The organism is Dyadobacter sp. SRI_021 (assembly GCF_057586235.1).
The window spans coordinates 1-57,671 of sequence record NZ_JBYCZM010000001.1; the positions used below are offsets into that span (position 1 = coordinate 1).

The following is a 57,671-nucleotide window of genomic DNA, read 5'->3' on the forward strand; positions in this document are numbered from 1 at the left end:
GTCAGGAATGGTCAGATATTGTCAGTAAATGGTCAGGTATGGTCAAACGTAGAGTCAAATCAGCACCTGACAATACCTGACTACACCTGACAATACCTGACTACACATGGCTACACCTGACTACCACCTGACTACACATGACTACACATGACCACACTGACAATCCCTGGCCATCCGAATTATAGCCTCGCTCCCGCCAGCCTCGTGCCTTCCACACGCGCGCGGATTTTTTCGAAAGCGATCTCCCGGGCGGTTGAAACGTCGTCGGCGAAGGGCGAGAAACCGCAGTCGTCAGTGGAACCGAGCTGATTGAGCGGAATATATTCGGCGGCTTGCAAGAGCAGGTCACGGATTTCCTCCGGCGTTTCGATTCTGGCATTCAGAACATCCGTTACGCCGAGAAATACACGCTGCCCCGGCCTGATATTCTGCCGGACTGATTCCAGAACGGAAACTTTGTCCTTTTCTCCGGCATATTCCAGGTAAAAGTTGCCCGCATTCAATTGAAAAAACAGGGGTAGCAAGTCCTGGTAAGGCACATCGGCGCTGTGGGTCGAATCGTGGTCGCCGCCGGGGCAGGTATGATGCCGATCCGGCTCCGCTCTTCAGCAGTGAAACGATCGAGAACCTGGTTATTAAGCGAAATAAACTGTTGTAAAAGTCCCTGACTGGGATCGAGTTTCAGGGCCAGCCTGGCTTCGGTGAAATCGATCTGTACATTGTAAGCCCGCTCGTCGAGGCATTTGCGGATATCGGCCTCCGCCTGATCGAGCAAATCGGCGATAAACTGGCTTTGCGGGTAACCGTCGATGCCGCCAGCTGGGTATAGCAGGCTCATTGCCGAAGCAGAAATAACGGCTTGCTTGACGGGTAATGCGGTATGTTTACGTGCCTCCCGAAGATAATCTACCGCGAAATTACGGTAACGAAACGGCCCCGATGTCAATACGGGCAGCTGCCTCGTGTGCCCATCCTCAAACGGGATTACTACGCCCCCGCCGTCGAGGTTCAGCAAGCCGTGGATCGGGTACGTGGCGAAACTGGGTTTGCTCTGTTCGCCATCGGAAATGACCGGTGAGCCGGTGCCTTCCAGGGATATGATGGTTTCGCGGGTGGCTTGTGAAAAAAGCCGGGCGAGATCGTCGGAGGAAATTTCTGCCTGGGCATAAGCCTGCATGGCTTGTTGCAGGTAAGCGGGCCGCGGAATACTTCCGATCGGCTCGGTAGGTATAGTTGCCATTTTGAAAGAAATGATACGGTGAATGAATAGGTACACATGTGCACGCAAGCACCGGGGGAATACGAGTACCCCAGCCGTGGCAGTGCATTTCAAAATATGTTATCCGATCATTTCCGGTGGAGGCGTGGCACAGTTCGACACACCGGCCACGGCGATGTGAAATGGTTCCGCAAAAGGGACTGCCGCAGGAGGCAAGTCGATCTCCCCTACCCAATCACTGTAGATATGCGTGCCCGGCAGATAAGTCTTTGCCAGATCCCCAAACGTTTTCAAGACGCTTCCAAGAGGTGTAAGCGGCGTTTTGGCAAGCTGCATTTCCCGCATATGCTCCGACAATTCCGCAAACCGGTGCCAGGCCGACGCTTCTGACTGCAAAGTTTCGCTCCGTTCTGTACTACCAGCCGTTTTACCTGCAAAAAGCACGGCTACCGACCATCCCAGCGAATGGGACAGCAGCAGTACTAACAGACCAAGGCTGGTAACCGTTTTCATAAATAAGAAGATGTACCTTAAATCTACAAGAATACCGCATCATTCGTTGTAGCAATTATTCATTTCATTTAAATCAATTTATAAAAAATCCCATTTCAGGTAGTTCAGTTTGAAAAACTTACCGGATCAAGCTCACAACCGCAAACTAATTCTATACAAAACCTCCATGTATCCAAAAGTGATTAGTGTTAGATTTACTCCGATAAACCCTTTATTCGCTGATCCGCCTTCTGTCGGGACAGACTCCCGTTACTGAACTAATGAAGCTATTCCGTTCCCTCCTGTTTTTGCTGGTGCTGAATGTGGCCCCTGCATTCGCCCAATGGAATCATTTACTTCATAAAACCTACCCCCAGCGCTTCAGAAGCCTGGATACTGTGTACATCAACATTCTCAATATGCGGGATACGACTGCCGCGTTTGCGTCGGTCACTTCACTGAAGGAGTTTGCGATGCGGAATCATGATAGCGACCTGGAACTGGAGGCCGATCTGCTCAAAGCCTATTACCTCACATTTTGGTACAAAAGCCAAAGCACCCGCATTACAACCCTGCTCCAAGACCTTTCAGCCAGGGCTGCCGCACAAAATAATATTCAGATCAATACACGGGCACATAAGGTGCTGGGAGATTACTATTGGGCGGATGCCAAGAACTACGAGCTGGCATTTGAAACTTTTATCAAACAGGAAGCTCTGCTGAACACGGTCAGCAGTGAGGAGCTTCCCGACAAGACTTACCATTTGACGAATATTGCGCATGCCTACCACAATTTTTCGGATTACAAAAAAGCGCTGTCGTTGTTCAGGCAAGTGCTCGCATTGAAAATCAACCCGGATATGCACGCCGGGCACAACTCCGCGCTTTATACGATCGGCGTTATTTATCGCCAGCAGGGTAACCTTGATTCCTCCGATCATTATTTCAGGCGGGTGATCCGCAGGGAGTCGGAGGGCAATTACAAGTTCTGGGCCGCCATTGCGAAGGGCGGATTAGGCGAAAACAGTTATATCCGGGGCGATTATGCGGCCGCCTTACCGCTGCTGCAGGCCAATATCGACGAGGCTGTTGTTCAAAAAGACTTCGGGCTGGCGGCAGAATCGCTCATTACACAAGCCAATATTTACCTGAAAAATAACGCATTCGATAAAGCCGAGCAACTGGCAGTACTTGCACGCAGGTACCTGAGCGACACCTATCCCGATCGTTATCGTCACTTCCAGGACCTCTATCCTATTTTCGTAAAAGTATACGCGGCAAGGGGCAAAGCCGGGCTCGCCGGAGCCTACCTGGACTCCGCATTGTTTGCCCGCGACAGTCTGACCAACAAGTACAATGCCAAACTGATGATGCGCGCCCATCAGAAGATCGAATTGCAAGCGCATCGTTCAGAAATGGAGAAGGCTGATTCAGAGAAAAAACTTAAAATCACCGAACGCAACCTTTCACTCGCATTAATGCTCATCGTAGCGGCTGGTTCAATATATGTATACACCACGCAGCGAAAACGGCACCGCCAGGAGCAGCATTTAAAAGAGCTGAAAATCAAGCAAAAAGAACAAGAGCTTGAAAACGCCGCGTTGCAGCTTAATGAATTTGCCCGTAATATTTCTGAGAAAAGCCGGCAGATCGAAATACTGGAAAACAAACAGGGCCCTAATGCTGAGGCCCTGATGCAACTACGCGAAAGCACGATCCTGACACAGGAGGATTGGGATTATTTCAAAAAACTCTTCGGCAAGGTCCATGGCGATTACCTCCACCGGCTGCGCAAGAAGTTTCCGGACCTTACCCAGGGCGAAATCCGTTTTATCGCGCTGGCTAAACTGGGATTGGGTTACCAGGAAATGTCGGCTACGCTGGGAATCAGCAGCCATGCCGTGCGCACTACCAAATACCGCTTGCTGAAAAAGATCGACGTCCCCGACGACCGTAGTCTGGAAGAGGTAGTAATGCATATCTGACCTATTGGATCGCCACTTTTTGCGTTTGAATGCCTGCGCTCCCCTGCACGCGCAGGAGGTAAATGCCCTTGGTTAGATGCCCGACATGCAATTCCGCCTTTCCGTTCGCGAGTTTGCTGCGGATAACCGCAGTCCCTTGCGCATTCAATAACTCTGCATTACCCGTAAGCTGACCTGCCCCGGTACTTTCAATTTGCAATAGCGCGCCCGCCGGATTAGGGTAAATCCGCATTGGGACCGCATTACGATGCTCCACCGCGACGATGTGGCTGAATGCGAAAGAGCCATCCATGCGATCCGTCGCGCGGTCGATCATTTTCAGACGATAATAATTCAAGCCGGCCATGGGCTCGTGGTCGATTGAATTATAGCGGTGGCCTCCGCTCCCCACAGCAGCGGGCTGCTCCGGCAGAATTTCCCAATGGCGGGCATCTGCGCTGCGGTGAATTTCAAAATGGCTTGTGTTCACTTCCTCCGCAGTCAGCCATTCTAGTTGCGTTGTATTTTCAACCGCTTTGGCCGTAAAACCAACCAGCTTCAAAGGCAGCGGATCGGCATTACTGATAAAAAAACCGCTGAAACCGGTTACGTCGAAACTGATTTCCCACCGGTTCAGGCTCCCATTCCATATAACATCGTTATCCTCGGGGTTAATTGTTGTAATGCCCCCGCTGTATGACCCGGGCTGTCCTGTGGCCGAAGTACCGTGGTACTGGACCACAAGCAGGTTCGCGATGCCCGCACCGTCCGAAGCGGACGCAGGCAGTTTCGAGCCACCGACCGCCAGGTTAAAGGCATCAAACTCCGATTGTTCAAAAAACAGCTTAACTCGTGCAGTAGCATTAGCCGCATTGTCGGATGGCAGGATTTCATAATGACGCTGTACAAATTTGATTGCATTTCCTATGATCACGCCTGCCTCCACGAATGTCTTCGCGTGCACATTTCCGCTCACGGGCGCACCTCCCACAGGCGTGACCTGCGCGATCACGCGACAGCCCGTGGCGACGAAACCGTTGGTAGTCCCGCCGGTGATTGGCTGGAAAACCTGGTCGCCGTTTTGAGATAAACTACTTCCGTCACGGTAGGACTGCAGCTCATAAGCACCCATATCGGTTGCGAGATCAAAAGTACGCGGCCGGGCGGTAATATCGATCGCCGGATCAACCATATTGAACCCGGCATTAATAGCGGGGCTGCAAAGCGAAAGCCGGAGGCCATCGTCGGCGGTCATCCATTTGTTGTCTTCGCCATCCGGATCTGATTGATGAGCAAAAAGAACATCCGAACTCAGGTTACCGGTCCCGGCGTACCCTCCCTGCACCAGGCTGAAAGATACTGCCGGATTGGCAATCTGATCATACATCCCAGCGCCCTCCGAAGCGCCATTGCCCCATATGACGGCATTGACAAAAACGGGGTTTGACAGCAGGAAGTTAAAAACTCCTCCACCCTGCGCCGAAGCAGAGTTGCGGGCAATGGTGCAGTTCAGATAAGTCGCTCCGGTTTTATATGCGTTAAAAACACCTCCGCCGCTGCCGTTGGTGGCTGAGTTATCACTGAAAACACAATTACGAAAACCGGGTGAAATTCCTTCACCGGCCAGGAGTATTCCACCTCCCTGCTCCGCAGTGTTTCCTGTGATTACACAATTGGAAATCACGGCCGAGGAAAGGTACATGACCATCCCGCCACCCTGGGTCGCGGGAATCGAAGCGCCACGTATAGAGGGACTGATACCGACACCATTGCCGTTTCCATCACGGATGATGAAGCCATCCAGCAGTGCAGTGGGACCATTATTGACGGAGACCACCGTGTGATAAGAATTGTCGCTATTGTCACCCACCCCGAGGTTACCCGACAGGATCGTTTGATTGAGGCCCGGATTGCGTTGTGACAATGTCGTTTCATTCCCTGCGAAACCGCCATAGATCGCCAGGTTATCCAGCAGATAAAACGCATTGTGCCGCACCCCAAAAAGAGTGGTATTATAAGGCGTGCCCGTCGGAATGTAAGTGCCGGTTTTTACCCAAATCTCGGTAATTCCCGGGCAACCCGAGGCCGCATTCAGCGCTGCGCTCAGGCTTCCCAGCGCATCGCCCCATCCCGAGCCCTCACCCCATGCGCCCGCCGCGACGTACAGCCGGCCGGCGATCACATTCAGTGCTGCGCTGTTGGAGGTCACTTCGCCGCACGAATTGATTACTTTCACATTAAACTGGTTACCGTGGTCGCCAGGAACGATATGATAGACCGTCAGCGTCGCCGTTTGGGTTCCGCTGTATTTGCTGCCGTCGGACAGCGGCGTATCACCCCGGTACCATTGATACGACGGCGTTTCAAGGCTGCTGGCCGAGACGCTGAATGAAACCGAGGCGGAGCCGGCACAGGTGGTCAATTTGGCAGGATGTGTACCGATAACTGGAGTTGTTCCCGTCTCAATTGTGGTCCGGGCGTTGGCGTCCGTGTTCGTCAGGTAGCCGCCTATTACGTTTACGCTGCCGCTGCCAATGCCGCTGCTGGTGTAAGTAGCCGTTGCTTTTCCATTTGCCTGAATCGAACTTTCCGCTGACGAAATGCTGCCATTCACCGCATTGAAACCAACTGGCAAGCCGATCACGGTGGTCAGGTTACCGACTGGCACTGGGGTTCCGGCAGAGTTATTCAAAAAACTGGCGGCCACTTGGGTCTGGGTTTGCGAAGTCGTGCAAAGAACCGCATTTGTGACAACAGGTTTCAGCACCAACCACGGTCCGGTTGTGAGCGTTCCGCCCCCTACGGTTCCCACTACCCTCGCGGCCTCGCTGCACGATCCCGGCGCTTGCGGGTCCGTATTGCATCCCCACCAGTTATTTGTGGCATTGATAGCTCCGTTACCGAATTTCCGCACAGAGAGCGCTTCCCTGCTCCCCTGCGCGATACTTCCTGAAAAGGCGTTATACTGGATATCCACCGCAAAGCTGCTGAAAATCGAAATAGCACCGCCTTCGCCGCCGCTGGTACTATTCCCCACGTTATTGTTAACAAACCGGTTTTTCTCGATTTTCCCGTAAAATGATGGACTTGCATCGGAATAACTGGCCCTCAGCCCAATAGCTCCGCCCGAGGTCGCGAAAGAAGCTTCTACGGAATTATTGGAGAAAACGCAGTTGGCAATGGTGACGCCTGCCGAAACGGGGGTTGATCCGCTTCCATAATAATCAATAGAAATGGCGCCTCCCGTGCCGTTACCGGACGATACGTCGGCGACCACCCTATTGTTTGTAAACGTACAGTATTCGACGGTCATCGTACCACCTCCCGACATCGCCAAAGCGCCTCCGCCAAGGAAATTGGTCATATTGTTGTCGAATGTGCAATTGGTAATGCTAATGACATTGTTTGGTCCTCCGCAAAGTATTGCTCCTCCCCCGTAGTGATCGGCGGGGTTCTTCCCATTGGTAAATTGAATACCCGAAATCGAAACCTGCACATCTTGTATCGTTCCCGGCGGGTTGATCAGGAAAATACGGTCCTGCATTGTGGTTGTCATGTTGATGATAGTAGAACCAGCTCCGGCACCGACGATCGAGATATTCTGCGCCTGTGACCCAAATACAATCGGCCCCATTGTAAGATTGTAGGTACCTGCCGGAAGGTTAATGGTATGCGGTCCGCCACCCAGGGCATCCGCAGCCAGGATGGCCCCACGCAGCTGGAAAGTGGCAGTACCATCGGTCGTTTGGGTCACGTTGAACGTATCGGCAATCGCCGGAATGTCCAGGATGGCCAAACACCAACCCAGCGCTACGGCTATCCATTGCATTCGTTTGTTAAATAATAGCTTCATTGGAATGTTCAGATAAAAATAAAGAGGAGGGTACGCTGCCGGAAAATGCCCGGCAGCGTGAGCGTTTATGCGATCACCGGATCATCCCCTCGTGAGCAGATCATGAACTCCATTGCCTGATAGGGCATCATATTGCTGTGGGCTTTGTCGTCCCCCATAAGTCCGAATGCCCTGGCATTCATGACCGCTCCATCCCCTTTTTCCTTTGCAAAGCTGTTGGAGGACGGGCGTAGAATTGAATTAACGGCCCACCCGCAATTGTTGGGTTGCTGCGAATTACAAGTCGCACTGGCCAGCGCCCTGTGATTATGCCGCGGAATCTGGTCTTTGGTCAGTTTTACCTCGGATTGGCCGGCCGTCTCTCCCATTTTGTAATGCGTGAGTTCCGGAGGCGTACCACTTGACACCAATGCACGGCCTCGCAAGTCTGGAAGCCGGAATGTCCTGTTTTCCACACCTCCATAGGTATAACCAATAACTTTGAATAAATCGAGATACGCTACGAGTTGCAGCTCCCTACCATCGCATCTTAGCCATACACCTTCATCCACGGATTTGCCAAATGGTCTGATAGCACCGGTAAATTCATTTACCTCCCGGTAACCGCCCTCGGGATGGTCGCCCCTGATTGCAATGCAATAGTTTAGTGGTAAATAAGGCGACATATTATTATGCGCGACGTCGCCGCCTGCATCGCTTAGCGTACCCGGGTGCATCTGATTATCTATGGTCGACACATAACCTACATCCGAGGCCCAAAAGCTGTCTTTAGGCTCGTATGTATCGACCCCCTTGGAACTTGCCACCGCAGAATGACTGTGTGCGGGCATTTCCTCAATGGTAAGGACGTGTTTTTCTTTGCCGGAACGCAGAAAGTCTGGTCGGGGCACTTCTCCATTGGCGATCATCACCTTGCCCCTCAGATCGGGGAGACAAAAATGATCGCCGCTGCCGCCGAACTTGTGCCCTAGCATCTTAAACAAAACGACATTGTTCGCAACAGAGTAGGTCGCTCCATCACATTTGGCCCACCCCTCAGGAGCAAATGGAAAGGAGAATAGTCTGATTTCAGATATATATTGAGACATAAGCATGTAAGTTTGGATGTTTGAAGAGATATCAGGGACGGCTGGGGTACATACCTGTCAATGCAATAATAAATGACACCGCAAACAGCGGCATGCGGTTCTCGTGTCCCTCTCCCTTTCCTTCTGCCTGGATGCTCTCATTGTTCATTTCTATCTTTCCGGGGACCGAATTGTACAAAAACCCCTTCGCGGCGGAAGCGCTCCAGAGTCCGTTCGCAGCATTTGGGAGATTGCTCGTGCTGGAGGTGCTACATGCCACCGGATGTCTGTGCTTGGGCAGATTTTCGGTGGTCAGTTTCACTTTTTCCTCACCGCCCGGTTTGCCCAGGTTGTAACCTGGCCCTTCCCCCAGCGGTATTCTCGACCGCAGATCGGGCAGACGGAACTTGGTGTCGCCGGCACTACGGCCGTAAATAAATCCGATCAATGAAAATAAGGCCTCGTACTCGCTCACTAGCAGCTCCGAACCATCGCAAAGGTGCCAGCCCTGCGGAACACGACTACCGGCAAACGGCCGGATTTCTCCAACGAAACTCTCCATAACGTGAAAGGTTTTTGAATAGGTAAATGATAGAAGATGATTGATATCCGGTTTGGCTCGATGGGTGCCCAAAGGCCGCCCCGGACATTAACAAATAAAGCAACGGATGTCACCGGAGGCCTAAAAAACGGTGTCACAAAAACGTCACAATTATCAAAATGCAGTCACAAAAGCACAAAAACCCGCCCTGAATCATTCCAGGACGGGCTTTGTTGATTATATAAAGAAATTCTGAAAACTATGTCACTCCCCGCAAGGTCACCTTATATACGCGTACTCCCACGCCCCCACACGCTCGACATTATCCTTAAAAACACCCATTTCCCTGACGGCCTTCTCAGCGAAACCAATCAAATCCAATGCCATGTGGAGTGGACACACGGGATTCCGGTTTTGGTATTTCAATTCAAAAGCGCTGTCCATGATTTCGGCGAACCGCTCGTTCCTGCTGAGCTGAGAAATAGCGAGCAAGGCTGGCTCGATCAACAACCCATTCAAGTAAGATTACTACTCGCCGATAATGTAATTACGGATCAGGTAACTGAGCGGACGTTTCTCCTTGCAAAGAATGAGAGCAATGAAATCCGGAAAGCCCTCGAACTGTCAAAAGCCAAAACAATGCCGTCAGGCATGTAATATCGGTACCAACCAAAATATACGTATTCGCGGGAATGCCCCTGGCATGTAACAACAATGCATCGCCTGCGCGTCGCCACGGCATTGTCGTCACATCCCTGACGGGATTTTCGTCCAGCCATAACCCATTCAATTGCTACCAATCTTACATCGCTACGCGATTTTCACCGCATTGGTCATTCCCCGTTCCACGGCGGCTCATTCAATCATTCAGTCATTCACTCATTCAATGATGCTATCATCGCTCCGGCGACCGGTCAATCATTCAAAACTATCTGGCTAATACCCCGGATTCTGCGGCGCCAGGTTCGGATTCACCTGCAACTCTATACGCGGCAACGGCATGAGGTAATCCCTGCCCGCATTGAATGTTTCGTGAGGTTCCAGCGAGTTAGGGCCTTTGAAAACCTTTTCTCCCAGGTTCCGGCGTTTGATATCGTACCAGCGTTTGTATTCGAAGGCCAGTTCGAGGCGACGTTCATCGAGGATCAGGTCGATTAACGCGTCTTTGGCCAGCCCCGCTTTCACATCCTCCGGGAAGGTCGTCTGCCTGCCGGCCCAGTTTCTGGCCCGCGCCCTGATCTGGTTGATATATCCCAGCGCCTCCGCATTCGGCCCGTTCACTTCCACCGACGCCTCGGCGGCTATGAGCAGGATCTCCGCATAGCGCATGGCCGCATAGTTATGATCGGAATAGCGGCCTTCAGAATTGGAATTACCTGCAAAACGTGCATATTTGGCAATATGCGGACGTTTCGTATTCGTAAACTCGGTGTATGGAACGAGCTTGCCGCCAACAAGCAGCGAATCGTCAAAACTCACCTCCTTGCGGTAATCGCGATCATCCCAGGTACTATACACTTTCAGCGACGGCACGATGACACTCCATCCGCTGCGCGGCGCATCGCCTCCGCGCACGCCCGTCATAGGCGCCATAATGTCGTCATTAGCGCCACCGTCACCGGATTTCAGGCCCAGGAAGTCGATGTCGAAAATGTGTTCTTTCATATTCGGGGCTTGCGGTGCCTTGAAGAGGGTTTGAAAATCCGGTTCGAGTGCGTAACCAAACTTGTCCTTGTTGTCGATCACCCATTTCGCTTCGGTGTAAGCCTTCTGATATTGGGCCATCGTAAGATACACCGAGGCCAGGTAAGAAGCTGCCGTACCTTTGGTGGCGCGGCTCCGGACTTCCGACGGTTGCTTGTCCGGCAGCCATTGTTTCGCAAATTCCAGGTCGGCAATGATATTAGTGTAAATCGTAGCAGCAGGCGTTTTGGAAATAGACTTGACGGATTCCGGGTTACTGATAAAATAGTCGATATAAGGAATATCGCCGAACACTTGCACGAGGTGGAAATAGGCGAATGCTCGGATGAAACGGGCCTCCGCCATCAGCGGATTTCCGGTATTTTCGGGCAGGTTGAGCTGCTGCGCACCAAAAATGGCCGCATTCGTGGAGCTGATCACCTGGTACCATACCGGCCAGAACTGATTGACCATGTTATTGTTATCATCCATATTGAAGTCGTTCACCTGCTGGCGTTCGGCCGGCGTACCGCGGTCGCCGATGTCTTCCATATCACTTCGCAGCATGAGCGCCGATACAAACTGACGGCCATAGAGCCTTTCGGTGGCGATCCACCCGTAGGCGCCCATAATGGCCGTTTCCACATCTTTGGAAGTCCTGAACAGGGATTCGGGTGCCAGCAAACCTATCGGCTTTTCGTCGAGGTCCGCGCAGCCCAGCAGCAGCGAAACCGCAGCGGTCAGAAATATTGATTTATTAAATAAGTGCTTCATTTTCATGTCCGTTTAATGCTTAAAAACCCAGGTTCAGGCCGATGGTGTACGATTTCGCGTTCGGGTAGCTGCCGTAGTCGAGGCCGAGGTTGCGGTTACTGTCGGTATTGCCGTCCGACGAATAGTTCACTTCGGGATCGTAGCCTTTGTATTTGGTGAAAGTCAGGATATTCTGGGCACTGGCATAAATGCGCAGCTTGCTGATCCTGAGCTTTTCGAGCACGGGTTTGGGAAAATTATAGCCAACTGCCAGATTTTTCATCCTTATTAAACTGCCGTCCTTAACCCATCGCGTGGACACCCTGCGTGTGCGGCCGACAGCGGCTTTGGGCACGTCTGTATGGGTATGGGTCGGTGTCCAGCGGTCCAATGCCTCGGTTGTCGCATTGTTAATGGCCGACAGCAAATTGAGCTCCATTAAAGTATAGCTCAGCAGGTCGTTGCCTTTCGAAGCCTGGAAGAACACATTGAGGTCAAATCCCTTCCAGCTGAAATCGTTATTCATACCCCAGGTAAATTTCGGGTGCGGATTACCGATAATGGTACGGTCGTCGCTGTTCAACATGCCGTCGGGCTGGCCGGTCAGTTGGCCATTCGAGTCCTTTTTACCATTAATATCCCTGAATTTCTCCCCGCCTGCTACGGTTTCAAAACCACCGCCGGGAATGAAGCTGTCACCTTCCTGGTATACCCCGTCATAAATCCACCCGTAAAAGCTGCCTACCGGGTAACCTTCACGTAGGATCTGCGTCTGACCCATCCCTACCATATGCCCTGGCGCCGAACCGTACAGAATGTCGGTTCCTGCGGGCAGTTTCAGGATTTTATTTCTGTTTAAGGAAAAATTGATGTCGGTGCTCCATTTGAAAGCACCTACCAGGTTGCGGGTATTCAATGTAAACTCAAATCCCTTGTTTTCGACTTCGCCGATATTCTGCAACTGGTTGGTATACCCCGAATATTGCGGCAGCTGCACACTGAAAAGCAGGTCTTTGGTCACGCGGCGATAGTAATCGGCCACGAGGTTAATGCGGTTGTTGAACAAGCTCACATCCGCGCCCACATCGAACTGGTGCGTCGTTTCCCAGGTAAGGTCGTCGTTGGCGACGGTGGTCGGGCGGACCGCATTCACCGGTGTACCATTGATAATCGCGTACACATTCGAGAAACGCGCCATGGTCTGATATGGCTCAATGGCCTGATTACCCGTCAAACCGTAACTCACACGCCACTTCCATTGGCTGATCGCGGAAAAGTTCTGCATGAATGGCTCGCCCGACATTTTCCAGGCAAATGCCCCCGACGGGAACGTAGCCCATTTGTGGTTCTTGCTAAAATTCGAGGAACCGTCCTGGCGAATATTGGCCGTGAAAAGGTATTTGTCGGCCAAAGAATACGTCAACCGGGCATAGTAGGATGCCAGCACCCATTCCGTCAACCCCGAATTCGGGCTTTGCCATACCGATGAGCCACCCAGGTTCCAGTAAGAGACGGCGTCTGTGATAAAATTCTGTCCCGAACCTCCCCAGGACTCGCTGGATGACTTCTGGTAGGAATAACCTGCCATCACCGACAAATCGTGCAATGCTCCTATCTTTTTGTTGTAGGTCAAATAATTCTCGTTCAAAAGCAAGGTGCTTTTCGAGCCGTTCACCGTTGCTGCTCCGCCTACATTGCGGCCATCATTCAAAGTCGTGGGCGTGAATGTACCCGTACGGCCGCTATTCGTAGTAGCGCCCAGCGTCACCCTGAATTTCAAGTCTTTGAGAATATTGTATTCCGCATAAAGATTACCCTGGATGCGATCGGCCAGCGACTCGTTTTGCAGCTGCGTCGCAATCGCATATGGGTTATCGATCGGATCGCTGAGGCGCCCCACGGTAAAGCGGCCATTGGCGTCGCGGATAGGCTGGTCGGGCTCGAATTTCAGTGCCGCCGACATCACGCCGGGCGTAAGCCCACCCGATCCCTCCTGGGTACGCGATTGCTGGCGCGACACTCGTTGTGCGAAGAGGTTCAGCCCTAGTTTCAGCCGCTTGGTGGCATTGATATCAATATTACTCGTCACTGAATACCGTTTGTAGCCCGAATTGAGAATAATGCCTTTCTGATCGTAGTAGGCACCCGAGACGTAATATTTCACCGCCTCGCTACCACCCGCTACCGACAACTGGTGGTTCTGAATACCGCCGCGGCGAAAGATCTCATCCTGCCAGTCCGTGTCACCGCCCAGCGGCATGACAGTCGGCCGGGCCTCCTGTATATAGTCAATGAACTGCTTCGCATTCAGCAGATCAAGACGGTTGATTTCCTTTTGGCTCGAAAACGAGGTATTAAAATCGATACGCGGTTTTCCGGAAGTCCCCTTTTTGGTAGTTACCATAATCACGCCGTTGGCGCCGCGTGATCCGTAAATAGCTGTTGCCGAGGCATCTTTCAGGATTTCGATGGATTCGATATCCTCGGGTGGAGGCAATGTACCGCCCACAAACCCATCGACTACGTAAATCGGGTCGCTACTGGCATTGATGGAGGTACCTCCGCGGATCCGTACTTTGAACGACGAGCCGGGTTCGCCGTTGTTGGCCTGAATCTGCACGCCGGCCGCGCGGCCCTGCAATGCCTGAACGGTCCCGAGCGCCGGATAGGCTGTCAGTTCCTGTGACTTCACGGACGCAACCGAACCGGTAATATCGCTTTTCTTGACAGTACCATATCCTACCACGAGCACCTCTTCCAGTGATTTCTCGTCGGTTTTGAGGGCAATGTCAATCTCCGTCCGGCCCCCTGCCTGCACTTCCTGCGGCTCGTAACCTACAAAACTGTAAATCAAGGCAATATCCGAATTATCAACCACCAAGGTGTAGTTCCCGTTAGCGTCCGTGGACGTGCCCGTTTGCGTACCCTTAACCAGGATATTCACGCCCGGCAGAGGCTCCTTACTCTCCGAATCCGTCACGCGGCCCTTGATGGTGATCTCCGCAGCCGCCTGCAAGCCGCTTTTCACCGAAGCCTCCGGCTCCCCCGATCCCCATTTAGGCGTTTCCGACGGGCGTATCACAATATTTTTACCCGAAACTTCATAGGTAAGTCCCAACAGCACCAGAAACTCTTCCAATACCTTGGAAAGCTCCTGATTCGATTGCTGGATAGACACTTTCCTGCCCGATTGGATCAATTTGGAACTGAAAATGAACCGGACGCCGGCTTGCTTTTCGATCTGGTGCAGGACTTTCTTCACTTCCAGGTCCTGGGCTTGCAGGCTGATACGCTTATTGAGCAACTCCTGTGCGCGCACGTCCGCCGCGAACGCGCTCCCGACCAGCCAAACCGACATTACCAATTGCGCGACGCTTATCCGCATAAGAACTAACCATTTACGATGGAACTGTACCGATATTTTCATAAATTTGAACGGTTTTGTTAATTGATACTTGGCAAAATCTTCCTCCTCATCCCATTTGCATGAGATGTGACGGTCTGCTAACCACTGAGGATATCCGGGCCGGCCATGTTGGCGCATGGGCCGGCTTTTTATTTAGTTATTTCTGCACCCTTTTCCTTCCACCACGATCCGCCCGTCGATGCTCTTATAGCTGGCATCTACGGCTTTGCAAATCAGGTCGAGCTTCTCGTAAAGCGACATTTCGGTAAGCGTGGCGGTGATGGGGCACTCGTCCATGACGTTCTTGTCGTAAATAATATCGATACCGTAAGCGCTTTGCAACACGCCGAATACGGCCGAAACCGGTGCTTCGTCGAATTCAAAATTTGGTGCTGCACCAGTCTCCGCAACTACTTCCGGCTCAGGCACGAGGCTTTTAGTGATTTTGACGGTTTTGCGAACAAATACTACCTGCTGATTGGGCTCGATCACCATGCCCGTCAGCTCCCGGGAACTCTGCTTGTCGGCTGCTTCGGGATCTTCCCTCGAAAACACAGCCACCTTGCCGGTCTTCACCGCTACCGAAACCTCTTGCTCATCAGCAAAGGACCTGACCGTAAAACTGGTACCCAAGACTTTGGTTACCAGCTCATTGGCATACACAAAAAAGGGTCTGGAAGGATCTTTGGCAATGTCGAAAAATGCCTTTCCTGAAAGAAAAACTTCCCTGCGCTGTGTTCCGCCGAAACGCGCAGGATAGCTCATCCGGCTTCCCGGATCGAGCATAATACGACTGCCATCTTCAAGGTCGACCGCCAGCGGCTCCGCAGTAGTGTTCACCGTTTCGTGCATTTCCTCGCTCGCCTCGGCCACAAGTTGGTCATAATCGATGACCTTAGGCTGTTGATGACGCAGCCAGAATAGCCAGGCAAATCCGGCCAGCAGCACCAGCATCGCAGCAATGCGCACCGTGCGGCCTGCGTACCAGGACGATTGGCCGTTTTCCGGTTGGTTCATCGCGTCTAGCTTTTCCACGATCCGCTCCACCGCCTTTCGTTTTTCAGGATTTGATAATGAGGCATTTGCCGGCCGGATCGAAAGCACCAACTGCCGGGCGCGCTCCACCATTTCACGCTTGTCGGGATGGGCGGCGAGCCAATTCTGCCAGGCTTCGTTGTCCTCCCGTGTGGGGTTCAACACCCAGTTGCGGAACGACTTATCCCATACAAACTCCCCCAAACTGAAATTGCGGTAACGGTCCATGTTCAAAATTTAGCTTTTCAAACACCATTAGACCGTTTCTGGGGCGGGATACTGTATTTTTCTGATTTTTTTTGAAATTTTTTAAATGAGGCATTTCAGGCTCAAAACGACAGGGCCAGTACGAGTGAAACAATGGCCTTCCAATGCGATTTGATAAACTTGAATGCTTCTTGCAATAAATTGGAAACGGACTGGGGCTGAATGTCCATCACGAGCGCGATCTGTTCACGCTCCATATCATTGTAAAAACGCAGAAAAACGGCTTCCTTTTGCCGTTTGGGAAGTTCATTGAGCATTTTGGCCATCCGGGAAGCCAGCCGCCGGTCATTTTCGGATTCGATCAGTCGGTACTCAACACTGAACTCAATATCGAAAACGATGTCCGATTCATTGTAGTAATCCATGCAATCCATCCGTAAGCGGGAGGCAAGGCGATGCAACCTGCGACGGAGCGAGGCAAGTAAATACGGTTTAGGAGGAATTTCGGGGTTCAATGTACCCCTCTTTTCCCAAACACCGAGAAAAACATCCTGAATGCAATCCTTGATCAGCTCGCGATCGCTGTTGAACTTGGTTCCGTAATGGAAAAGGAGGTCGTACGTACGGTCGATAAGGTGTTCAAAAGCGGTGACATCCCCCACCAGCATTTCCCGCCACAGCTTCTGCTCTTCTTCCAAATCCAGGTCGAGACGGAGTTTCAAACGGGTTAAAGGCTTCATGAAAACGGATGAATTTTAGCCAGGTATGCAGACAAAAAGCAGCCCAGGCTGCATTCTTACTACCATTCCTCACATTTAATCTTAAGACTATTATACCCCTCAACTAACGCTTACAACATACGTTATCTCCCTCCTTACGATTTGAACATCGGCAGCGGGTTGAGTGGATGGCGCAAAAGGTTGGCGCTGATCTTCCGTATCAAAAACCAATGGAATCCTGCATTCGGGAACTTGCGGCGAAGGCGACGAAGCATTTGCGGGTCAGCACCGAATGTAAGCAGGCCAAGCGAGACGTCTGTCCAGTCCGCTTTCCGGAAAGTTTCGACCGTTACCGAAAATGCGCCATGATAAGGCCGGATTTTATGGTGCCAGTAGATCATGGTCGTGATTTCGCTCACGCCGGCGCCTCCTTGCGCGGTATTCAGGTAATGCTCGGCTTGCTCGATGGAAGGCGGAAGGTAGTCGATCGTACGGGCTGTCCAGATGCCGATATCGTGAAACACAGCTGCGATGGCATATTTATGACGGTTAGCAGGGTCGGTATCACGCATCACACAGGTTTCGAAAATCCGGTGAACGTGATTGGCGTACTTTTCAAGGTCTGCGCCGATCTCCTGTTTGAAACGTCCCAGGAGCTCGTCGATAAGCGGTTCGTGGTTTCGCATTGCCCAAATTTTGAGTGAATGCGATAATTTACAGATAATCAAGCCAAAAACATCAATGATGCTTTCCCTGCTGCTACCAGAACCTGATAAGCACCCATCGCCATGGCGTTGTTGTCACAGAACACACCGTCGATACCCGGGTGCGTTCAAATACTCTCGCTACTATTAGTGTCTTAATCGCAACGGTTTGAAAGCGCTCCGGAATGAAAAAAGGCCTGCAAACATCTTATCAAGAATCGGTATAAATCCAAATTTCTATCCCTACGGCACAAAATGCCGGCAAGCCGTTGAATCCGTCCCGGAAGCTGCGTATGTTTGAATGTGCGCTACTAAGAAGGGTTATGGTGAAGCAAAAAGCATATCGAAAACACATACAACTTACTGAATTTCAAATCAAAAGATTATACGAACTCAGCGAGTTCGACGGGATCGATCCGGCCGAGCATGCTATGCGTGCCATTGATGCCTATCTGAAAAGTAAGAAGACCGACTTGCCGCTGAAAGGTCAGGTGCCAATCCGCCCAAAAGTAAAAGATCAAAGCAACGATCCGCAGATCGAAGGTGCGGTTTGGGTGTCGGGAACCGTGAACCAGTACGAGTTTTCGGCATTGATACTGAAAACGCCGGCCAAAACGGCCATGGAAAAAGGCCGCATTTCCAAACTCTCCATCTGGGATCCGGCGGTTAGGAAAGCGACCAACAACTTCATCGGGGCTTGCATCGTCAATTACGACCGCGGCTGGGATATACGCCCGAGCCGTCGCGCGGAAATCTACTACCACCCCGTGAAAGCAATGCTCGACGAATTCATCGCCACGCATTGAGCATGCGCCTAGCCGGGGGCGCCTAGCCGGCCGCGCCTAGCCGGCCGCGCCCAGCCGCTCAATAAAAAGGTGATTTACCCATACATAAGGCAACACTCCGGGTAGCTAATTTGGCAGTATGAAAACAATCACCCTCGTAAGCTGGTGCCTTCTGGGCCTCTACACGGCAATACTCATCGGATTGCTGCTATTTGCCCGGTCGGATTCCTCCGACGACCGCATCGCCAGCGGCTACGTGATCATGCTGTTTATTCCGTTGGGCATTCTGGCGGCGATTAACCTGCTACCATTTCCATTTACACGCATCATGGTGCTGGTACTCAGCGCCGCACCCGCCGTGATGGCCGTGATTATGCTCATCGCCTCGCCGATCATTCAGAAATGGCGCAATGCCAGCTGGGCCGACGAAGACACCGCCCGTGCTAACGGCTCCTATTATTTCAAAGATGCGCCCCGGCAAAAACTCGCCGTAGCTATTGCAGCGCTTAACGCCGAACAACTTAGCACAGACCTCGCCCAGCCTGTGCCAGAGCTCAATCAAAGCGGCCGCGATCAAGTTACGCTGCTCGATTTTGTGGCCTTACAAGGCTTTGAGGCCGATCCGGCCCAACTTATAGCTTGTTTCGACGTGCTTTTAAAAAATGGCGCCCAAATTGATAACGGCGATCCGAAGCATTCCCCCACGCATTTCAGGGTAATCGATTACGACCCTGCCATATTGAAATGGTTCCTCGAACACGGGGCCGATGCGAACGCCCGCGAAGCCGGAACCGGAACACCCATTCTTTTCCAGGCCATCCATCGCGACAGGTCCGATACCACCAGGACAGAGAAAGTCCGGCTGCTGCTCGAACACGGTGCGGATCCCAATATCATCCCGCCGCAACAGGATGAGCGTGTCATTGTCACATCCATGCTCCTGTCCGCAGCGAGCGCCGAAGCCTGGGATATTTGCAATGTCATGCTCGATTACGGAGCTGATCCTCATTACAAAACACAAAGCGGCTGGGATATTTTTCAGGCCGTAGATTATCAATCGAAGCAATTCAAGAGCTGGGGACAAATCCCGCCTTCCGGTTTTACCCGGCTCGCGGAACGTCTGGCGGCAGTCAATGCGAACGGAGATAAAAATACGCGGCAATGAATGCGATAATCGCGGCGAGGGGTCCCAATACGAATGCCGCCGTCATCGTAGCTTCCATCGACTTATCATGGGTATTCGACGACAATTTATGAATCAGAAAATATCCACCCACCGCTGCGACCACATAAGCCGCCACTGCAATAAGCAGGGAAAGAAAGAAAATTTTCATCAGAAGTAAGTTTAGGTTATCCGGAACCCGGCACCTAAATTTACTAATCCACCCACTATCCCACATTGGAAAAATGGTACAACCTGACGACTTTTTATTTGCCGATGTTGAAAAGGTAAACCGGATACCGATCGTCAGAACCGTGCTGGAAGTAATATGCCGCTCGACGGGTATGGGGTTTGCCGGCGTGGCGCGTGTGACAGAAGACCGTTGGGTCGCGTGCAGCGTGCAGGACGAAACAGGCTTCGGGCTGAAACCTGGCGACGAACTAGAAATCGGAACGACGATCTGCAACGAAATCCGCGACAGCGGGCAAGCCGTGGTGATCGATCATGTGGATGAAAATGAATTCTATGCCGGGCACCCTACGCCCCGGATTTATGGTTTCAAAAGCTATATTTCCCTTCCGATCAGGTTAAAGAGCGGGGAGTTTTTCGGGACACTTTTTGCCATCGACCCCAAGCCGAACCAATTGCAAAACCCGCGTGTGATCGGGATGTTTCACCTTTTTGCCGAACTACTGGCCTTTCACCTCGATAGCCTCTCGCTCATGGAGCGCACGCGCACTGCCATGCACGACCTGGCCGCCCAGCTGCTTGTATCGGACGACGAAAACAGGCAATACCGCCATATTTCGAGCCATAATTTGCAGGAACCGCTTCGCAAGCTGCGGGTTTTCAGTGACATGCTGGTGAATGCCACCGATCGCCATGAAGCTGAAAAGGTTAAGGAACTGGCTGTAAAGATCCGCAGCAGCGCCCGGCAATTTTCGATGATGATCAAGGACTTATCCGACTTCTCCGGACTGAACAGCAGCCATGCATTTGCGCATATCGACCTGGATCACGTGCTGGCCGACGTAACCACGCAACTGATGCCGCAGATCGAACGGCGGAACGTTATCGTCGAAACCGACCGCCTGCCTTCCATCATGGCTGTCCCGGAGCAAATGGAGCAGCTCTTTTTTCAGTTGCTCGACAATGCGGTCAAGTTCGCAGGCCACGAAAACCCGCCGCGCATCCGCATTACCGGCCGTGAACTTGCACTGCACGAAATCGATGATCTGCTGCCCGAACCGCTGCAAATGGCTTACCTGGAAATCAGGATAGCGGATAATGGCATCGGAATAGAGGATTCCCAACTGGAAAAAGTGTTCGATACTTTCGCCCGCCTGCCTACCGGCTCATTCAGGCAGGGCGAGGGCGTTGGGCTGGCCTATTGCCGCAAAATCGTGCGGAACCACAAGGGTGTCATCAAAGCAGAAGTCAGTCCCGGAAAGGGCACGACATTTGTAATACTATTGCCATTATCCTATTAACCCATCGGGTCAATTATGAGAATCGCTACTTACAACGTCAATGGGGTCAACGGCAGATTGCCTGTGCTGCTGCGCTGGCTGGCAGAAACCGCGCCCGATATTGTCTGTTTGCAGGAATTGAAGGCACCGCAGGAGAAATTTCCGGAGCAGGCAATTCTGGATGCCGGTTACAAGGCGATCTGGCACGGACAAAAAAGCTGGAACGGTGTAGCAATCCTTTCCAGGAATGAACTTCCCCGTGAAATTCGTCGCACGCTCCCGGGTGACCCGGAAGATGTCCATAGCCGCTACATCGAGGCTGAGATCGGCGGATTGACGATCGGCGGCTTATACCTGCCGAACGGCAACCCGGCCCCAGGCCCGAAATTCGACTACAAACTGCGCTGGTTCGATCGGCTCCATACGCATGCAGAAAGCCTCCTGGCAGCAGATAAGCCTGTACTGCTCACCGGCGACTTCAATGTAATGCCCACCGAGCTGGACGTTTACAAGCCCGAAAGCTGGGTCGACGATGCACTTTTCCGCCCCGAAACCCGTGCGGCATTTGCCAAACTGACCGCTCAGGGCTGGACCGACGCGATCCGGACATTATACCCCAATGAAAAGATCTACACCTTCTGGGATTACTTCCGGAATGCTTTCGCGCGCAACGCCGGCCTGCGCATCGACCACTTCCTGCTCAGCCCGCATCTCGTACCCAGGCTCACAGGCGCGGGTGTGGACAAGCAGGTGCGTGGCTGGGAAAAAACCAGCGACCACGCGCCGGTGTGGATCGAATTGAAAGACTGAAAATTTCAAAAAAACATATATGAAAAAACCTGTAACCCTCTTTGTCCTCCTGGCTGCGTGCTCCTATTCCGCACATTCACAGGCACAAAAAGTATTCAAGATCAAAGCAGGCGAGTACCCCGACAAAGTGATACCCTATGCCGACCGCTATCAACTCAGCCAATTTACAACCGGCAAAGCGGAATTTATCGACGGACGTACTTCTACGGCACGTTTCAACTACAATTACGTCGGCGGACATATTCTTTTTCTCGACGCGAAGCTGGATACGCTGGAAATCATCGACCAGGCAATCCTGAAAAACATTACGATCGGCGAAAAATCCTACCGGTTCGACAAACGCTTCGGATACGCTGAGGTATTAAGCACTTACGGTCGGGCCGCACTGGGTAAACGGGAAGTGCTTGCCAGGATAGGCACCGAGAAAGGCGGGCCCTACGGTATTTCCTACACCGCGTCGTCCGTCACGACCTTCCGTTCCTATTCCAGCGACCAGGCCCAAACCTCCAAAAAGCTCAATACCAATGCAGAAGGTGTATTCACCTACCGCACAGCCCATTATCTGATCGACAACAACAACCGCTTCTATGTCCCTACCACCGGAAGCATCAAAAAACTCTACCCGGCTCACAGGAAGCAGATTGACCAGTACCTCCGGGAAAAGCCGGTTGACTTCGCTAAGGAAGCAGATCTGACGCGGCTGCTTGCTTACTGTGATACATTGATAAAGTAACTATGCCGCAACACTCGGGGAGCTCTCTTGTGTCTATTCGTGTACAAACTTAAACCGCTGATCTATGAGAAAGCTCCTGCCTATTATCATCCTTTTCCTGGTATTCGGCTGCTGGCCTCCTGGTATGGACCCCGACAGAAAGGACGGCAAATTCCTTTCGGACGTCGTTAATCTGGAAGAATTTAATTCTGAGTACGACGATTACAATTCCTCTTTGCCACTTAACAAGCACGGGGATGCATATCTTGTATTTTCTTCGAAACGAGACAGGAAAGACCTCTTAAATCTCGTACACACACGTGCCTATATGGATTATAGCAAGCGATTGAGTCTTAAAAAAGGTTTAAAGCCGACGGTCGGTGTATATTCCCGTGACATTTACAGTGATGTCGGGCAGCTGGTAGACAAGGCAAATGGTAATTTCAATGTGTACGGTCCCAGGCTGATTTCACTTCGTAACGACCTCACCTCTTTTGGCGATGCGGAGGACGATTTGTTTCTGTTCTATGCCGACGATTCCTCGGGTAAAATGGACATTAAATATGCCAAACGCGGCACCTCCGGGGCTGAGCCTGTTAACTATCTCAATTCGCCGGCAAATGACGCCTACCCTAGCTTTTCCTGGATGGGCGACCGCCTGTACTTTTGCTCCGACCGCGGTGGCAACTTCGATATTTACGAAGTGAAAATCCCCCGCAAGGAAACAGAGCACATTACGATAGAAAGCCTCGTAGCACCCGCCCAATACGAGCTGAGAAAAGTCGAAGAGCTTTCCGGCCCGTACAACGACAAATGCCCCTACGTCCAGGACGATATGATGGTTTTCGTTTCCGATCGCCCCGGCGGACAGGGAGGTGAAGACATCTATTATTCCGAATACAAAGACGGCAAATGGTCGGCGCCGATCAATGCCGGACCTCGGATCAATTCGTCCTACAACGAGTACCGTCCTGTCCTTCCCCGTTTGTCGAATTTCAACTACTGGCTGATGCTCTTCTCATCGAACCGCCCGGGTGGCAAAGGAGGATATGACCTATACATGACCGGTCTCAAACGCTTCTGGTAATTCGGATAACAACGACAAGCAATTGCCGTAAAAAGCCGCCATCGCTGCCTGTTGCCAGCGGGGCGGCTTTTTACTTTTATCACGTTGTCATCCAACATAGTCGGAATGTTGAAATTATTTCGCAAATAAATACCACACCAGTGACGATTTCTTGTAGTAAGATTTCAATTTGATATTAGAAGTAATTTCTCGTATTATAATTTACGTATATTTCGCCATGAACCGGACGATATCAGTTAAAACCATCCGTAATTCTCCTGACCCCGCCAGCTACCGCCCTTAACCTGAGCTGATTTATAGAGACTTACTAAAAAGAACTACGTTATGAAAAACCTGGAAATGATCGGTATAGGCCCGATGGAGCGACCGGATGTGGCACTGGCACTGGCGCTCTCAGAAGCCGGAGCTTTCCCAGTAATCCACCTTGGACGAGATCAACAAATCGCTACGAACGCCCTGGGGAAAATGGCTGCCAAAAGCAAAAAGACATTTGGTGTATGTTATTCTGAAAATAGCCCGCTGACGATCACCTTACCCGAACAAGTTAAACTAGTAATTCTACCATATGGTCTGACTTTTCCTAATCCTTCAAATTCTATCCAGGTCATTTTCCAGGTCCACAGCGTAGCCGAAGCAAGAGAGGCAAAAGCAAGCGGTGCAGCGGGCATCATCGCCAAAGGCAATGAAGGGGCCGGTCTGGTGAGCAACGATTCGTCCTTCATTCTGTTTCAACGTATAATGAAGGAGGTTAGCGGTATCCCGGTTTGGGTACAAGGCGGAATAGGCGTCCACAACGCAGCGGCGATTATCGCTCTCGGCGGGCGCGGCGTGGTGCTCGACAGCCAGCTGCTACCTTTCCCGGAATGTTCTGCACCAGCTTCGCTTAAAACGATCAGCGAGAAACTGAACGGCAACGAAACCCGCGTGATCGACTGCTTCCGCGTGCTGGTCCGCCCCAACTCCCCCGCATTACCCGCGCAACCTGTTCGCGGAGATCTGTACCCGTTCCTGCACACACTCGACCTCGACCAGGGTTATATCCCCATGGGACAGGACATTGCCATCGGCACCGACCTTTTTAAACAATACAAGAAGCTTCCGCGACTCGTATTTGCCATCAAAGAGGCCATGTACGGCCATCTGCGGCAAGCCAAACACCTTAATCCGCTGGCGGCGCACAACGCGCTGGCACAAACACTCGGCACACACTACCCTATTGCACAAGGCCCGATGACGCGCGTCAGCGACGTACCTGCGTTCGCCGCAGCCGTCGCCGAAGCCGGCGCGTTACCTTTTGTGGCATTATCGCTCCTGAAAGGCGAAAAGGCCCGCAACCTGATCCGCGAAACCCGCGACCTCGCCGGCGACAAGCCCTGGGGTGTAGGTATCCTCGGTTTTGCAGACGCCGAGCTTCGCGAAGAACAATTAGGCTATATTACCGAAGAGAAGCCGCCCGTCGTGCTCATCGCCGGTGGCCGTCCGTCACAAGCCAAACCACTGGAAAAGCTGGGTATCAAAACATTCCTGCACGTGCCTTCGGCTCCTTTACTTGATATGTTCCTCAAAGAAGGTGCCAAACGGTTCATTTTCGAGGGACGCGAGTGTGGTGGTCACGTGGGACCGCTTTCGAGTTTTGTACTTTGGGAAAAACAGATCAACAGGCTTTTGCAGGAAGAGCAGACCGAGCAACTCGAAGTCTTCTTCGCCGGAGGAATCCATGACGCATTTTCAGCCGCGATGATCTCCGTCATGGCCGCCCCGTTGACTGCCCGCGGCGTCAAAGTCGGCGTTTTGATGGGTACCGCTTATTTGTATACGCAGGAAGCCGTCGCTACGGGCGCTATTCTGCCGCAATTCCAGGCGCAGGCGCTGGCACACACCGAAACCGTCCTGCTCGAAACTGCTCCCGGCCATGAAACCCGTTGCCTGGAATCGCCTTTCGCAGCCGATTTTAATGCGGAAAAAGAGAGAATGGAGCAGGCCGGTCTGGATAAAAAAGAGATCTGGGCAGCGCTCGAAAAGCTCAATGTAGGCCGGCTTCGTATTGCCGCCAAAGGAATTGAGCGCCAGGCCGACAACCTGGTCAAAATAGGAGAAGAAGAGCAAATGAGCCGCGGTATGTACATGATCGGACAGGCTGCTGCGATGCTCGACAAAATAATGACGATGAATGAGTTGCACGAAAATGTTGCAACCGGCAATTACGCATATATCGACCAGGCAAATCTGCCCAAGCCGCCGAGAAGGAAAAAGAAGGCATTGAATGTCGCGATCGTCGGAATGGCCTGTATTTATCCCGGCGCACGCAATATCGAAGAATTCTGGGGTAATATCCTGGCTGGCAAAGACTGGGTGACTGAAGTTCCCGACGACCGCTGGAACAAGGCGTTGTACTACGACCCTACCGTTTCCGACGGCAGCAAATCCCATTCGAAATGGGGCGGTTTTATTCCAAAAATCGATTTCGACCCGGTAGAATTCGGCATCCCGCCGCAATCGCTGGCGGCGATCGACCCTACCCAGCTGCTGAGCTTGCTCGTCGCGAAGCAGGCCCTGGAAAATGCAGGGTACGGTGCGGATGCGAACCGCGATAACGTGTCGGTGATCATCGGTGCGGAAGGCGGTAACGACCTGGCCAACAACTATGGTTTTCGCTCGCTTTTCACTCAGTTTTTCGGAGAAATCCCCAAAGAACTCGACGACGCATTGCCCAAACTGACGGAAGATTCGTTCCCCGGCGTGCTGGCGAACGTCATTTCCGGCCGCATTACCAACCGCCTGAACCTTGGCGGACGCAATTATACTGTTGACGCAGCCTGTGCCTCGTCGTTGGCCGCCATTGATCTGGCTTGCCAGGAACTGATCCTGGGCCGTTCCGAAATGGTCCTGGCCGGCGGCGCCGACCTGCACAACGGTATCAACGACTACCTGATGTTTTCCAGCACGCACGCGCTCTCACGCAAAGGCCGCTGCGCCACATTCGACTCCGAAGCCGATGGTATCGCGCTGGGTGAAGGTGTAGCGATGGTAGTGCTGAAACGCGAAGAGGATGCATTGCGCGATGGCGACACCATTTACGCCGTCATCAAAGGCGTGGGCGGTTCCAGCGACGGCAAGAGCCTGGGTCTCACTGCCCCGCGTAAATCGGGCCAGGTGAAGGCATTGGAACGTGCTTACGACCAGGCGGGTATTTCGCCGGCCGAACTAGGCTTGGTGGAAGCGCACGGCACTGGGACGGTAGTAGGCGACAAAACAGAGCTCAGCGCATTGACCGAAATGATGCTGGCCTCCGGCGCATTGACCAATCAGACGCATTTAGGGTCAGTTAAAACACAAATAGGCCATACCAAATGCGCCGCGGGTCTCGCCGGTCTCATAAAGGCTGCATTGGCAGTGTACCACGGGATCAAGCCACCGACCATTAACCTGAAAACGCCAAACACTTACTATAATCCGGAAACGAGTCCGTTCGCATTCCAAACCAGGCCCGCGCTCTGGACCGACGACCGCCGGGTTGCGGGGATCAGCGCATTCGGTTTCGGAGGGACTAACTTCCATGCTGTGATCGAAAGCGCTTCTGCTAAAAAACCGCGTAAATCGGTAAAGGCCTGGCCTGCTGAAATGCTGGTTTTCCGCGGGGAAATGCTTGCGGAAACGGAAAAACTTTTGAAGGCTGCGCATGATATCCTGGAAAATGAATCGGTTTCTCTGCGGGATGTGGCGAATAGCTTGAACTTGCATAGTGAAAAGCCCGTGCAGATTTGTATTGTGGCTGAAAACCATGCGGATGCGCAGGTCAAGCTGAATGCGGCGCTCTCTTATGCCAGGCAGAGCCTGGCGGCATCGGGGCGGGGCACGAAGGAGACCTTCGCGCCAACCAGTAAGGAGACCTTCGCGCCAGCCGGTTCGGGAGCGAAGGGTATTTACTATACTAATACGACCCCGGGTAAGGTAGCATTCATGTTCCCGGGCCAGGGTAGCCAGCGCGTGGATATGGCGCGCGACTTGTTCGTTGCATTTCCCGCGATGCGGAAGTTGTTGAAGAAACATCCTTCTTACCAGCAGATCATTTTCCCCGACGCTGTTTTCGACGAGCAATCGGCGAAGGCGCAGAAGGAGAAAATCAAGGATACCCGGCTGGCACAACCGTTGCTGGGCGTAGTTGATCTGGCGATAGCAGAATTGCTTAGAGAATTTGGCATACAACCTGATATGGTTGCCGGACATAGCTACGGCGAATTGCCTGCCCTGTGTTTCGCAGGCGTATTTGAAGCCAACCAGCTTGTTCCGCTCAGCGAAAAACGGGCAAAATCTATACTCGACGCGATCGGCGACGATAATGGCGCGATGGTGGCCGTAAACTGCCCAGAAGACGAACTGACGCGCATTGTATCGGAGATCAACCACATTTACCCGGTGAACCACAATTCACCGCGCCAATGGGTACTCGCAGGCACCACGCCGGCAATTGCGGAACTAACCGCGAAACTGACCGAACTGAAAATTTCCTTCCGCCAGCTGGAAGTAGCCTGTGCATTCCACAGCCCGCTTTTGGCAGGTTCGAAAGACCTTTACACAGCGGTATTGAATGAGGTAGCGTTCAGCGAACCTACCCTCACCGTGTGGTCGAATACCACCGCGGCGCCCTATCCCACCTCGCCCGAAGCCATCAAGGAACGCCTGGCCGATCACCTTGTGCGGCCGGTCCGTTTTTCGGAAGAAGTTACACAGATGTACGAAGACGGTGCCCGCGTTTTCGTGGAAGTTGGCCCGGGGAAAGTGCTTACCGGCCTTACCAAATCGATTTTGGGCAAAGAAGAAATTTGTCTCCACACCGAAGACAAAGACCAGCAGGGTATTGTGCAACTACTGCACACCCTGGCTGGCTATGTCGCCACCGGCAGAAATATTGATTTTAACAAACTATTCGAGGACCGCGACGCATGCGTACTGGATCTCGACAAGCCCGAACAGTACCGCAAAAGCATCACGACCTGGCTCGTAGATGGCCAGATGGCTCTTCCCCTGAACGGCAAACTACCCGACCACGGCGCATTACCGGTGACCGCGCCATTGAAACTGGCCGCATTTCAGCAACCTGCCGTCGCCGCCACGGCGGGTAGTAACGAGGCAGAACGCGTCGTTCACGAATATCTTAATAGTGTTAAATACCTCATCCAGGCACAGCGCGACGTGGTACTGGGCTACCTCGGCCAGTCGGTGCCACCTTCAAGGAATATCGAAATTTACGAGCCTCCATTGAGCGGGCTCGCTGCCAATGCGCCTGCTCCTGTACCCATTGTAATTGAGAAAGCCGCAAGGGAAGCACAGCCGGTCGCAACCCATACACCGACCAGAGCGGTTATCGATGTAAAAGCGTTGGTTATGCAGGTTATCAGTGATAAAACCGGTTATCCGCAGGAAATGCTCGGCATGGACATGGACCTGGAAGCCGACCTGAGCATTGATTCCATCAAACGCATGGAGATCATCGGTGAACTGCGCAGGCAGCTGGGCGGTTTCGAAGCCGGGCAGGAAAGCGAAGAAACGGTGATTGAACAGCTGGCAGCCATTAAAACGCTGAATTTGCTGATCAATTGGATTAACGAACATCAGCAACACCCTGCTGTGGCAACCGCGCAGGCAGAAGCTAATGTGCCGTTGAGCAAGCTCTCGGTGACGCAGGACGGGATTATCGAAGAATGGCCGGAAAGTCGTATTAAATCGGTGCTGCTGGAGGCGGTGAGCGCCAAAACCGGCTACCCGCAGGAAATGCTCGGCATGGATATGGACCTGGAAGCTGACCTGAGCATCGACTCGATCAAGCGCATGGAGATCATCGGTGAATTGAAAAACAATATCGACGGGCTGATCCAGATCTATCAGGAGCGTGGCGAGGAACTCGTTGAAAAACTGGCCTCCATTAAAACGCTCAACGGGTTGATCGAATGGCTGTCCGAGGCGTTGGGAGGCGCACAGGATTCCATTCAAAAAGCAGAAAGTTTGAATGTTCCTCCAGTTCCTAAGGCCGCATTGAACGAAAAACTATCACGCCTCCGCTTTGAGCTTACACCTTCGGCGATCCCGCCGCTGAATCCCGCGGTACTGAAAGGCAAACGGTTCGCAGTTACCGACGATGCGGGTGAGGTAGCGGCAGCTGTAAAAACGCTTTTCGAACGGAATGGCGCGGAAGTAGGCATCATTTCACCTGATGATTCGTTGCAAGGTTTCGATGGTTTGATCATCCTCAACATTTTCACTTCCCGCTTGAAACCAACCATTATCGAATCGTTCTCGCTGATTAAAAAACTGGATTTCAGCAAGGTAAAGTGGATTTACACCATCTCCGACACGCAAAGCGCGCTCGATAAGGACACCGACGTGAAGCTCCTTCGCCATTTCCAGGGCTATGCGGGCCTTTTGAAGAGTCTTGACAAAGAATATGAAGAGACCAAATGCCGGCTCGTGAGCTTTACCTCCCAACTTTCGGCAGGTAAAATCGCGGAGATTACGCTAACGGAAATCCTGCATACCGACGAACCTTGCGAGGTGATTTACGAAGGCGATAAGCGGCAGATCATGGAAATGATCCGCTCCGAAATCCAGACCGGCTCCGATCCGGACATTCACCTGGACAGAGAATCGGTGATACTCGCACTCGGTGGCGCGCAAGGCATTACAGCCGAACTGATCGTACGGTTTTCGAAAGATTATCCCTGCAATTATGTACTCGTAGGCCGCTCAGCCGACCCGCGCTCCCGTGCAGACCAGTCGCTGGCGGGTTTGAAAAACAAGGAGGAAATCCGCAAACGCCTCATCGCTTCCGGCGAGTTGAAAACCCCGGCGGAAATCGAGAAGAAGACGGAAGAAATCCATAAAGCGAACCAGATCCTGGGCACCATTTCGGCCCTCGAAGCCAATGGCTCGACGGTAACCTATCATTCCATGGATCTGCGCGATGAAAAAGCGCTGATCGCGATGGTGGAAGGTTTGTACAATCAATATGGCCGGATCGACGGCGTGATCCACGGGGCGGGCTTGCTCGAAGACAAGCTGTTCCATCAGAAAACGCCGGAATCCTTCGAGCGGGTGATGTCCACCAAAGTAACGCCGCTGCGTGTTTTGGCCGAGCATTTGAAAGATGATGTGCAATTCGTGACCCTGTTTTCGAGCGTCGCGTCGGTGTACGGCAGCCGTGGGCAAACCGACTATGCCGCCGCCAACAGCGTGCTCGATAAGTATGCCTGGGAACTGCGCAAGAAGATCAAAGGCAAGGTGACAGCCATTAACTGGGGCCCGTGGAAAGGCACTGGCATGGTGTCGCCATCACTCGAAAGAGAATACGAGCGCCGCGGAATCCCGCTGATCCCGCTCGGCGATGGCATGGAAACATTTGTCAATGAACTGAAATACGGTACCGAAAGCCAGGTACTGATCATGGCCGAATAGTGAGCTAGACGCATTGAACAACATCATGAAAAGAAATGCAGATATAGCCATTATCGGGATGTCGGGTATTTTCCCCGGGGCGGGCGATCTGAACGCCTTCTGGGAAAATATCCGTAGCGGTGTGGACGCCATCGAAACAGTGCCGGAAAGCCGGATGGGCAGCCTGTTTTTTCAGGAAAATGAACAGACATCCGCGGCTGTGGACCGGTTTTACTGCCGCCGTGGCGGATTTATAGACAATTACGCTGAATTCGATCCGATTCAGTTCGGCATCTTACCGCTTGCCGTCGAAGGCACGGAACCTGAGCAGTTGCTTACATTAAGCCTCGCACATAAGGCATTGTTGGATGCCCGCGCATTCAGCGACGGCTGCCGCAGCAACGGCTGCCGCAGCAACGGCGCTAATTTTGCCAAAACAGGCATTATAATAGGTAAGGGCAACTACACAGGCCCGGGCGCTACGCGCGCGATCGAGATCGTGCGTACCGGGCAGCAGATCGTGGAAGTACTGCAAAGCATTTTGCCCGACCTCAAAAGCGAAGATTTAGAAAGGATCAAAAGCGAATTTCAGCAGAAAAAAGGACGTTTTTCGGCGGATACTGCCATGGGATTGATCCCCAACCTAACCGCCTCGCTGGTAGCCAACCGCCTCGACCTGGGTGGCACCGCCTACACACTGGACGCCGCCTGTGCGAGCTCGCTGCTCGCGATCGACCACGCCGTGCAGGAGCTGAACTCCGGTCGGGCCGATATGATGATCGCCGGCGGCGTGCATGCCTGCCAGAATGCGCCTTTCTGGAGCATTTTCCACCAGCTGGGCGCATTGTCCAAAAACCAGCAAATCAGGCCTTTCGACCAACGCGCCGACGGGCTATTGATCGGTGAGGGTTGTGGTTTTGTGGTATTAAAAAGACTTTCCGACGCGATTGCCAACGGCGACCGCATTTATGCTGTGGTCCAGGGCGTGGGCGTATCGAGCGATGGCGCAGGCGCGAGCGTCATGAGCCCCACCGTGCACGGGCAGGTGAAAGCCATCCGTCAGGCATGGGAGATGGCCGGCGTCAGCACCGACCAGATCGGCTACCTCGAAGCACACGGCACCGGCACGCCGCTCGGCGATAAAACGGAGCTGGAAACGCTGGCGACCGTGTTCGGGAATGCGGGTGCCAAGGTGGGTATCGGGTCTGTGAAATCAATGATCGGGCATGCGATGCCTGCGGCCGGTATTGCGGGCGTTATCAAGACTGTTCTTGCATTATATCATGGACAGCTGCCTCCTACCCTGCATTGCGAAGAGCCGGTCGAAGCATTGGCCTATACGCGTTTTGAACCTGTAAAACAACTTACCGACTGGCAGCAATCGGGTTTGCCGCGTTACGCGGGCGTAAATGCTTTCGGCTTTGGCGGGATTAATGCGCATATTGTCCTGGAAGGATGGGACAAAAGTCCTAAAAAAAGCACAAGTAATGTTGTAAATGGTAGCGCAAATGTCGCCGTTCGCGACGAAGTTTTACTTCTCGCGCGCCCCACACACGAAGCGTTGCTCACGGCATTGGAAGCGGGCGACAAAGAAACCGGCTCGGGCAATTACCGGGTAGCCATCTTCGAACCGACGTCCGAGCGCATTGCCAAGGCCATTAAAATAGTTGCCAAAAATAACGTCTGGCGCAACAAGCAGGACATTTGGTACACCAATGGACCTTTGCTCGCCAACGGTGGCAAAACCGCATTCCTCTTCCCCGGCCTCGACGGCCTCGCGGGCGGTGAGATAGACAGCGTGGCGGATTATTTCAATCTGCCCAGATTTGAAGCGAACGAAACCAGCGAAGAGCAATCGGTTTTCAATACGGCCATGAAACTGCTTGAAAAAAGCAGGATACTCGATTCGGCGATTAAGAAACTGGGTGTAAAATCCGACATGAATGCAGGCCACAGCCTGGGCGAATGGCTTGCGGGCCGCTCTTCCGGGTTGGCATCGGAAGCATCGGTTTTACAATTGCTTACCCGGCTGAACCCCGAACTTTTTGAAGTAAAAAACACCAAATTCCTCGCGGTAGGTTGTGGGTATGACCAGCTGAAACCGTGGCTGGAAGACAAGCAGGATATCTATTTGTCCATCGACAACTGTCCGCAGCAGGTAATCCTATGCGGTACCATCGGGGCGGTCGAAGATTTCTCGGCCATCTTGCGTGCGCATCAAATCTTCCATCAACAGCTACCGTTCCAGTCCGGCTTCCACTCACCCTTTGTGAAGGATAAGCTGGACCGGATCCTGGACGGCCTCGAAACCATGGAGTTCCAACCGACCACTATTCCGCTCTGGTCGGCCACTACCCTGGATATTTACCCCGAGTCATACGACGAAATCCGCTCGCTGAGCGTGGAGCACCTGGTGAAACCCGTGCGCTTCCGTGAGCTGATCGACAAGCTGTATGCTGAGGACGTACGCATGTTCATACAGGTCGGTTCCGGCGGGCTGGTAGGGTTCGTGGACGATACGCTGAAAGGCAAGCCATACAGCGCCATCGCCTCGAATGTACCGATCAGGGGCGGCTTGCAACAATTGCAGCGTGTAATGGCGGCATTGTTTGTAGAGGGCAAAAATATCGACCTCGCATTCATGGGGATCGAGACGCAGCAAAATCCGCATCGCAAACCGATGAAGCTTCAACTCGGCTCACCTTTCGTGACTGAGCTGGATTCATTGAAGAAAATTACATTTAGCCAGCCGAAAAAAGAACTGGCACTGGACGATGTGGCGCACCCGGTAATGAAGGCATTATCGGCGAATATGGACGAAATTGCCCTGGTGCAGGCCGAACTCGCGGGGCTGTTCCGCAACCAGTCGGCCGCAGCGCCTGTTGCCCGAACTACCGTTCAACCGTCAGCACGACCAGTAGTTCAGCCCGACGCTTTTAAGCCGCTCATACAAGACATGCGGCCACCCTTCAAAAAGCAGCTCGACATTTCGCTCCAAAACAGTCCCTGGCTGATCGACCATTCGCTCCTCAAACAAAAGCCCAACTGGCACTGCGTGGAGGATATGGACCCGGTGATCCCAATGACGATGATCTTCGAGGTGTTCGGCGACATCGCCCGAGAGCAGGCGCCCGGACTGCGCGTGCAAAAGATCTTGGCCATTAAGGTATTTCAATGGATGAATGTGGTGGAACCCTTCCGCGAGACCGTCACCGGCGAGTGGAAAAGTCCCAACCGTGTTTACCTCGACCTGGACAAATATGCCAATGCCGAAGTACAACTTTCGGAAACGAAAGGCACGCCCGAAACAAATGGTTATGATATCGGCGAGTCGCTCGGCATTACCATTACGCCAGAGCAGATCTACCGGGAAAATATGTTCCACGGCCCTGCCTACCAGGGAATCCGGGAAGTAGTGAGTGTGGCTCAAAACGGCATTACCGGCCTTATTTCCGGTGATGCTGGCAAAGGCTCGCTGCTGGATAATGCAGGGCAACTCTTCGGCCTCTGGCTCCAACTCACACTGACGAAGGACCGCATTGCATTCCCGGTAAAAATCAACGAGGTGGAGTTTTATGGTGAGATGGAAGACCAGGCCGGCGTTTTCGAATGTACCTGCCGCCTTACCGAGCTCACCGACGAAACTGCCACCGCCGATTTCATCCTCAAACGCGACGGGAAAGTATGGTCGATCATCCGTGGCTGGCAGAACCGCCGTCTGGAAATCGACGAGAAGCTCTGGAATGTATCCATGGCACCGTTGCAGAACGTGCTGTCCGACGAAGTGGCGCCCGGGGTGTTCCTTTTCCGCAATGCCTACCAGCGCGTTGTTTCATGGGATTTTATTTTAAAAAGATATTTCAACCAACCCGAAAAACGGCACCAGCGTAGCCTGATACCCAACAAAAAGAAGGAATGGATGATCAGCCGGGTGGCCGCCAAAGATGCCACGCGTATGCTCCTGCTACGCTCGCGCAAGGAGGCGTACTTCCCGATCGAGTTTGAGATACGGTCGGATGAGGTCGGCAAACCGTTCCTCGACGGCCCGATGACGAGGGGCATCCACATTTCACTGGCACACAAGAACCTGGAAGCCGTGGCCATTGCCAGCGAAAAAGGTCCGGTAGGTATTGATATTGAGGAAATACAGCCAAGAAGCGCAGGTTTTACGGAAATCGTGTTCACCGCTGCCGAGCTGGCATTGCTCGACGGCCGCGACCAGGACGAATGGATGACGCGCTGCTGGGTAGCAAAGGAAGCATTCGGCAAAATGCTCGGTAAAGGCCTCATGGGCAATCCCCGGGCCTACCAGATTGAAGAGATCAACGGGGATGCATTGCGCATTCAGGATATATGGATCAATACTATCAAACATTTTAATTACATCATCGGATGGACCAACTGACACAAGACAAGCTGAGCAAAGAGGAGATTTTTGAAACCCTGAACCAATTCATCACCGAGGTGATCGGCGAGGAATTTGTGGAGGAGATGGATATTACGCCTGCCAGTTCATTTACCAAAGACCTTGAAATGGACAGCATCGAAATCGTAGCATTCTCGGAAAAAGTCAAAAATCATTTCGGATCGAATATCGATTTCACCGGCTGGCTGTCGAATATGGATTTGGATGAAATTATCCAGCTGAAACTCGAAGACATCATCACTTATATTCAGGAATGCCAGTAGTCAGCCTGCCGAATGTCCGCCTGCACGTGCAGGAACTGAACCCCGAGGGCGCGGAGACGATCATCATGGTGCACGGGATGTTCAGTAACCTCGCCGTGTATTATTTCAATATCGCTCCCATACTCGCGAAGCATTTCCGCGTGGTGCTGTTCGATATGAAGGGTCACGGCATGAGCGAAAAAGTACCAACCGGCTACGACCTCACTTCAATGACCGACGACCTCCGCGACCTGATGGACATCCTCGGCATCGAAAAGGCGCACCTGGCCGGTTATAGCTACGGCGGATTGGTAGCCTTGAAAATGGCAACCCGCTTTCCGGAGCGCGTAGGCAAACTGGCCATCATCGAAGGCCCCGACCCGAGCGAACAGGAAACGCTCACGATCATCGACACTTACAGCAAGGAGTTTTTGATCCATTACATCGAAAACTTTGCGGATACAACGCGCCTGCTTGCGGGTAAAAGACAATTGGAGAAGAACCACCGGATGTACGAGTTTCTGTTCAATGAAACTTCCATCCGGTCGGATATGGAGGGAGAAAAGGGCTTTTTCAGCGATCCTTTGGTAACAGCAATTCAGCACGAGACGCTATTGATTTATGGAGAAGATTCCAATTGCGTGCCTTCCGGCCGGACGTTGGCTAAGAGAATCCCGAACGCCTCGCTCGTACTGGCTCCCGGCGACCATAATGTGCCCGTACAGCAGCCGGAGGTAATAGGAAAGGAACTCGAGAAATTTCTCGAACCGTCCCCGTTGCCCGTCGCCCGAAATGCCCCGTCGCCATCGCCCGTCGGCTGAAGCCAACGGAAATAGATAAGAGAGAACGCAATCCACAACCCCGGACTTCAGTCCGGGGGAGGTACCATAAAGCAACAACGCTACGGCACCAAACCACCCGTCGGCTAAAGCCAACGGAAATAGATAAGAGATAACGCAATCCATAACCCCGGACTTCAGTCCGGGAACGGTACTAAAAAGCAACAACGCTACGGCACCAAACCACCCAAAAAGACCGATACGATACCGCAAGATGCCCAAATACACCTTTATCGTTCCGCCGCTAACCGGCCACATCAACCCGACGCTCAGCGTTGGCGCGGAGTTACTGGCGCTGGGCCACGAAGTGGCGTGGATCAGCCTCGACGAACAGTTACAGGAAAAACTGCCAACCGGCGGCCAGTTGCTCGTAATCCGCTACAACCAAGATGATTCCGAGAAGCAGGCCAACGCCGAATACCTCGATATTATCACCAAAAAGAACGTCTACGGCATCGAGAGCATTAAGTTTCTCTACGAAGAGGTGCTCGTGCCGCTCAACCGCTACATGTTCGACGGCATTATGCAGTTGCTCCAAAGCTGGCAGCCCGATGTTGTGATCAACGACCACCAGGTATTTGCCGGCGGTATGGCCGCGCATTTGCTCGATATTCCTTACGCGACGTCGGTAACCGCTCCGGCCGCCGTAAAAATGATGGAAGATTTGCCCAAAATTCATGAATGGGAGGTAAAGCAGATCATGGGATTGCAACAGGAACTTGGTATCGAAGGTGACAAATCACTCGCGACCTCCGAATTGCTGACGCTGGTATTTACTTCGAGGGAATTTTTTGGAGAAATGGAGTTGCCGGAATATTACCGTTTCCCCGGCCCGGTGATCAGCAACCGTATTGCCGACATTCCATTCGACTGGGAAAAATTAAAGGCTCAAACCGTTCCCAAAATCCTCATCTCCATAGGCACCACATTCGATCACCAGTTCAAGAAGGACTTCTTTGCCAAAGTGATTGAGGCATTCGGCGGCGAGGAGCTATTGGTAGTGGTGGTTTCCGACGAAACGCTGTTCGAATCGTGGCCTGCCAATTTTCTGGTAAAACATCGCATACCCCAACTCGAACTACTCCCTCACCTGGACGGCGTAGTGTGCCACGCAGGCCATAATACCGTCTCCGAAGCATTATCCAACGGAATACCGCTGGTGGTGATCCCGATCGCGTACGACCAGTCACACGTAGCCGGTCGCGTGGTCGCGAACAGGTGCGGGGTGAGGCTCAATTTCAACCGTTTTAAAGCCCCGCACCTCAAAACCGCGGTCAATGATATTTTAAATGATCCGGGCTACCGACTCGCAGCGCACCGTGTCCAGGCCTCTTTCGAGCAGGCGGGCGGCACCCGCACCGCGGCGCAGTGGCTCGATCAGATACCCGTTAAAGTCTTGCATAATGGCTAGATTCCTCTTTGTAGTACCCCCTTTTTTCGGACATATCAGTCCTACACTCAGCGTTGGAGCAAGCCTCCTCGCCAATGGGCATGACGTAGCATGGACGGGCCTCATCCCCCTGGCCGACAAGCACATTCCCGAGGGCGGCCGCTACATTCTTCCCGAAGAAGAGCTCGCGCCGCACCAGGAAGAAATCGCACGCATCCTGAAACGCCAGGACGACGGTCCGTCCCTCTCCGGCCCCGAAGTGATGAAACTTGCGTTGGAAGAAACCTATATTCCCTTTGCGCGCATTATGTTCCCGGGCGTATCGCGCGTGGCCGACGATTTCCAGCCGGATGTGATCGTGAATGACTGCATTACCTTCGCCGGAGCATTGGTGGCGCATCTCAAAGGCATCCCATGCGTGACCACCACACCCGTGCCGCCGGATGTGATGGGCGATACCGCCCTCTCCGCCCCGAAAATCTTCGAATGGCAACAGAACCTTATCAAAGGCCTGCAGCGCGAGCTCGACATTTATACCGACGAGTTTGTGATCCATTCCCATGAGATGAACATTGTGTTCACTTCCAAGGAGTTTGCCGGCTTCCCTGAGCCCGATCCGCACATGAAATTTGTGGGGCCGGTGAAAGGCAGGCCCAACGATACCCCGTTCGACTGGGAAAGGCTCGAAAAAGCTACTACGCCCAAAGTATTTGTATCGCTGGGCACCTTGCTGGTCGATATCCGCAAGGAATTTTTCATGAAACTGATCGAAGCATTCGGCAACGAGCCGATCACGATCGTGGCGGCCACCGATCCGTCGGTGATTGACGAATGGCCGGAGAACTTTATTGTACAAGGATTTGTGCCTCAGGCCGATATTATCCCAAAAATGGATGCGGTGATCTGCCACGGCGGGTTCAATACCGTGAACGACACGTTCATGAACGGCCTTCCGATGCTCATTACCCCTATTGCTTATGACCATTTTCACACCGCCGCTTTGATCGAAAATGCAGGCTGTGGGATCAAAGTCAGGTACAAGAGGCTGCGTGTGCCCGATGTAAAAAATGCGATGAAGGAACTGCTTGAAAATCCGCAATACCGCAACGCCGCGGAGCATATCCGCGACACGTTCAATGCCGCGGGCGGCAATGCCAGAGCCGTTTCATTACTCGAAGATTTCGCAATCGCCAACCGTGTAACCGAAACCGCGTAACCGATGAAACGAAACCTGCTTTTCCTCGAAAGGGTGCTTTTGGGCGATGGTACCGAGCCGTTTCACGGCGTTTACGCATTGAAAATCAATGGTGTGATCGACCATGCAGAGCTCGTCGGCGCCCTCGCCCGCTTACAGGAGAAGTATGTCATGCTGCGCACTGCTATTGGCATAGACACATTGGGGAGACCTTATTTCCACACCCCGCCAGTGCCCCCTGCGATCCCCCTCAGAATCGTGGACCGAACAGGCGACGAAGACTGGAACAGGGAGACTGTATATGAACTCGGTACCTCGTTTGATATAACCCACGGCCCGCTACTTCGCATTACCTGGATACGTTCAGCAGATGTGTCGGACCTCATTATGGCTTTTCACCATTGCATGTGCGACGGCGGCTCGGGTGTAGCATTGTTGTCCGACCTGCTGGCATTGCTCGATGATCCGCAGGCAGAGATCGGCAAAGCGCCGGCATTCCAAAGCATTCGCGACCTGGTACCGGCCGAAATACTCGACAATGGCCGTAACCGCTTCAAGGCGAAGTTCTCGGCCGCGCTGGTAAACCTGGGACTTTCATTAGGCTCATTGTTTATATCAACCAAAAAGAAACCCGCACCACGTTCTGCCGACTACCTGGTCAACTGGAAGCTCGGCGTAGAGCAATCGAAAGCGCTGTTTACCCATTGTAAAAAAGAAGGCGTGACCGTCAACACGGCTATCGGGCTTGCATTGATGGAGGCTTTCAAGGTGGTAAATGGCCCTGAGGCGCATGGTAAGGCAACCTGCCCGGTGGATATCCGCCGCTACATGCCCGAGGTGAAGCGAGATATGCTGTTCTCTTACGGACTGGCTTTGAATATCAGCCTCCAACAATCCATTGGAGCCGGTTTCTGGGAGAAAGCCAAATCGCTTCAAGCCCACGTTTCCAAACAGATGGCGAAGCTGAACCCCTACGAATTTACGATGATCATGGAGGCATCGCACGGTTCTGTTCATAAGTTACGCCGGTTTCTGACCTATGCCAAAGTGGGCAACGACTTTATGTTTTCCAACATGGGTAAGCTTGACATTCCGGTACAATACCGGAATGTCACGGTTGAAACCATTTACAGCCCCACGGTCATCGGCCCGTTTGCGAATCCCAACACCATCATAACCACCACTTTCAATGGCCAAATGGATTTCTCATTTGTTTCAAATCAGGAATTCCTGCCGCGGGATACTGCCATGCAAATCCGGGAAAAAGCCATGGAAATCCTTTTTGAAACCGTGGCCATACCCCATTCCATGCGCTTATGAAAAGGAGGTTGGGCTTTCTGGAAGCTTCCATGTACGCAGGCGCGGATACGCCCGTGAATGTGGTATTTCCGGTAAAGATAGCCGGAGCGATGGAAGAAGCTGCGTTGATCGGCGCATTGCAGAGAATCCAGCGAAAACACCCTTTCCTGAACGTTACCGTGGAAACCGACGCCAAAGGTATTCCCTGGTATGTAACACCCGGCTCAATATTACCCATTCCGCTGCGGATCGTTGACAGGCTTTCGGAAGAGACCTGGATTGACGAAGCAGAAACGGAATGGAGCGCCCCCTTTAACCAAACCAATTTACCTCTGGCCAGAATTACCTGGGTGCGTTCCGGACAGGTTTCGGAGTTGCTGGCGGTCTGCCACCATTGTATAGGCGACGCCACCTCAGCCATGACCATCATGCGGGAACTGCTCGAATGCCTCGCTGACCCGGCAACCGATCTGCTCCCCTATCCGGCTATTTCACCCGATGCTTTGGTACCCGTGGCTGTCAGACAGAATATCCTCAACAGGCTCGCAGGCAAGGCCATCGCGGGCATTACGCGGGTCTTCCTTCTGGCCGTGACAGGCATGAAAGAAGTGGTAAAAGATCGTTTCTATACCATCCGCTGGAAGCTCAGTGAGGAGGAAACGGCTACTTTGCTTTCCGTTTGTAAAGAGAAAGGCATTCACCTCAACGCCTCGCTGATCCTCGTGTTCATGCGCGCCTTCGAGCGTGCGGGCAATGTGCGCACGAGCGGGAGAATGTTCGCGTCCGTGGATATGCGCCGGTTTTTACCTCAGATTAAAAAAGACCACCTCTTTCCGTTCCCGTCGATGGTAGGCCTCGAAACGCCCAGGGACAAGAACGGATTTCGCGAGCAGGCCAATGCGTTGAAAGCCCGCCTGCATAAACAGCTCGAAAAGACCGATGCCGCACGGTTACTGCTGTTCAGCGAATACCTGGTACCGCTTTATCCGCGCAGCATCAAATATGCGAAAGCCGGAAAGGGCGGTCACGATTTCGCATTCGCTAACATCGGCCGCATTCCGCTGAATGAAACTTATGGGCCGCTCAGGGTCGTTGAAGTGCATTGCCCGCTTTCAAGATTCCCAATGGGAAACCCTTCGAAAGTGTCGGTATCGACGTTCCGCGGGCGTATGGATTTCGCATTTCACTCCGAAGAAAAATATATTGCACGCCAGGATGCCGAATTTATTATCGGCACGGCGATGAAACTGCTCAGAGAGCATTTACTCGAAACTAAACCCCTTACCATCCCGGATTTGAAATGAACAGACAAATGATTGTCGGAGAGCGTATTATGTACGCTGATGGGCTCGCACCCGTGAATTGCGTTTTTACGGCTACTATTGAAGGACATTTTTCCGAACAGCAGGTAGCCAGTGCGCTTGCAAAAATTCAAAATCGGCACCCCCTACTCCGCTCAAATGTCAAAAAAAATAAGACAAATGTCCCGACATTTATCACCAATCCGGATATTCCTCCGATCCCAATTCACATTATTGAACGGACATCCGACATTCAATGGGAAGAAATAAGTCTTTTAGAATGGGAAAGACAGTTTGATCTGACGAAAGGTCCGGCTGCAAGACTCATATGGCTACGATCGGAACAGGTATCAGATATGCTTCTCGTATGCCCGCATTGCGTCTGCGACGGTTCGGGGTTCGTAACCCTCATGCGCGAGCTCCTGCTCTTGCTCGACGGCGCTGAAATGGATCTGGAACCCTACGACGGCTTCCAGTCCGTCAATTCCCTCGTTCCCGCTTCGATCCGCGATAGCCGGATGATCCATTGGAAAGGAAAACTTTTTTCGGCAATGGCAAAAGGCCTTTTTACCATCCTGAATCCCAAACCGGCGCCGCGCACGGGCGACTACTACTTCCTTACCCACACACTCGATAAAGAAACAACCAGCGCATTGGTCAAAAAATGTAAGGCTGAAAAAACGACCGTCCAGGCGGCATTGTGTACTGCCTCATTGATCGCGCACCGGTCGGTAAAGGGAAAAGCTTCACGGAACAAAGTCATCAGCCCCGTGGACATACGGCGGTACCTACCCGCCATCGGCCGAGACCATCTGTTCGCATTCGCCCCGATTGTGGAGCTTTCGCTGACTCAAAAAGATCCACAAAATGACTTCTGGACGGAAACACGGAAAATGAAACAAGCGCTGGTTGAGAAAGCAGAAAGCGTGAATGCAGCCGAAATGATGTTCATCACCGAGTATTTCCACGGCTCCACGGAGGCATTACTCAGACATATGCGCTCTACCAGGGGCAGCCACGACATTACGATCTCCAACATGGGCGTGCTGGATATCCCAGTGAGTTACAATAATTTCCGCGTCCGCGCTATCCACAGCCCGTCCGTGGGGTTCCCCTGGCGCAACCCCAACACCCTGGTCGTGAGCACCTTCGCCGGCAGAATGGATTTCTCCTTCTGCTCGCACGAGAGCTTCCTTCCGATGATCGATGCAGAGAAGATTTGCCGGGAGGCGATGTGGATGTTGCTGGAAGGCACGCAAGTCACCGCCTAGCTAGCCCTATTCCCCTTCAGCAACATTCCCATCGCATCATCCAGCGACCCGGCACGGTTTACTTCACCGGAGTTGACGAAGAAGATTTCGTCGGCATTTTCGATGGTGTTAAGGCGGTGGGCGATGATCACTTGCGTGGTCGATTCGGGGAGCTGTTTCAGGATGTCGCCGAGGAGTTTTTCGGTGACGGTGTCGATGTTGGCGGTGGCTTCGTCGAGGATCAGGAGCTCGGGGCTGCGTAGCACGGCGCGCATGAATGCGATGAGTTGCTTCTGCCCCAGGCTCGTACTGTCGCCGGTTGCCGAAACCTTTGTTTCCAACCCGTCTTCAAACAATGTGAGTATTTCTCCCAGGTTAGCACTGCGGATTACCTGTTCCAGTTTATCATTGGAATAATCTTTCAACTGGTCGTTGCCATAAAGGATATTCTCACGAATGGTGCCGGAAAACAGGAATGGTTCCTGCAAAATGAAACCAATCTTCCGGCTTCTTTCTTCGGGCGTATATGTGCGGATGTCGCGGCCATCAAGCAACACGGTTCCCTGGCGCGGGTCGTACAGGCGCGCGATGAGCGAGGCTGTGGTGGTTTTCCCACCGCCGGTAGGGCCGATCAACGCGTAGGTTTTGCCGCGTTCCAGTTTAAAATTGACCTGATGCAAAATCTCACGGCTGTCATACCCGAAACGGACATCGCGGAATTCCAGCAATGCACCGCCGGCTTCGCGGGTCGTTTCGGGTACAGGTACCAGATCGGTTTCCAATGCCAATATCTGCGAAATACGGTCCCAGCCTGCCATCGCCACCTGAAAACTCGTCCATAACGCCGCCAACTGCCGTAGCGGGTTATAGAAATTGACCGCATAAGCCAGGTAACTCACCAATAACCCCACACTGAACTCACCCATGCTGATCAAGTGAATACCATAGGTAAGCACGACGAGCTGCGCGATATTGGAGAAGAACGAATAGGTGGGCAGGAAAATATTATTGGCCAGGCCGGCACGAATGGCGGTACGATAGTTTTCAAGGTTTGCCAATTGGAAACGCTGCCTGAAATAGTCGCGGCGGTTGAATGCGATCACGACTTTGAAATTGTTCAGGCTTTCCTGGATCTCGGCGCTCAGCGCACCGGTACTTTTGAGGTTTTTGGCATTGGTAGCCTTCACCCAGGGCGAAAGCACGACCGTAAAAATCAGGATCAGCACGGCAGGTGCCAATGCCGCAGCGCCAAGTTTTATATTAATCACCAATAGAAAAATACCGGCACCCAGCATTGTAAAAATACTTCCCACAAACTGCATGAGCGATTGCGAGAAGAACTGGTTCAGCTTGTCGGTATCGTTATTGACACGGGAAATCAAATCGCCAGCTTTGTTCTGGTTGAAAAACGCGACAGGAAGCTGTTGCAATTTGTTGAAAATGGCATTTCTGAGCGTAAACAGCAACCGCTGCCCTACTCCGCCCATCAGCTTGGTCTGGGTATAAGCGGTAGCCAGGCCGAGCAAATACATCGCCAGTAATATCCCCCCAAAAACCAGCAGTCCATCAAATTGCTTCGTCACCACATACTTGTCAATGGCGTGACCGATAAGATATGGGCCAAACAGGTTTACTGCCGTATTCAATGTAATGGCACCCAGCGCCAGGGCCAGGTTACCCCGCTCATGAGCGATCAATTTCAGCAACTTCCTGAGCGCCTTCAACGTGGAGGTTTTCTGCTGCTCTTCCGAAATTTTGTTAAGATCGTAGTTCATAGTTGCTCGTGCTTTGTTGCGAATTGAAAATCTGCACGTATTCCGGACTTGTGAGCATCAGCTCGTCGTGCGTGCCGCAGCCGATCAGCTCGCCCTCCATTAACACCACAATCTGGTCGTAATGCTCGATGGCTGCAATTTTCTGCGTCACGGAAATCAAAGTAATGCCGGGATAATTCCGCTCCACGTTCGCCAGGATTTTCTTTTCGGTGGTATTGTCGACCCGCGCCGTAAAATCGTCGAGCAGGAGTACTTTCGGGTTCATCGCCAATGCACGGGCCAGCATAATGCGCTGCTTCTGCCCGCCGGAAAGGCTCGCCCCGCGTTCGGAGACGATGGTATCCAGGCCGTCGGGCAAGGTTTCGATAAAGGCAGCCAGCTCGGCGGTATCAATCGCTTTCTGTAAAGATTCGTCCGTGACGGTCGTGCTGAATGCGATGTTTTCACGGATGCTCATATTAAAAATGATGCTATCCTGAAAAACAAAACCCACCTGGCGGTGAAACGACTCGCTGTCGTAGTAGTCGATCGGATGACCGTCGAAGGTAATACGGCCCTCCTGTGGCTTGATGAGGCCCGTCAGTAAATAAAGCAGCTGCGTTTTCCCCGCGGCTGTCGGGCCGATTACAGCAATGCGCGAACCTGCATTCACCGAGAAAGTAACGTCCTTCAACGCCGGCTTTTCGCCGTACCGGACCGTCACCTGCTCCAAGCTGACATTCCCGCGCAGCGCCTCGGTAGAAGCACCGCCCGGCACGGGGTCCGCAATATTCAAAACGCCCGAAATCCGCTGGTAGGAAGCGGTGGCCTGGGCAATCACATTGCTCATAAAGCCAATAACCAGGATCGGAAAAATAAGGATACCCAAATAGCTGTTGAATGCCGCGAAACTTCCCAAAGTCATATCGCCTTCGATCACAAAATGCCCTCCGAGGACGAGGATCGTCAGCATGGAAACGTTGGCCGTAAACGTCACCACGGGAATAAGTCCGGCAAACAGGCTCAGAATTGCAAGCCCGAAACCTTTGGCTTTAGTATTCGCTTCCAGGAATTTGGCATATTCCAGCTGCTGGGAATTTACGACCCGAATCAGCGCGGAACCGAGGATACTCTCGTTGATGATCTTGTTCAGCCAGTCGATCACCTCGCGGCTTTGTACAAACAAGGTGCGGACTTTCTTCAGGGTAATGGCAAACATCCCGCCGATAATCGGGATGATAGCAAGTACCGTTAATGCCAGTTTCCAGTTAATGCTCAGCAACAAAACGCTCGCGCCTATAATGAGGAACAATGACGAAACGATCGCCACAATAGCCTGTGACACAAACATTTTGATTGAATCAATGTCGGCAGTAAGATTGGTCAGCAGCTTCGCGGCAGTAGTTTCTTCAATAAATGCGTGGCTTTGTTTGGAGATTTTGTCCGCTAGTTTCGTCCGCAGGTCGCGGGCCACTTTTTCGGAAGCGTAAGTCTGGACAATGCTTTGCAGGTATGCAAAAACAAAAATGAAGATCACCGCGCCGGTGAACTCGGTCAGAATAGCATCGAGGTCGAACTGCTGACGGGTGTAGTCGTCGATCCCGTCAGCCACAAGCTTGGGAAGCCACAGGTTAACCCCATTGCTCAGCAATGCAAACAGGAGGAGCAGGACGATCAACCCCTTGTATGGAGCCAGTAAGCTGAATATGCCGGGCTGCTTGGGCTTTCCCGGATTGGCTTTTTCAGACATATGGGTTTAGCATTAGATACAGCGACAAATATAGCAAGGTATATTTTCGAATCACTCCCGGTCCGGGTGGTTAAATTTTGGTTAAATTTCCGCCCTTCTAAATCCAAACCGCACCTGAATGAAACTTCTGAATCTTTTCTTACTGACGTTATCGGTTACCGCTTCAGCGATGGCTCAAAAAGCCAAATCGTGGCAAAATGCCCTGCCCAACATCATCTACATCTACGCCGACGACCTCGGTTACGGCGAACTCGGCTGCTACGGCCAGCAAAAGATCAAAACGCCTAACCTCGACCGCCTCGCCAAAGAGGGCATTCGTTTCACACAGCATTACACAGGTACGCCCGTGTGCGCGCCTGCGCGTGCCATGCTCATGACGGGCAAGCACGCCGGGCATTCGGCCATTCGCGGAAATTTCGAGCTCGGTACCTTCCGCGACGATGAAGAACGCGGGCAAATGCCGTTACCGGCTTCTGAACTCACCGTGGCTGAACTACTGAAACAAAAAGGCTACGCCACCGCCCTCACCGGCAAATGGGGCATGGGGATGAACAACACCGAGGGCACGCCCAGCAAGCAAGGCTTCGATTACTACTACGGCTACCTCGACCAAAAACAGGCGCATAACCTCTATCCGTCGCATTTGTGGGAAAACGACCGCTGGGACACGCTGGCCCAGCCCTGGCAGGACGTCCACCGCAAGCTCGACCCGGCCACAGCCACCGACGCCGATTTCGATTCTTTCAAAGGCAAGGAATACGCGCCGATAAAAATGACCGAAAAGGCCCTGGCATTTATCGAACGGAGCAAAGGCGGACCTTTTTTCCTGTACATGCCGTACACGATCCCGCATGTGTCGCTGCAAGCACCTGAAGAATACGTTAAGAAGTACATCGGGCAGTTCGACGAGAAGCCCTACTATGGTGAAAAAGGGTATGCATCCACCAAATACCCGCTATCGACCTATGCAGCAATGATAACCTTTCTGGATGATCAGGTTGGGATTATTTTGGATAAACTAAAAGCCCTGGGGCTGGACGGGAACACTATCGTGATGTTCAGCAGCGATAATGGCGCCACTTTCAATGGCGGTGTAAACCCGCAATTTTTCAACAGCGTGGCCGGGTTGCGCGGCCTGAAAATGGACGTCTACGAAGGCGGTATCCGCGAGCCGTTTATCGCCCGCTGGCCCGGGAAGATCAAGCCTGGCCGGGTAACCGATCATATTTCTGCCCAGTTCGATCTTTTAGCCACATTAGCAGAACTGACAGGCCAACCTGCTCCTCCCACTGACGGCATTTCCTTTTTACCCGAACTGTTAGGGCAAACCAACCGGCAGCAAAAGCATCCTTATCTCTATTTTGAATACCCCGAAAAAGGCGGCCAGATCGCCATCCGCATGGGTGACTGGAAGGCCGTCAAAACCGACCTGCGCAAAAACCCGGGCAACCCCTGGCAGCTTTTCAACCTCCGGAACGACCGCAGCGAAACGACCGATCTCGCCGCCAAACACCCGGATATGCTGAAAAAATTCGATGAAATTGTTAAAAAGGAACATCAGGAACCTGCTAATCCGGCATGGCAGTTTGTGTTGCCGGTGATTGCGGCAAGTGCTAAATAATATGGCTTACACGGAGTACCATCCCCATCCGGCGCTCGCGCCGTACATCGATGCCTACTGGAAGATAACGGGCGATAATATGCCTTTGGCAGCCCAAACAATCCTGCCTGATGGCTGCGTCGATATCATCATGAATCTCGGTGATGACGAGTTGCCCGATGCGGATGGTTTCTTCATGAAAAATGAAAGAAGTTACCTGGTGGGAACGATGTCGCACGCCATTGAAACTACCATTACGCCTGGGTCACTACTCGTCGGCGTACGTTTCAGGCCGGCTGGATTTGCTGCATTTTATCGATATGATTCCCTGCACGAATTCACTGATCGGACGGCTGAGTTCGATCCAGCGCTTGCCCCGGACCTTCGTACGGCAGAAATGGCGCCCAAACCCTATCTCGATCAGTTCTTCCTCCGGAGGTTACAGGACGGGAACCGCCGGCTCACGTCGGTTATCAGGGAAATTGAATCACAAAATGGCTTGATTGGCGTCACAACGCTGGCACAAAATAGTTGTATGACAATGCGGCAATTGCAGCGGACATTCAAACAGCATATCGGCCTCAGTCCCAAAAATTCCTCAACATCATGCGTTTCCGGTACGCGGTGCAGCTCATCAAAAAAGGTGAAAAGCAGTCCCTGCTCGACATTGCACTCGAAGCCGGTTATTACGATCACGCACATCTCAGCAATGAAATCCGCAGATATGCAGGCATAGCTCCTTCCCTGATTTGATTTTGTCGCATTTTTCCAAACAACCTTCCCACAACGGCTGTTAGTTTTGTTACATCATTCAACAAACATCCTATGGAACAACGACTCAGCGTCCTCACGCTCGCCGCCGACGATCTCCCGGCGCTCCGCGATTTCTACACCCATATTCTGGACTGGAAGATTGAAGCGGCTAATCAGGAGATCGTTTTTTTCAAATTGAACGGTATTCTACTGGGCTTATTTGGTCGGAAAGACCTCGCGAAATTCAATAATCAGGATCCGGAAGGAAGCGGTTTCCGCCCGTTTAACATGGCTTTGATGGTTAATTCCCGTGCGGAGGTAGAGGGTATTTATGGTGAATTATCCGGGAAAGATGTGGAGATTGTCCAGCCCATAACCGAGCCGGCGTTTGGCGGCTGCTATTTCCTGTTTGCCGATCCGGAAGGGAATATTTGGGAAATTTCATACAACCCTCTCATCCCCATTGACCAATCGGGCAACGTGCTCGAACATCAATCGATCGACCATCTCTAAACCTCCGTAACAATGGCGAATTTCACATATACCATCCTGTACGTCAGGGACGTAACAGCGACCATCGAATTCTACGAAAATGCATTTGGCTTCCAAAGGAAGTTCATCACCCCTGACGGCGATTACGGCGAGTTGATCACCGGTAATACGACACTTTCATTTGCCCAGACGGAACTGGCCAGAACCAATGTTCCCGAAGGTTTCACGGAAAGCGATCCGGCTGCGAAGCCGTTTGCATTCGAGATCGGGTTCACGGTCGTTAATGTGGAAGAGGCATTTCAAAAAGCATTGAACGCCGGAGCCACGCTGGTCTCAAAACCTAAAACCAAACCCTGGGGACAAGTAGTGTCTTATGTGCGCGATTTGAATGGGTTTCTGGTGGAGATTTGTACCGTAGTGGATTGAAATTCACCGGCGGTTGCATTACATTGGGCAGCAATTGAAATATCATCACTCATTACTGCCAAGTATAATAATTTCCCATGATTAACCAGGATTATGATCTGATCGTTATCGGCTCCGGGCCGGGCGGATACACTGCGGCCATACGCGCCTCCCAACTGGGCTACAAAACAGCCATTATCGAAAAGTACAACAACCTTGGCGGCACCTGCACCAACGTAGGCTGCATTCCCGCCAAAGCGTTGCTCGACAGCTCCGAACATTACCACGACGCCGAAACACGTTTTGCGAATTTTGGTATCCAGGTCAAGGGGCTTTCGCTCGATGTCAAGCAGTTTTTCGGACGCAAAAGCGAAGTGGTATCCCAAAATGTAGCAGGGATCAATTTTCTCATGAAGAAAAACAAGATCGCCGTGATTTATGGTACCGCACGGTTCCTCTCCAACGACCGCATTACCGTGAAAGGCGCTGATGGTTCTGAGCAGGAGTATCAAAGCAAATACACGATCATTGCGACGGGCTCCAAGCCGATTTCCCTGCCCAATGCGGCGATCGACAAAAAACGCATTATCTCTTCCACAGAGGCATTATCGCTGAACGAAATCCCGGCCACAATGTCGGTAATCGGCGGCGGGGTGATCGGCGTGGAAATGGCGTCGGTGTACGCGCGGCTCGGTACCAAAGTTACGATCATCGAGTACGCAGCCAATCTGGTGCCGACCTTGGATAAGGAACTGACGACCGAACTGAAAAAGATCCTGACCAAATCAGGTATCGACATCCTCCTCAGCCAGCGTGTCGATTCGGCGGTAAGCGACGGCAAGAAAGTGACGGTGAAGTACACCGGTGCCGACCAGAAACAGCAGGAAATCACCAGCGACTATTGTATGGTGGCTGTGGGCAGGAGGCCTTATACCGACGGTTTGGGGCTTGAAAATACTTCGATCCGGAAGGACGACCGTGGCCGGATCGAGACCAATACGACCTTCCAGACCTCTGTACCCAACGTGTACGCGATCGGCGACGTCATCAAAGGTCCCATGCTTGCGCATAAGGCCGAAGATGAAGCGATTGCAGCGGTGGAAGGCATTCACGGCCATCCGCACCACATCAATTACGACCGCATTCCGGGTGTCGTGTATAGCTGGCCGGAGGTAGCGAGCGTAGGCCTTACCGAAGAGCAACTCAAAGAACGGGGCATTCCCTATAACAAAGGCAAATTCCCATTCTCCGCAAGCGGCCGCGGACGCGCAGCCGGCGATACGTCCGGTTTCGCCAAAGTACTTTCCGATCCCAAATACGGCGAGGTGCTGGGCGTGCACATTATCGGTGCCCGCGCCGCCGACCTGATTGCCCAGGCGGTGACGATCATGGAATATGAAATTACGGATCTGGCGTCGTCGACGATCTCCTACGCACACCCGACCTACGCGGAGGCGCTGAAAGAGGCCTTCCTCGCGGCATCAGGACGCGGTGCTTTGAATATGTAAGAGGAATGGCGCGAAGCTCTTGCTTCGTGCGGGTTATTCGCAGGCCTCCGGCCGGCCGGTAATGTAAAACGATCATTGCATTATTGGCCGGCCAGAGGCCTTCAAATAGCGTGCGCGAAGCTGGACCTTCACGCCATCTTACTCCACCGGAAACGGCCCTTCTTCAAATTCTTCTTCATGATATCCCTTACTGCCGATTTCCCGCGCCAGCTGGCTTCTGAAATCAGTACCGTTTCGCAAACTCCGGAGTACGTGACGAAAATCGTATTCCGGCTCCCACCCGAGCTCCCGCCGCGCACGCTCATTCACGTACACGCGATCGATTTCGGGGAACAACTTCCAGCCCCGGGCATCAAAAAGCGCTTCGCATTCGGGATATAACGAGCGGATAACCGCGGGGGCATCGGTATGCAGCTGTGCCAGATGCGAAAGGGTAAACGGCGTGGTCGCGGAGATAATATACTTGCCGAAACCAATTGTTCCGGCTTTTTCCATGGCTAATAAATGTGCTGAAACGGCATCGGCAATATCGACGCGGCGGTAGAGCAATTCCAACGCCTGCACGTTGGGCGTATCGTAAAGCCGGCGGGTTTCCGCATTGTCGTCGTCCTCGGGAAAGAAGCGCGACGTGCGCAGGATCAACGCCGGCAGTCCGTTTTTGCGGTAAAAAAGCTCGCAAAGATTTTCCGCCGCCAGCTTGGTGACGCTGTAAATGTTTTTCGGGAGCGGAACCACTTCTTCCGTAATCCATGCTGCCGGCTCTCCTTTCGCGGGGTTCATCGCCGCGCCGAATGTGCTGGTGGTACTGGTAAACAAAAAGGCCGAAACACGTTGCAACACTGCCTCTTCGAGCAAGTTAAGCGTGCCCGTAATATTGGTATCCACAAAATCCTGCTTACTGTGTGTGGCAACATGCGGCTTGTGCAGCGTAGCCGTGTGTATGACGGTACTAACTCCGCGCATCGCTGTTTTTACAAAATCCCTGTCTGCAATGTCGCCCACCAGATCGGTATATGCAGAATGTTTAATATCAATGCCCGTGGCCGCTATGCCGCGATTTCTGAGGGTACGCATAAGCGCCTCGCCCAAATGCCCGGCACTACCTGTTACCAGAATACTCATGATTGCTTCAAACCTGTTTTCCGGCAAAGGTAGGTGTCCCGGGTTCTGAAAAATATTGGGATAGCCGATAAAAACATTGAAATTTGTGCATGGCTTATATCATTGATAATGAATCATACCGGGAAATCGCAGGCAGGAAGTTTCTTTCACAGCCTTCGGTGGATACTTTCGAGCACGATGCGCCGCGGATACCTTTCGTGAACCATCGTGTGAAGAATATCTATGCCCGTAATTTCGGTATTATCCGTTTCCAGGCCGATTTTTTGCAGGATATGCAAATCCGCGGGATGAAAAGCGATCCGCACATCAGCCTGCATTTCCAGTTGACGGGCCATTCCCATGCGCATTTCCGCGATATTCCCGGCGAACACCCGTTGCGGCCGGCAGAGTATAATATTTATTATTCCGAAAATTTCGATTCGGACATCTTCTACAACCGTCAGAAAGGCTTTGAATACCTTGCATTGATTTTAAAAAAGGAGCATTTGCTGCAATTCCTGCAACAAAACGGCAGTCCGGTAAAACCACTGGAAAGAGCGCTGGAAAACGGGCAACCCCTTGCACTTTTCAGTAAAGCCGCACCCGTGAATGCCGAAATGCATTCGGTATTGCACCGCATATTGCACGCGCCGGTAGCCGACGATCTTTCGGAAATGTACCTGAATGGAAAAATTCTCGAATTACTCGCCCTGCAATTGCAGCAATATCGGCAAGAGCGCCATGTCCCCAATCTGCACGCGGCTACCGGACGAGAGTTAGCCGACATTTACGAATACCTCAGCACGCATTTTTTAACGGTGCATTCCCTCGAAAGCATTGCCGAAAACTCGCGGCTATCGGAACACCAGATCCGCGAGGGTTTCAAATCGAAATACAATACCACTGTATACGGGCTGATCCACGAAAAGCGGATGCTGCACGCCCGCCAGTTGCTGCTCGATTCTGGCCTGACGGTCGACGAAGTAGCCGAGGCCGTGGGATATTCCACCGGCAGCAATTTTATACAGGCATTTAAGAAAAAGTTCGGTATTACGCCCAAGCAAATGCAATTGCAACGTGGGACCGCCCAGCGGTAGGCCCCCTTGTCCCCCTCAAATCATCCATTTACGTTCGGTGGTAAATGAAATGGTAAGCCACATTTTATAATCTCCCCGGATGCGCTCGTAAAGCTCCTGCCGGATCCCGTCGAGTTCCTTCACCTGCGTATGTGCGAGCTCTTCGGGGAGTAAAAAATCGATTTCAATCGTATAACTGCTCCCTGTTTTGGCAACGCGCACATATTCGTCAACAAAGCCGTAATGCTTCGAAATGGCTTCGGCCTCCTGGTGAATTTTCTCTTCCACCTCGTCGTCGGGCGCGAATTGGAGCAGTTCGCGGATGTTTTTCCAGAATGTCCGGACGGGTATGCGCAGGAAAAGAATAGAAATAATGATCACCATTCCCGGATCGAGGTAGGGAATCAGGAAAGCCACGGACGTATCCCGCAGAAAGTATCCCAACGACAGCACGACGAGTACACCCGTACTCAGCAGGGCGTCGAGCTGCCACTCGGTGGCTTCAATGCGCACATATTCGGAGCGTATTTGCAGCGCCTTCCGCCTGAAATACAACCAGAGTAAAAAACAGCCGATAATGGAGGCTATCAGATAAGGCAATGCTATGTCGAGCTCGACGAGCTTTCCGCCGCCAATAATGTCCATCACCGACGTCGCGAGTGAGTACAAACAGAGGAAAATGATCACTGCCGATTGCAGCGTCATTGAAAAAGGCTCGAATTGCGCGCGACCGAAAGGCAGGTCATCATCGTCGGGCTTGCGGACGAAGTTGTTCACCAGCAGCGATACGCCCGACAAGCTGATCCCGACCATCGAAAAAAGGGCGTCGAAAATAATGGATTTGGAATCACCGGCTATACCGACGATGATGGCCCAGATCGTAAATGCCGAACCGGTAATGATCGAAAGCTTGATCAGCCGCCGCTCCCTGAGCCGTTTTTGTCTCTCATTCATAAAGCCGGGCAAACGCAGGATACCGCGCGATCCCCCTGAATAAGTTAGAAATACCTTTAAAGGAAAGCAAGTTCCGTAGAAGGTATTACCATTTTGTAAAATCGCGGTAGTGTCGTTAGCGTGCTGTCATGCTTCCTGTCATTTACCTGCACGACCGACCCCGAACTGGTCGCTTGCGCGTACCGGCTTGCTACCCGCAAACTGGATCTCCACCATCTTCTCACTGGCCACATTGTTATGAAACTCGTCCTTCAATGTACCGATGATTTGGCGGGTTTTCACATCGATCACCTCTCCGCTCGACGGGTAAGCATAGCGGCCGTCCAAGCTGAATGTGACCCAACCGGGCATGTCTTGCACAGGGATCGTAGTGAGCTGCTGGTAGGGCGGCTTTCCACTGAAAACGTGCATCCGCATATTGTGCCCATCGCAAAGCCAGATTTCCGTTTCATCGGGCGTGAGGCCGATGCCGTGGCTAGGGTTACCATGCCGCCGCACCGGGCCGCGCTCCCATCCTTCCACTTCGATATGTGCAATTTTAGTCCCTTTTTGAATATCGCCCACTTCAAAGCCCAGGAGACTATCGACCGTAATGTAGGCCCGCGATTCATCGGCGGTAATGGTGAATGGCCGTACGTAGTTCGCGAACGGCCCCAGCTTCCGGGCGAGTTCATGCGTTTTCGGATCGGCTATGTGCAGCCACGGACTTGCGATATCGCCCATATACACCGCATTTCCCGAAGCGCCGTAAATCGTATTATGCGCCCTTTTATGCACGTTGATCTTTTTGAGGATGTCTCCTGTCTCACAATTCACCACATTCCAGAACCCTTTTTCCAGTGACGGCAGATACATGGTGCGGCCATCCGGCGAGATAGCCATCCGGTCACAACCGCCTTCAAATGCCTTTTCCCAAACCACCTTTTCTGTCGTAAGATCAATGCGCTGCAATCCTTCGATCGTGCTTACGAAAATGCTGTTCAGCGGAAGGCTCACCGCAACACCTTTTACATTGGAAGGCTTTCCGTTTGGGTGCAGCCCGCGGGTAGCAATCCGTTTTACGAACTGGTGGTTGTTGTCCATATCAAAAACCAGTAACCCGTGCCCGCCGTAGCCCAGGTAGTCCCTGATACCGGGCGTCGCTACATACAGGTACCGTTTCGCGCCCGCAGGCGTGCCCGCCTTGCGCGTCTGCTGGGCAATACCCACGTGTGTGAAAGCTATTTGGAGGAAAGTCAGCCAGAAAGCGAGCCTTTTCATATTAACAGTAAAATTTAGGAGACAGAAGGCATCTTGTAGCCATTGTGGTATTCCTTGGCTATCAACTTATTGGCTTCATCATCCGTAAACTTCCCTTTTTCCTTATCCCAATAAATCTTCTTGCCTGTACGGTAAGCGATGTTACCCATTTGCGAGAATACAGCGATGTCCGAACCCACCTGGATAGGCGCATTCAGATCGGTCATTTTTCTGGATTTGATTACTTCGATGAAGTTCTGGGCGTGCAGGTCTAGGCCATTGTCCACCGATTTCTGAAATGCAACGGCTTCCATGCGCTTGCCTTCGGGAATCACTTCCCAACCGTCACGGTTCAAAACGAGCGTTCCGTTGTTACCGATAAATGCGATGCCGTGCCCGCGCGCGTACGGGCCGCCGTCGATACCCATAGCGTGCTCCCACTGGATGTTAAACTCGTCGAATTCGAATACGGTCGTGAGAGTATCGGGCGTCTCAGCGCCGGAATCCTGATTGGCAAATTTGCCTCCGGCGGCCATAATACTGTTGGGAGTGGCAGATTTCATCCCCAGCAGCGCATAATCGAGCAAATGCACGCCCCAGTCTGTCATTAACCCACCCGCATAATCCCAGAACCACCTGAAATTGAAGTGAAAACGGTTGGGATTAAATGGCCGGTTCTGCGCTGGTCCAAGCCAGCTTTTATAGTCGACACCCGCAGGCGGGTTGCCGTCCGGCAGTTTGCTGATCGGGTTTACCCAGGCGAAGTATCCCCATACTTTCACAAGCCTGACTTTCCCCAGCTTACCGGAATGCACAAAATCAATGGCATCGCGAAAGTGTTTCTGACTTCGTTGCCACTGCCCTACCTGCACCACGCGATTATAACGCTGCTGTGCAGCCACCATCGCCCGGCATTCAGCAATGGAGTTACCGATCGGCTTTTCCACATAAATATCCTTTCCAGCCTGGCAGGCTTCTACCATCATAAGGCAATGCCAATGGTCGGGTGTGCCTATCACTACTGCATCGACGTCCTTGTCATCCAGCAACTGCCGGTAGTCATTATAAGTTTTGACTTTTGCACCACCCTTGGCCAGTTCCGCGGCACGCTTGTCGAGCACATTTTTGTCTACATCACAAAGCGCCACGCATTCCGTACCCGGATTTTTAAGGATGGCGTTCAGGTCGGCCCAGCCCATTCCGTTGATGCCAATGGCGCCAATGCGGATCTTGTCGGCAGGCGAGACCGGTGCAAATGCGGAAACGGATGAAGGTACAATAGCCGATAAGCCAGCTCCTGCGGCCAGGGCAGAAGCGGTACCAAGAAAACTACGTCGTGAATGGATCATAGGTCGGTTCAGGTTGGTTGCTTGATAAAAGTGACCTGTTGACCGATATTACCCATCATTTGAGAAAGGAACGCCGGCGACGTCAAGCGTTATGTGTTCACGCCACCGGCCAAAGACATCAGAAGGGGTTGCGTGGAGTTGTTACAATACTGTGAATCAATCTGTCCAGCTCTCTCTCCATATCTTTCAGGCGAGCGAGAACGTCTATATCGCGCGTGGCAGCGTAGGAATTTTGTAAATCCCTGACTTCCTTAATCCGAAGTGCAAAACTGAGGAGCGTCATGAGTTCGTTGAATTGGTGTTTCAGAATATGATGGCAAAGTAAATGCGAATCCGGTGCTTGTGTACGGGGGTGATGTGATTATAATAAAAATCTAATCCCTGCTATACGATATGTCCTTCGGGACATTCCACTGTCTTTCCGGGCTAACCTGCTTCCAACCGGAGAAACTAATTTTGCATCATTCTAATACGAAACACTTCGGCCGGACGGTGCGTCCAGCGAGTCACCCCCCGGCCGCGACCGAGTCAATTACGTTAAAACATTTGGATCATGAAAAAGAACATCATATGGGCGGTCCTGGCGATGTCAGTCTTCTTTACCGCTTGCAGCACAGGTTACAAACATCTGAAAACTTCGAAAGAAACCGGC

Annotated in this window: 42 protein-coding genes (1 of these 42 running past the window's edge); 24 read left to right on the plus strand and 18 right to left on the minus strand. The window is 52.5% G+C overall.

All coding sequences use genetic code 11. From position 1 onward, the window contains the following. Positions 1-179 precede the first annotated feature (179 nt). The 3 genes from AC2YIT_RS00005 to AC2YIT_RS00015 form a co-directional block, all read right to left on the minus strand. Positions 180-539 carry a hypothetical protein gene (locus AC2YIT_RS00005; protein WP_487277836.1) on the minus strand — a complete coding sequence of 120 codons (360 nt, stop codon included), beginning with the start codon at positions 537-539 and terminating at the stop codon, positions 180-182. After that, positions 500-1,240, minus strand: coding sequence for a uroporphyrinogen decarboxylase/cobalamine-independent methonine synthase family protein (locus tag AC2YIT_RS00010; protein WP_487277837.1), 741 nt, complete (start codon positions 1,238-1,240; stop codon positions 500-502). Before AC2YIT_RS00010 ends, AC2YIT_RS00005 begins: the two co-directional genes overlap by 40 nt. A 99-nt stretch (positions 1,241-1,339) precedes the next feature. Continuing rightward, a complete protein-coding gene (locus AC2YIT_RS00015) occupies positions 1,340-1,732 on the minus strand; it encodes a hypothetical protein (RefSeq protein WP_487277838.1) in 393 nt (130 codons plus the stop codon). A 260-nt stretch (positions 1,733-1,992) separates the two neighbouring features. On the opposite strand from AC2YIT_RS00015, the gene AC2YIT_RS00020 reads away from it, so the two are divergent. Continuing rightward, positions 1,993-3,696 (plus strand): tetratricopeptide repeat protein, encoded by a 1,704-nt coding sequence (locus AC2YIT_RS00020; protein WP_487277839.1) that lies wholly within the window; start codon positions 1,993-1,995, stop codon positions 3,694-3,696. Position 3,697: 1 nt separating this feature from the next. Here the strand turns inward: AC2YIT_RS00020 and AC2YIT_RS00025 are convergent, their stop codons facing one another. The 3 genes from AC2YIT_RS00025 to AC2YIT_RS00035 form a co-directional block, all read right to left on the minus strand. Beyond that, positions 3,698-7,528 carry a T9SS type A sorting domain-containing protein gene (locus tag AC2YIT_RS00025; RefSeq protein ID WP_487277840.1) on the minus strand — a complete coding sequence of 1,277 codons (3,831 nt, stop codon included), beginning with the start codon at positions 7,526-7,528 and terminating at the stop codon, positions 3,698-3,700. A 65-nt stretch (positions 7,529-7,593) separates the two neighbouring features. Continuing rightward, the gene (locus AC2YIT_RS00030) at positions 7,594-8,616 is read right to left on the minus strand and encodes a phage tail protein (RefSeq protein ID WP_487277841.1); all 1,023 of its coding nucleotides are present in this window, start codon (positions 8,614-8,616) and stop codon (positions 7,594-7,596) included. Positions 8,617-8,647: 31 nt separating this feature from the next. After that, positions 8,648-9,157: a phage tail protein gene (locus tag AC2YIT_RS00035; RefSeq protein ID WP_487277842.1), complete on the minus strand. Its 510-nt coding sequence runs from the start codon at positions 9,155-9,157 to the stop codon at positions 8,648-8,650. 240 nt (positions 9,158-9,397) lie between these two features. On the opposite strand from AC2YIT_RS00035, the gene AC2YIT_RS00040 reads away from it, so the two are divergent. Beyond that, on the plus strand, positions 9,398-9,793 hold the full coding sequence (locus AC2YIT_RS00040; protein WP_430843549.1) for a hypothetical protein: 396 nt from the start codon (positions 9,398-9,400) through the stop codon (positions 9,791-9,793). Positions 9,794-10,072: 279 nt separating this feature from the next. Here the strand turns inward: AC2YIT_RS00040 and AC2YIT_RS00045 are convergent, their stop codons facing one another. From AC2YIT_RS00045 to AC2YIT_RS00065, 5 genes are all read right to left on the minus strand, one after another. Further along, on the minus strand, positions 10,073-11,593 hold the full coding sequence (locus AC2YIT_RS00045) for a RagB/SusD family nutrient uptake outer membrane protein (protein ID WP_487277843.1): 1,521 nt from the start codon (positions 11,591-11,593) through the stop codon (positions 10,073-10,075). 19 nt (positions 11,594-11,612) lie between these two features. After that, positions 11,613-14,957, minus strand: a complete 3,345-nt coding sequence (locus AC2YIT_RS00050) for a TonB-dependent receptor (protein ID WP_487278478.1) — start codon at positions 14,955-14,957, stop codon at positions 11,613-11,615. A gap of 174 nt (positions 14,958-15,131) precedes the next feature. After that, entirely contained in the window at positions 15,132-16,241 is a 1,110-nt protein-coding gene (locus tag AC2YIT_RS00055) for a FecR family protein (protein WP_487277844.1), read from the minus strand. 101 nt (positions 16,242-16,342) lie between these two features. Beyond that, positions 16,343-16,960: an RNA polymerase sigma factor gene (locus tag AC2YIT_RS00060; protein WP_487277845.1), complete on the minus strand. Its 618-nt coding sequence runs from the start codon at positions 16,958-16,960 to the stop codon at positions 16,343-16,345. Between the two features lie 134 nt (positions 16,961-17,094). Then, positions 17,095-17,625, minus strand: a complete 531-nt coding sequence (locus AC2YIT_RS00065; RefSeq protein ID WP_487277846.1) for a hypothetical protein — start codon at positions 17,623-17,625, stop codon at positions 17,095-17,097. 341 nt (positions 17,626-17,966) lie between these two features. Between AC2YIT_RS00065 and AC2YIT_RS00070 the strand changes: the two genes are divergently transcribed. Continuing rightward, the gene (locus AC2YIT_RS00070; protein WP_430843544.1) at positions 17,967-18,449 is read left to right on the plus strand and encodes a DUF7678 domain-containing protein; all 483 of its coding nucleotides are present in this window, start codon (positions 17,967-17,969) and stop codon (positions 18,447-18,449) included. 118 nt (positions 18,450-18,567) lie between these two features. Then, on the plus strand, positions 18,568-19,593 hold the full coding sequence (locus tag AC2YIT_RS00075; protein ID WP_487277847.1) for an ankyrin repeat domain-containing protein: 1,026 nt from the start codon (positions 18,568-18,570) through the stop codon (positions 19,591-19,593). Here AC2YIT_RS00075 and AC2YIT_RS00080 read toward each other — a convergent pair. Continuing rightward, positions 19,559-19,762 (minus strand): hypothetical protein, encoded by a 204-nt coding sequence (locus tag AC2YIT_RS00080; RefSeq protein WP_430843542.1) that lies wholly within the window; start codon positions 19,760-19,762, stop codon positions 19,559-19,561. The genes AC2YIT_RS00075 and AC2YIT_RS00080 overlap by 35 nt on opposite strands. Positions 19,763-19,835: 73 nt before the next feature. Between AC2YIT_RS00080 and AC2YIT_RS00085 the strand changes: the two genes are divergently transcribed. From AC2YIT_RS00085 to AC2YIT_RS00145, 13 genes are all read left to right on the plus strand, one after another. Continuing rightward, the gene (locus AC2YIT_RS00085) at positions 19,836-21,080 is read left to right on the plus strand and encodes an ATP-binding protein (protein ID WP_487277848.1); all 1,245 of its coding nucleotides are present in this window, start codon (positions 19,836-19,838) and stop codon (positions 21,078-21,080) included. Between the two features lie 15 nt (positions 21,081-21,095). Further along, positions 21,096-21,869 (plus strand): exodeoxyribonuclease III, encoded by a 774-nt coding sequence (xth, locus tag AC2YIT_RS00090; protein WP_487277849.1) that lies wholly within the window; start codon positions 21,096-21,098, stop codon positions 21,867-21,869. A gap of 19 nt (positions 21,870-21,888) precedes the next feature. Beyond that, on the plus strand, positions 21,889-22,602 hold the full coding sequence (locus tag AC2YIT_RS00095) for a hypothetical protein (protein ID WP_487277850.1): 714 nt from the start codon (positions 21,889-21,891) through the stop codon (positions 22,600-22,602). 64 nt (positions 22,603-22,666) lie between these two features. After that, positions 22,667-23,668, plus strand: a complete 1,002-nt coding sequence (locus AC2YIT_RS00100; RefSeq protein WP_487277851.1) for a TolB family protein — start codon at positions 22,667-22,669, stop codon at positions 23,666-23,668. Positions 23,669-23,992: 324 nt separating this feature from the next. Next, positions 23,993-31,117, plus strand: coding sequence for an SDR family NAD(P)-dependent oxidoreductase (locus AC2YIT_RS00105; RefSeq protein ID WP_487277852.1), 7,125 nt, complete (start codon positions 23,993-23,995; stop codon positions 31,115-31,117). Positions 31,118-31,142: 25 nt separating this feature from the next. Continuing rightward, complete coding sequence (locus AC2YIT_RS00110) at positions 31,143-35,501, plus strand: beta-ketoacyl synthase N-terminal-like domain-containing protein (RefSeq protein ID WP_487277853.1); 4,359 nt, start codon at positions 31,143-31,145, stop codon at positions 35,499-35,501. Then, on the plus strand, positions 35,489-35,785 hold the full coding sequence (locus tag AC2YIT_RS00115) for a phosphopantetheine-binding protein (RefSeq protein WP_430843535.1): 297 nt from the start codon (positions 35,489-35,491) through the stop codon (positions 35,783-35,785). Before AC2YIT_RS00110 ends, AC2YIT_RS00115 begins: the two co-directional genes overlap by 13 nt. Continuing rightward, on the plus strand, positions 35,776-36,585 hold the full coding sequence (locus tag AC2YIT_RS00120; protein WP_430843534.1) for an alpha/beta fold hydrolase: 810 nt from the start codon (positions 35,776-35,778) through the stop codon (positions 36,583-36,585). Before AC2YIT_RS00115 ends, AC2YIT_RS00120 begins: the two co-directional genes overlap by 10 nt. Before the next feature lie 232 nt (positions 36,586-36,817). Beyond that, positions 36,818-38,014, plus strand: a complete 1,197-nt coding sequence (locus tag AC2YIT_RS00125) for a glycosyltransferase (protein WP_430843533.1) — start codon at positions 36,818-36,820, stop codon at positions 38,012-38,014. After that, the gene (locus tag AC2YIT_RS00130) at positions 38,007-39,209 is read left to right on the plus strand and encodes a glycosyltransferase (RefSeq protein ID WP_487277854.1); all 1,203 of its coding nucleotides are present in this window, start codon (positions 38,007-38,009) and stop codon (positions 39,207-39,209) included. The genes AC2YIT_RS00125 and AC2YIT_RS00130 overlap by 8 nt, the downstream gene beginning before the upstream one ends. A 3-nt stretch (positions 39,210-39,212) precedes the next feature. After that, positions 39,213-40,508, plus strand: coding sequence for a condensation domain-containing protein (locus tag AC2YIT_RS00135; protein ID WP_487277855.1), 1,296 nt, complete (start codon positions 39,213-39,215; stop codon positions 40,506-40,508). Then, the gene (locus AC2YIT_RS00140) at positions 40,505-41,791 is read left to right on the plus strand and encodes a condensation domain-containing protein (RefSeq protein WP_430843530.1); all 1,287 of its coding nucleotides are present in this window, start codon (positions 40,505-40,507) and stop codon (positions 41,789-41,791) included. The genes AC2YIT_RS00135 and AC2YIT_RS00140 overlap by 4 nt, the downstream gene beginning before the upstream one ends. Continuing rightward, entirely contained in the window at positions 41,788-43,059 is a 1,272-nt protein-coding gene (locus tag AC2YIT_RS00145; RefSeq protein WP_487277856.1) for a condensation domain-containing protein, read from the plus strand. Before AC2YIT_RS00140 ends, AC2YIT_RS00145 begins: the two co-directional genes overlap by 4 nt. Here the strand turns inward: AC2YIT_RS00145 and AC2YIT_RS00150 are convergent. Beyond that, entirely contained in the window at positions 43,056-44,813 is a 1,758-nt protein-coding gene (locus AC2YIT_RS00150; protein ID WP_487277857.1) for an ABC transporter ATP-binding protein, read from the minus strand. The two genes, AC2YIT_RS00145 and AC2YIT_RS00150, sit on opposite strands and share 4 nt — an antisense overlap. Next, complete coding sequence (locus AC2YIT_RS00155; protein WP_487277858.1) at positions 44,797-46,542, minus strand: ABC transporter ATP-binding protein; 1,746 nt, start codon at positions 46,540-46,542, stop codon at positions 44,797-44,799. Before AC2YIT_RS00155 ends, AC2YIT_RS00150 begins: the two co-directional genes overlap by 17 nt. A gap of 118 nt (positions 46,543-46,660) precedes the next feature. On the opposite strand from AC2YIT_RS00155, the gene AC2YIT_RS00160 reads away from it, so the two are divergent. The 5 genes from AC2YIT_RS00160 to lpdA all read left to right on the plus strand — a co-directional run bounded on the left by AC2YIT_RS00160 (position 46,661) and on the right by lpdA (position 51,300). Beyond that, the gene (locus AC2YIT_RS00160; RefSeq protein ID WP_487277859.1) at positions 46,661-48,163 is read left to right on the plus strand and encodes an arylsulfatase; all 1,503 of its coding nucleotides are present in this window, start codon (positions 46,661-46,663) and stop codon (positions 48,161-48,163) included. Position 48,164: 1 nt separating this feature from the next. Beyond that, the gene (locus AC2YIT_RS00165) at positions 48,165-48,878 is read left to right on the plus strand and encodes a DUF6597 domain-containing transcriptional factor (protein WP_487277860.1); all 714 of its coding nucleotides are present in this window, start codon (positions 48,165-48,167) and stop codon (positions 48,876-48,878) included. 89 nt (positions 48,879-48,967) lie between these two features. After that, on the plus strand, positions 48,968-49,408 hold the full coding sequence (locus AC2YIT_RS00170) for a VOC family protein (RefSeq protein ID WP_487277861.1): 441 nt from the start codon (positions 48,968-48,970) through the stop codon (positions 49,406-49,408). A gap of 12 nt (positions 49,409-49,420) precedes the next feature. Further along, entirely contained in the window at positions 49,421-49,813 is a 393-nt protein-coding gene (locus AC2YIT_RS00175; RefSeq protein ID WP_487277862.1) for a VOC family protein, read from the plus strand. 77 nt (positions 49,814-49,890) lie between these two features. Further along, entirely contained in the window at positions 49,891-51,300 is a 1,410-nt protein-coding gene (gene lpdA / locus AC2YIT_RS00180) for a dihydrolipoyl dehydrogenase (RefSeq protein WP_487277863.1), read from the plus strand. Positions 51,301-51,438: 138 nt separating this feature from the next. Here lpdA and AC2YIT_RS00185 read toward each other — a convergent pair whose 3' ends face one another. After that, positions 51,439-52,422 (minus strand): NAD-dependent epimerase/dehydratase family protein, encoded by a 984-nt coding sequence (locus AC2YIT_RS00185; protein ID WP_487277864.1) that lies wholly within the window; start codon positions 52,420-52,422, stop codon positions 51,439-51,441. Between the two features lie 89 nt (positions 52,423-52,511). Here AC2YIT_RS00185 and AC2YIT_RS00190 point away from each other — a divergent pair, with 89 nt between their 5' ends. Beyond that, positions 52,512-53,498, plus strand: coding sequence for a helix-turn-helix transcriptional regulator (locus AC2YIT_RS00190; protein WP_430843520.1), 987 nt, complete (start codon positions 52,512-52,514; stop codon positions 53,496-53,498). Positions 53,499-53,513: 15 nt separating this feature from the next. Here AC2YIT_RS00190 and AC2YIT_RS00195 read toward each other — a convergent pair whose 3' ends face one another. From AC2YIT_RS00195 to AC2YIT_RS00205, 3 genes are all read right to left on the minus strand, one after another. Beyond that, a complete protein-coding gene (locus AC2YIT_RS00195) occupies positions 53,514-54,431 on the minus strand; it encodes a cation diffusion facilitator family transporter (RefSeq protein WP_487277865.1) in 918 nt (305 codons plus the stop codon). A gap of 138 nt (positions 54,432-54,569) precedes the next feature. Continuing rightward, the gene (locus tag AC2YIT_RS00200) at positions 54,570-55,691 is read right to left on the minus strand and encodes a YncE family protein (protein WP_487277866.1); all 1,122 of its coding nucleotides are present in this window, start codon (positions 55,689-55,691) and stop codon (positions 54,570-54,572) included. A gap of 14 nt (positions 55,692-55,705) precedes the next feature. After that, complete coding sequence (locus AC2YIT_RS00205; RefSeq protein WP_487277867.1) at positions 55,706-57,019, minus strand: Gfo/Idh/MocA family protein; 1,314 nt, start codon at positions 57,017-57,019, stop codon at positions 55,706-55,708. Between the two features lie 553 nt (positions 57,020-57,572). On the opposite strand from AC2YIT_RS00205, the gene AC2YIT_RS00210 reads away from it, so the two are divergent. Further along, positions 57,573-57,671, plus strand: partial view of a DUF4136 domain-containing protein gene (locus tag AC2YIT_RS00210; protein WP_487277868.1) — the beginning only. The gene runs 450 nt beyond the window's last position; 99 of the gene's 549 nt are visible here — the first part of the coding sequence; its start codon is at positions 57,573-57,575; its stop codon lies off the right edge, out of view.

Excerpts from the sequence above, each read along its gene's own strand:
- AC2YIT_RS00010 (WP_487277837.1), bottom strand. The coding sequence starts at position 1,240 with ATGGCAACTATACCTACCGAGCCGATCGGAAGTATTCCGCGGCCCGCT.
- AC2YIT_RS00015 (WP_487277838.1), bottom strand. The coding sequence starts at position 1,732 with ATGAAAACGGTTACCAGCCTTGGTCTGTTAGTACTGCTGCTGTCCCAT.
- AC2YIT_RS00020 (WP_487277839.1), top strand. The coding sequence starts at position 1,993 with ATGAAGCTATTCCGTTCCCTCCTGTTTTTGCTGGTGCTGAATGTGGCC.
- AC2YIT_RS00025 (WP_487277840.1), bottom strand. The coding sequence starts at position 7,528 with ATGAAGCTATTATTTAACAAACGAATGCAATGGATAGCCGTAGCGCTG.
- AC2YIT_RS00030 (WP_487277841.1), bottom strand. The coding sequence starts at position 8,616 with ATGTCTCAATATATATCTGAAATCAGACTATTCTCCTTTCCATTTGCT.
- AC2YIT_RS00035 (WP_487277842.1), bottom strand. The coding sequence starts at position 9,157 with ATGGAGAGTTTCGTTGGAGAAATCCGGCCGTTTGCCGGTAGTCGTGTT.
- AC2YIT_RS00040 (WP_430843549.1), top strand. The coding sequence starts at position 9,398 with ATGTCACTCCCCGCAAGGTCACCTTATATACGCGTACTCCCACGCCCC.
- AC2YIT_RS00045 (WP_487277843.1), bottom strand. The coding sequence starts at position 11,593 with ATGAAGCACTTATTTAATAAATCAATATTTCTGACCGCTGCGGTTTCG.
- AC2YIT_RS00050 (WP_487278478.1), bottom strand. The coding sequence starts at position 14,957 with ATGCGGATAAGCGTCGCGCAATTGGTAATGTCGGTTTGGCTGGTCGGG.
- AC2YIT_RS00055 (WP_487277844.1), bottom strand. The coding sequence starts at position 16,241 with ATGGACCGTTACCGCAATTTCAGTTTGGGGGAGTTTGTATGGGATAAG.
- AC2YIT_RS00060 (WP_487277845.1), bottom strand. The coding sequence starts at position 16,960 with ATGAAGCCTTTAACCCGTTTGAAACTCCGTCTCGACCTGGATTTGGAA.
- AC2YIT_RS00065 (WP_487277846.1), bottom strand. The coding sequence starts at position 17,625 with ATGCGAAACCACGAACCGCTTATCGACGAGCTCCTGGGACGTTTCAAA.
- AC2YIT_RS00070 (WP_430843544.1), top strand. The coding sequence starts at position 17,967 with ATGGTGAAGCAAAAAGCATATCGAAAACACATACAACTTACTGAATTT.
- AC2YIT_RS00075 (WP_487277847.1), top strand. The coding sequence starts at position 18,568 with ATGAAAACAATCACCCTCGTAAGCTGGTGCCTTCTGGGCCTCTACACG.
- AC2YIT_RS00080 (WP_430843542.1), bottom strand. The coding sequence starts at position 19,762 with ATGAAAATTTTCTTTCTTTCCCTGCTTATTGCAGTGGCGGCTTATGTG.
- AC2YIT_RS00085 (WP_487277848.1), top strand. The coding sequence starts at position 19,836 with ATGGTACAACCTGACGACTTTTTATTTGCCGATGTTGAAAAGGTAAAC.
- xth (WP_487277849.1), top strand. The coding sequence starts at position 21,096 with ATGAGAATCGCTACTTACAACGTCAATGGGGTCAACGGCAGATTGCCT.
- AC2YIT_RS00095 (WP_487277850.1), top strand. The coding sequence starts at position 21,889 with ATGAAAAAACCTGTAACCCTCTTTGTCCTCCTGGCTGCGTGCTCCTAT.
- AC2YIT_RS00100 (WP_487277851.1), top strand. The coding sequence starts at position 22,667 with ATGAGAAAGCTCCTGCCTATTATCATCCTTTTCCTGGTATTCGGCTGC.
- AC2YIT_RS00105 (WP_487277852.1), top strand. The coding sequence starts at position 23,993 with ATGAAAAACCTGGAAATGATCGGTATAGGCCCGATGGAGCGACCGGAT.
- AC2YIT_RS00110 (WP_487277853.1), top strand. The coding sequence starts at position 31,143 with ATGAAAAGAAATGCAGATATAGCCATTATCGGGATGTCGGGTATTTTC.
- AC2YIT_RS00115 (WP_430843535.1), top strand. The coding sequence starts at position 35,489 with ATGGACCAACTGACACAAGACAAGCTGAGCAAAGAGGAGATTTTTGAA.
- AC2YIT_RS00120 (WP_430843534.1), top strand. The coding sequence starts at position 35,776 with ATGCCAGTAGTCAGCCTGCCGAATGTCCGCCTGCACGTGCAGGAACTG.
- AC2YIT_RS00125 (WP_430843533.1), top strand. The coding sequence starts at position 36,818 with ATGCCCAAATACACCTTTATCGTTCCGCCGCTAACCGGCCACATCAAC.
- AC2YIT_RS00130 (WP_487277854.1), top strand. The coding sequence starts at position 38,007 with ATGGCTAGATTCCTCTTTGTAGTACCCCCTTTTTTCGGACATATCAGT.
- AC2YIT_RS00135 (WP_487277855.1), top strand. The coding sequence starts at position 39,213 with ATGAAACGAAACCTGCTTTTCCTCGAAAGGGTGCTTTTGGGCGATGGT.
- AC2YIT_RS00140 (WP_430843530.1), top strand. The coding sequence starts at position 40,505 with ATGAAAAGGAGGTTGGGCTTTCTGGAAGCTTCCATGTACGCAGGCGCG.
- AC2YIT_RS00145 (WP_487277856.1), top strand. The coding sequence starts at position 41,788 with ATGAACAGACAAATGATTGTCGGAGAGCGTATTATGTACGCTGATGGG.
- AC2YIT_RS00150 (WP_487277857.1), bottom strand. The coding sequence starts at position 44,813 with ATGAACTACGATCTTAACAAAATTTCGGAAGAGCAGCAGAAAACCTCC.
- AC2YIT_RS00155 (WP_487277858.1), bottom strand. The coding sequence starts at position 46,542 with ATGTCTGAAAAAGCCAATCCGGGAAAGCCCAAGCAGCCCGGCATATTC.
- AC2YIT_RS00160 (WP_487277859.1), top strand. The coding sequence starts at position 46,661 with ATGAAACTTCTGAATCTTTTCTTACTGACGTTATCGGTTACCGCTTCA.
- AC2YIT_RS00165 (WP_487277860.1), top strand. The coding sequence starts at position 48,165 with ATGGCTTACACGGAGTACCATCCCCATCCGGCGCTCGCGCCGTACATC.
- AC2YIT_RS00170 (WP_487277861.1), top strand. The coding sequence starts at position 48,968 with ATGGAACAACGACTCAGCGTCCTCACGCTCGCCGCCGACGATCTCCCG.
- AC2YIT_RS00175 (WP_487277862.1), top strand. The coding sequence starts at position 49,421 with ATGGCGAATTTCACATATACCATCCTGTACGTCAGGGACGTAACAGCG.
- lpdA (WP_487277863.1), top strand. The coding sequence starts at position 49,891 with ATGATTAACCAGGATTATGATCTGATCGTTATCGGCTCCGGGCCGGGC.
- AC2YIT_RS00185 (WP_487277864.1), bottom strand. The coding sequence starts at position 52,422 with ATGAGTATTCTGGTAACAGGTAGTGCCGGGCATTTGGGCGAGGCGCTT.
- AC2YIT_RS00190 (WP_430843520.1), top strand. The coding sequence starts at position 52,512 with ATGGCTTATATCATTGATAATGAATCATACCGGGAAATCGCAGGCAGG.
- AC2YIT_RS00195 (WP_487277865.1), bottom strand. The coding sequence starts at position 54,431 with ATGAATGAGAGACAAAAACGGCTCAGGGAGCGGCGGCTGATCAAGCTT.
- AC2YIT_RS00200 (WP_487277866.1), bottom strand. The coding sequence starts at position 55,691 with ATGAAAAGGCTCGCTTTCTGGCTGACTTTCCTCCAAATAGCTTTCACA.
- AC2YIT_RS00205 (WP_487277867.1), bottom strand. The coding sequence starts at position 57,019 with ATGATCCATTCACGACGTAGTTTTCTTGGTACCGCTTCTGCCCTGGCC.